Raw genomic sequence first — 57671 nt, 5'->3', positions numbered from 1 at the left:
GCCGGAGACGTCGGTGACCTGCTCGGCGGTGCTGAAGCCGGGAGCGAACAGCGCGGCCTCGAGATCGCGCCGCGTGGCGCTCGGCAGCCCCACGGCGGCGGCCTTGTCGCGCACGCGCTCCCAGTCGATGCCCGCGCCGTCGTCGCCGATCTCGATGAGGATCTCGTCCGCCGTCGCGCGCGAGCGGAGCGTGAGCGCGCCGTTCGGCGGCTTGCCGGCGCGCTCGCGCGCCTCCGGCCGCTCGATGCCGTGGTCCATCACGTTGCGCACGACGTGGCCCAGCGCCTGCCACATCGCGGCGAAGCGCGACGAGGGGAGCCGGACGCCGCCGGCGTCGATGAGCACGTCGGGCTTCGGCTTGCCGAGCCGCCGCGCCAGGGTCTCTGCCTGGTCCTTCATGCGGTTGAACCGCACCTCGGTCCGCTCGTTGCGGAGCGACTCGAGCGCCCGCTCCAGCTCGGCGTGCTCGCGGCGCTCGCGCGCCATCTCGAGCAGGGCGTCGATCTCCTCGTGGACGACGTCGACGCGCGTGGCCTGCGCCGCCCCGGCGAGCAGGCCGCTCACGCGCGCCACGAACGCGCACCACGCGCCCTTCAGCGCGTCGATCAGCTCGTCGGGCGGCAGCGAGCGCTCCTCGACGACGAAGCTCTCGATCTCGTGCGCCACCCTCGCCACGCTCGTCACGTCCCAGAGCCCGGCGTTCCCCTTGATCGTGTGCACGAGGCGCATCACGTGGTCCACCTCGGTGACGGTCCGCGAGCTCACGGCGTCGACGAGCTTGCTCGTGTCGCTCACGAACCCGAGCAGGCCGAGCCGGTCCTTCACGGCGCGCTCGAACACCTGGATGTACTCGCGCTGCTGCTCGTACTCCCGCAGGGAGTCCATCGTGGCGGTGACGTCCGTGATCACCATCAGCGCGCCGCTCCACTGGCCCTCGCCGGTCAGGATCGGCTTGAAGCCGAGCGTGAGGTGGCGGCCGTCGCGGAGCAGGGCCTTGGGGAGCTGGTCGAGGACGACCTCGAGCGGGAGGAAGTCCTCGCAGGCGGCCTCCCACCCCATCCGGAGGAACGCGCGGGCGCGGGGGTCGTGGCCGGCGATGCGATCGGCGAAGTGCTCCTCGACGGTCGGGGCGCCGAACAGGCGCTCGAAGGCGGCGGAGTGCACGGGCTCCATCGTGCCGTCGCGGTGGATGGTGACGAGCGCCTGATCGACGTTGTCGAGCACGAGGCGCATCTCGCGGTTGCGCTTCTCGAGCTGGCACGTCCGCTCGGCGACGGTCGCCTCGAGGTTCTGCCGGTGGCTCTCGAGGGCCTCGTCGCGCGCCTGGATGCCCGCCAGCATCTCGTTGAAGGCGTCGGTGAGCGCCCCGAACTCGTCGTCGGCGGTCTTGCGGGCGCGCGTCGTGTAGTCGCGCGTCCGCCGGACGTGCGCCGCGGCCTCGCCGAGGACCTCGAGCGACCGGGAGAGCCCCCGCACGAGCACGAACGCGAGCGCGCCCGACATGAGGAGCACGAACGCCGAGACGAGGATGCCGTCGCGCACCGTGCGCCGCGTGCCCTCGACCTTGTCCGCCGCGGCGCGCCGCATGCCGGTGAGCGCCTCGCGCTCGATCGCGGCGAGCCGGTCGACGCGCCATTGCTGCGCCTCGAACCACGCGTCGTGGTCGACGGTCAGCGCCTCCTCCGTCGACGCGATCGCGGCGGCGCGGAGCGCGTCGGCGCGCAGCACGTGCGCGTCCGAGCGGGAGGCGTCGTAGAGCGCCCGCGCCGACTCCGACGCGTTGGCGAGGAAGACGTCGTGATAGAGCTCCTCCTCCGTCATCAACGTCACCAGCGTCTTGAAGGCGCCGGGCTCGAACTGCGTTGACGAGAAGGTGTGCGCGAGCAGCGCGTGCTGGCGGCTGGCGCGCTCGGCGAACTCGTCCACGGCGACGAGCGACTGGATGCTGCGCAGGAGCTCGCCGTCGTCGCTCAGCTCGGAGAGCCCGGCGTTCGCCCGGATCAGGCTGACGTTGACGCTGCCGAAGGCCCTCAGCACGCTGTCGAGCGACGCCGCCTTCGCGTCGGCCTGGCTCCGGAAAGCGCCGAGCGCGCCCACGTGGGCGCGCGCGTCCGCGAGGTTGCGGGCCAGCCGGGCCGGCAGCCCGGAGAGGTCGCGCGCGGCCAGGAACGCGTCGAGGGCGGCGAGGCTCTCGTCGGTGGCCGCCCGCGCGGCCCGGAGCTGGTCGCTCGCGCGCCCGAGCGCCGCGGCGCGCTGGAACGGCGGCGCGGCGCCCCGCGCGCCCTCGGGGTCTATCGCGTCCTGGGGCCGGACCTCCAGCCCCTCCACCAGCGCGGTCCACGCCCGCTCCTTCTGCAGGGCGTGCAGCGGCTGCGCCATGATCGACGAGAGCTCCGCGAGGTCCTCGATCGAGCCGATCCCCGCCGCCTTCGCCGCCTGCTGCTGCGCGTCGCCGACGATCATCGCCGCGAGCAGCAGGGCCCCGGCGACAGGCACGCCGGCGAGCGACCAGAGCTTCAGTCGGATCGAAGCGCTACGCAATCTCTGCCTCTGCATCCACGCCCGTCCCCCCGGAGTGGCTCGCGCGGCAGGGAGGCCGCTCGCCTTCCGTGTGCTCTTCAACAGTGCACTCTGCGCGGACGCCTGGAGCCCCGCGCCGTGCTCTCACGTGGAGCACCGGACGAATCGAACATCGCAAGCGGCCAGAGGGGCAACTGAACACTGCGTCGTCGCCACGTCTCGCACACCATGTACGCCTTTCTGACTCGGGCACTTTCTTTTTGCGACGTTTCACTTGCTGTGGTGCGCCGTTCGGGGAGGGCCGTGATGCGCTCCACCTTCTTCCATCGTTCCTGTGTATGCTACCCGCGAAGGTCGCGAGTCCGCAAGAGCGCGTGCGGCAGCACGCCGGTCGCAACCGAGCTCTGCGGACAAGGGAGAAAGCAATGGTGATGGGTCGGAGTTCACAGCGGCGAGCGCGAGCTGGGCGCCTCGCACGCGCTTCGAGCGCTGCCATCGGAGGAGTGCTCGCCACGGCGTCGCTCGCGCACGCGCAGAGCCCTGCCCCGGCGGTCGCCCCGGGGGCAGCAGCCACGGAGGCGGCAGCCACGGGAGCGGCCGGCGCTGCGCCCGCCGCGGCGGGAGCGGCCCCGGCGCCAGGGACAGGAGCGGCCTCGGCCTCGGCGCCGGCGACGGGAGCGGCCGCTGCCGCGCCCGCCGCGGCCGGAGAGGCCGCGCTCGCGGCGCGGCTCGCCGAGGCGGAGAAGCGATCGGCGGCGCTGGAGAAGCGCCTCTCGGCGCTCGAGGAGGCGCAGGCATCACCGGCGCCAGACGACAACAGGGATCTCTTCCGGATATACGGATTCATCGACGTCGGCGTCCAGCGCATGTGGGTCCCGGAGAACTCGGGCCTCGCGGCCGCCCTCCCGCAGGCGAATGCCCTGAACTTCGTGCTGGGGAACTTGAACCTCTACCTCGACGCGCAGCCGAGCGACCACTTTCGCTTTCTCGGGGAGCTGCGGTTCACGACCGCGCCCGGCGGCGCCCCGACCCCGGTGACGACGCCGCTGCCGCCCGACGTGGTGTACCGGGTGGGCACGACCCCGTACGGGACCTTCGACTCGACCGCCGTCGCGCTCGGCTCGCCTACCCTGTATGGCGGGCTCGTGTCGATCGAGCGCGCCCACATCGACTGGACGCGCTTCAACCTCTTCAAGGTGCGCGTCGGGCAGTTCTTCACCCCGATCGGCATCTACAACGTCGACCATGGGAGCCCGGTGCTCATCACCGCCGCCATTCCCTATTTCATCTCATCGCGCATCTTTCCCACGCGGCAGACCGGGCTCATGCTCTACGGCAGCACGTTCGCGGGCCCGTGGGAGCTCGGGTACAATGCGTATGTGAGCAACGGGCGCAACGAGGACGCGCCGTTCGCCTTCGACGACAACCGCGGGTTCGGCGGCCGACTGCACGCCAGCTACGAGGACCCCGGAAAGCTGGCGTTGAAGCTCGGGACCTCGTTCATCGCGAGCAGGGCCAGCGACTGGGTAGTCGACTACAGGCTCACCTCGTTCGAGCCGGACATCCACTCGACGTGGTCGTTCCGGGAGTACATCGCGGCCGGGGACGTCTCGCTCGACATCGGGACGACGCGCATCCGGGCGGAAGCGGCGGTCGTCCGCCAGGTCTTCGACGAAGGGAAGCGCCAGGGGGGAGCGCCGGACGCCTGGAAGACCTCCACCTATGCCGTGGCGGCGCACCGGCTGAGCTTCTTGAACATGGAGCCGTTCGTCACGGGCGCCGCCCTGCACGCGCCGTTCTTCGGGCACGACACCATGTTTCAGTTCGGCGGCGGCCTGAACTTCTACATCACTCCGGACGTCACGCTCCGTACCCAGGTGCTGCACACGGTCACCACGGTCCTGCGCTCCGACAACCCGTATACGGGACCGGATTTCAACACGACGAGCGCGCTCGCCCGCCTGATCCTGGCCTTCTGAGAGAGGTTCAACGCAACCATGAAGCGTTTATCCCTTCTGCTCCTCCTGGCCCTGCTCGGCATGACCCCATCCGCTTCGTCCTTCGCGGTGGAGGAAGAGATCGTCGTCATCGTCAACCAGGCCAACCCTGCGCGGGTGGCGGGGCGCGACACGCTCCGTCCGATCTTCCAGACGACGCGAACGGAGTGGTTCGGCAGGTCGGCGATGCCCGTGAACCTCCCCGAGGACTCCTCGCTGCGGCAGCGCTTCGACCTGGCGGTGCTGGGCCTCGATCCCGACGCTGTCGCCCGCTACTGGATTGACCGCAAGATCCGCGGCGGCGAGCGCCCGCCGCGCAAGGTGACGACTCCCAACGCCGTCGTCCGCGCCGTGGGCGACGAGGTGGGCGGTATCGGGTATGTCGCCGCCGGCGACGTCACCCCTTCGGTCAAGGTGATCGCGCGCATCCGCGACGGCCAGGTCGTGCCGCCGTGAGCTCGTGGAGAGAGGAACGAACGATGGTCATTCACCGATCTCGCCTGATGCCGCCCGCCCTTCATGGGGCTCTGGTCGTCGCCGCTTCCGTCATCTCCGCAGCGTTGCTGACGGGCTGCTGGGATTCGGACCCCTGCGATCCGGGCCAGTTTGTCTTCATGAACGCGTGTGTCACGCCGCTCCCGCCGGGCCCCACGACGGGCAGCGGCACCACGACGGGCACCGGCACCGGCCCGGCGACCGGCACCGGCACCGGCACCGGCACCGGCACCGGTCCGGCGACCGGCACCGGTGGAGCCACGGGCACCGGCGGTGACGGCGGCGGCACCGGCGCCGCCACGGGCACAGGCGGCGCAGCCGGCGCAGGCGGCGCTGGCGGCGCTGGCGGCGCTGGCGGCGCTGGCGGCGCAGCCGACGCAGGCGGCGCCTAGCTCCGCTCTCTCCCGAGGCCGTCTCCTCCGCTCCGAATCCGAATCGGAGCGGCGGTCACCCGCACAGGAGACGGGCCCAGATCGGCGTTTTCGGCGCGCAGGCGTACTCCTGTACGCCGAGCACCGAAAACGTCGAGATGGGCCCGTATCCGAAGCGGGTGACCGCCGCTAAAAGAGGATTACTTTGCCGTCGAGGGGGAGCGGGGACGCGTTCGAGAAGACAAGGGAGCTGTCGTCGAAGTCGCCGCTCAGCGTGACGAGGACGTCGCCCTTCAGCGTCCGGAAAGAATAACAGAACTGCTGCTTACAGCTCCGGCTCCGGCGGTCCACGTCGCCCGGGCTGCGCAGCTGCGGCAGCTCGGTGTGGAGCACGATCTGGAACCGGGCGAGGCGGCTCTTGACCTTCCCCATGAGCTGGTTGGCGACCTCGCGCATCCAGTCGCCGAAGCCCTCGGGCATGGGCGGCAGTCCGGTCATGGCGCGAAACACGGCAGGGTTCGCGGAGAGCGCCAGCACCCCGGAGAAGCCGCGCGCGCTGAACTCGATCATGCTCGCTGGATCGCTGTGGCCGCGCGCCTCCTCGCGGCACTCGCCGGTATCCGCTGGCGCGATGGCGACACCGTAAAAATGAAATAGCTCGACGGTCGCCCCTTGAACGAGGATGTCGATCGTGCGCACCTTGCGCGAGGGAGGGGGCCGGGACGTAGGCGAGGGCTCGCTCGGCGGGCCGGGGCGCACCGACGAGGACGACGGCGGCGCGGGTCGCAGCGAGGAGATCGGCTCACGGCGTTCGGTGCTCGGGCGTTCATGGATGCCGGGCTCCAGCCGCTTGTCGGAGTGACTATCCTGTGGGGTGCCGCGCCGACGCGTCATGATAAAAGCACAGCATAGCGCACCTAGCCCGCCTCTAGCAATGGTGCCGAGGGAGAGAATCGCGGGCGCGTGGTTTTCCGCGTGTTTCGCGTGTGGTCCGTGTCCTGCGTGCTCGCATCCTACTTCAGCCGACACACGCCGACTCGGCGGCGCGCTCCGCTGCCCGCCCTGTGCGCGGGCCGACGATGACGCGGTGCTCTGCCATCCGGCATCCGGCATCGCGGTGCGGGCGGGCGTATGCGCAATGCGCATAGGATTGCGCTGCCATGCGACGCCGAGCGGCTCTGGCAGCCTCTGGCATCACGCGCGCCGCCGCTCGGGGGCGTTCGGGCCGGAGAGGACGGCCGCTCATGAGGACAGGACGCGGCGCGCGGGCCACGGCCGGCGCCCGCGGGCGATGCGCCGTGGGGTGCCGGCCGCCGCGAGCCGCCGCGAGCCGCCGCGAGCCGGCGCTAGACTCCGCGAACTGCCGCGAGCCGGCGCTAGACTCCGCGAGCCGCCGCGAGCCGCCGCGAGCCGCCGCGAGCCGCCGCGAGCCGCCGCGAGCCGGCGCTAGGCGCCCTGCGCCGGCATCGCGGCCTCCTTCACCCAGCCCGCGTCCTCCGGGCTGACCGCGGCGCCCACGTACAGGGCCTGCAGCTTGCTCGGCCCGTTGTTCTGGATGTAAACGGCGTTGCCCGCGGGCTGGAACGTGTCCGTGTGGCCGGGCGCGATCTGCCGCGACTGCGAGATCACGTCGACGATGGTGATCTCGTACCGCGTCACCGCGCCAGGGGGATTGTTTGTATCGTAGATATGCAGCGCGGGGCTCAAGCGACCGAGTCCGTAGATCTGACCGTTGGGGGGAATGTCGACGACCATGGTGAGCCTCCTTTTCAGCTGAAGATCGAGGTGATGGGGAGGACGATGACGCCGAGGATCTGCGGGTTGCCCGCCTTGCACGTGCTCGTGATCGTCACGTTGCCCGAGTCGTCGAAGGTCGCCTCGTTGCTCCAGCCGCCCTCGCCGTGCGCCTCGAAGAAGGGCCAGACGCCCGCGGTCACGGCCGCCTTGAACTCCTCCTGGCTGCCCTGGGCGATGCCGGCGCTCGACTTCATGGTCATGGTGATGCCGTCGACGATCACGAGGGCCGCGGCGTAGCGCTGGAGGTTGCCCTTCTCGCCGAAGGTGCTGTCCCACGTGATCGCGTCGCCCGACTTCCAGACCGTGTTGTCCTTGCTCGCGTACCCCTCGCCGAGCGCGCCCGAGTTGAACCACGGGGTGTAGTCCCGCAGCACGGCGTCGCTGCTCTTCTGCTTGAGCGGGCCGGCCTCCAGGGTGACCAGCTTGTCGAAGCTCACCTCGATGGAGAGCCCGGCCTCGATCACCTGCGAGGTCCACTGCTCGTAGCTCGCGTTGCCCTCGCCGGCGAAGATGTCGAAGAGCCCCGACGCCTCGGTCTTGGCCCAGGTGTGCGAGACATCGGTCGACTCGGTCTCGCTGTTCATCGAGATTGTCTTCGGCTGCGCCTTGTTGAGCGCCAGCTGGAGCTGCTCGTACGTGGTCGTGTACACGTACACGGAAGGGTTCTTGGGGGCGAAGCTCACCTGGATGAGCGTGTCCGCCGCGGTGGCGATCGGGTCCTCGAGCATGGTGGCGAAGTCGCTGATCGCCCGCTGCACCATGCTCTGCGGCAGGTTGGCGCTGGCCCAGGCCGAGAACGCCTTGTACCAGCCGGCGTTGTCCTGGGGCAGCGGGCTGATCGTCTTCTTGTAATCGGTCCACTGCGTGTAATAGTCGCCCATGTCGGCCGCGAACTGCAGCTGCCCCTGGGCGAGCAGCGCGCTGATGACGCCGACGTAGTTCTGGCTGAAGCTGCTGATCTGCCCCGGCTCGTAGAACGTCGACACCGACCGCGGCGGGACGGCGTCGAACATGCTCCAGAGCTGCTCGGACGTCGTCCCCACAGGCATGTTGCCCTGCACCAGCTGGAAGGCGCTCGGGTCGAGCTGCGCCTGCTGGGTGAGCACGTTGTACCACTGGCTGTTGAGCGCGTTCATGGCATCTTGAATGGCGGACATGGTTTCTCCTCCCGTGCGGTCGCACGGCGGGAGCGAGGCTGTCGCTCCCGCCGCGCCGCGCGTCGTACGAGGGAGGTTTAAGGCGCCTGGCGCGACAGGACCATTACAACGGTCTTACGCGCCTGCCCTCGGATCATCCATGGGCGCGACCGCGAGCCGCTCCGTGCCGACGCGGAGCTGGCGGCTGCCGCGGCGCCGCTCGATCACCGCGGCCGCGCTGGCGAGGCCGGCGGCGCTCATCTCCTGGCGCACGCGGTAGATCTCGACGTTGAGCTTGTTCTCATCCATCGACAGCATCCGGCAGAGCTCGTCGACGAAGACCCAGCCGCGCTGCGGCGGGGCGAGCGCCCCGGCGTCGCGATCGCGGAGGCGCGCCCGCGCCAGCGTGAGCAGCATGTAATGGTGGGATCGCGGCGCGAGCACGCGCGCCTCGCCTCCCCGCACCACGGTGAGCTCCACCGCCTCCTCGTCACGGCTGACGCGGAAGCGGAGCTCGGCCTCGTCGATCCCGCTCGCGCGCTCGTTGGCGTCGGCCGTCGCGGTGGGGGGCGTGGGCAGGTGGAGCATGAACGCCTCGCCCCCGAGCTGCAGGACCTCGCCGTCCTGGGCCGGGCGCGACTGTCCCTCGATCTCGACGACGAAGCGCCCGTCCTCCATCTCCACGACGCAGGCGCGCGGGTCGTCCGCCGAGGGCAACGCGAGCAGGGCGCCGGCGCCGGCGAGGAGCGCGTTGTCCGAGAGCCGGCGCGCCATCGGCACGGGCGGCGAGGCGTCGACGAGCGTCCACGTGGCCTCGGGATCGCCGAACGCGAGCTGATCGCCCGCGGCGAGCGCCCTCGCGCTCCCGGACGCGAGGCGCTCGCCGTTGACGAACGTGCCGTTCTTGCTGCCGAGATCGCGCACCGACCAGGCGCCGTCGCGGTACGACAGCCGCGCGTGCTCCGCGGAGGCGAGCCGCACCTCGAGCTGCACCGCGCAGACCGACGACCGACCCACGAGCGCGTGCGCCGCGAGCGCCGCCCGGATCGCGCCGCCCTGCTGCGCCAGGATCGCCATTGCGCGAGGCTAACATCGCCGGTGGGGCAGCTCCAGGCACGGCTGCATGGCGCGCGTCATGAACGCTGCCCGGCGCCCGCTCACGAGCGGGGTCGACGAGGAGGAGCGCGCGACAGTCGCGACGACACGGCGCCCCACCGGACCTGGACGCTCCCGACCAGTCACCCCGACATGAAAGTTATGCTGTCGGTGTCGAGCGCGCCCAGCCCATCCTGGGCCGCCGGCCGCGGCCGCTCATCGTGGACCTGGACGAGCGAGGCGGCATGCGATGTCAGCCGCGACGGGCGCCGCGCATAAACCCCTCGATCCCCTTCGAACAGACCGATGAAAGCATGAGAACAACAACACGCCGCTCTGACCGGAACCGAGCGGCAAGCGGCGCTGCTCCACGGCGGGTTACCGCGCTGTCCCGCTGGACGCGTCATGCGCCACCGTGATGACCACGCTTCCCTTCTTGCGCCCCGTGTCGACATACCGGTGAGCCTCGGCCATCTGTTCCAGCGGATAGCGTCTATCGATGACCGGCTTCAGCTTGCCCGCCTCGATCAGCTCTCGAAGGAGAGTCAGCGCCTCGGTCTTCTCGATCGACATCGTGGACATCGCCCTCTTGCCGCCCACCATCGACGTCCACAGCCACTGGAAGAGGAGCGGCAGCTTGAAGACAGTAGAGAGGTAAATACACATCCTTGCCCACGGCCTCGATCTCCCCCGCGAGCTCGAGCCCCATGATTTTTCTTGTCGGCATCCTCAGGCCGAGGATGACCCTGCCCCACAGCGGCTCGCCCCTCCGCATCGTGCCCTCCGCCGCTGTCGCCGTCGTCGCACACACCCTTATCAGCACTGCGTTGTCCCTGGGAGCAGGCTTTTTCACCTCCATGAGCTGGAGGACATCCGGCGGGCCATACTCTGTGTACACGATCGCTTTCATACGTTCCCTCCAGGGCCGCCAGCTCCAGTGAATTCAAGGGCCGTCCACCACAGTTTATATTATCAGAGCGACACGGGCCGGATCGGATCATCGCGACGCGCGTCGTCGAGCCGGCGATGAAGACTTACGGATACAGGGGAGAGCTCAGGACGTCCTGCGTCCTCTACGCCGCCGCGGTCCAGATCCTTCCCATCACAGCAAGGGGCGAGCTCGGGGGACGCGGGACTGGAGAACCGCTGGCCGTGGACACGCGGCGCTGAGCCGTCCAGCGCGGCGCGCTGGCTGCGGACGCAAGACGCCGGGCGAAGCGCCGCGCCTCGCCCTGGGGGCGGTCCATGAGAGGATGGCGCCGTGATGCCATCGACGACGCGCAGCGCGGCTCGCCGGTGACAGAAACGTACAATTCCCATGAACGCTCGCTCCGCGATCGGCTCGATTCTCCTCTGGCTCGGCGCCGCCTCCTGCGGTGCGCGCGCGGCGTCGCCCGGCCCTGCGGCCGTGCAGGGGCCTCCGCCGGTCTCGCCCCCCCGGGTTGCCGCGGCGCTGCCCCCCCGTCCCGTCGGAGCGTCCGGCTGCCGCGGCGCCCTCGACAGATGGCGGCGCTGCGCCGGAGCCGGGGGCGGCCGTTTCTCAGGCGCCGCCCGCCGAGGCGCCGCCGGCACCTCCGGCTGAGCAAGAGAGAGCGGCCGCGAACGCCCGAGAGCCTCGTTCCGGCTCTCGAGACCACCCTGAGTTCCCGGTCTCACCGTACGGCCACGCTGCACGCGCTGGTTGACATGAGAACCGTACGCGATCCGCATCCCTCCTGGAGAAGTGACGCCATAGCAAAGCGCTTTGACTTCCTGCCCGCCCGATGCGGTAGATCTGGGGTGACATGGTCGCCACCGGCACCTCGCCTCGGAGCGCCTCGATCCACCGCCTCGTCCGCGCCAACAACGCGGTCTGGGCCGCGATGTACTACGACGAGCTGGTCGACACGGACGACTACCAGCTCACGTACATGGCTGACGCCGACGCGGGCTACTACAACTGCGCCCAGGCCGTGTCGCGGTCCGGTCCCGACGTCCTCGCGACCATCGAGGCATTCTATGCGGCGCGCGGCGTGCCCCCCGCCGTCTATCTCGATCCCGAGAGCGCTCCCGATCTGCGCGCCGAGCTCGCCGCGGCGGGCTACGCCGAGATCCCGGGCGAAGCCGAGAACTGCCACCTGCTCGATCTGCGCGGCCCCGCGCCCGATAGCGCCCTGCCCGAGGGCGCGCCCCGCCTCCCGAGCGAGCGCGTGCGGGCCGTCCGGCTCACCGGACCGGACGACCCCCTCTTTCCCGCCTTCATCGACGTCGACGGCGCGTCCAACGAGCTGCCCGACGCAGTCAGGCGCAAGCTCGCGCAGAACCTCCGCGCCCGGCGCCGCCCGGGTGTCGAGGTGCACTGCTTCCTCGCGCTGGTCGACGGCGTGCCGGCCTCCTCGCGCGTCGTCGGCTTCTGCGGCGATTGCGCGCTGTACGCCGAGGGCGGCACGCTCCCGACCTATCGCCGGCTCGGGCTGTACTCATTTCTGATGCTCCACGGCCTCGCGTTCGCGCGCGGGCGGGGCGCCCGCTTCGCGTTCCAGACGGCCGCCACGAGCGCCCACTCGAACCCCGCGGTGCTGAAGCTGGGCTTTCAGCGGATCTGCACCCGCTCGTACTGGCGGCGCTCGCTGGTGTAGAATGCGCCGGCCACGCCGCTCCCCGCGCTGGATCGCGAGCGCTCTTCTTTCCGTTCGACTGCTTCGGCAGCCTGGCGTGCCCCGAGCGCGTGGTACGGTCGATCGCCGCGACAGGCGCGCGCGTGTTCCTCTCGGGATTCGCGTCGACCGCTACGAGCGATAGCCGCCACGAGCACGAGGGAACGATGACCTACCTGCTGCACGAGGCGCTCGCGGGCGCCTTCCGGGACCACGCGGCGCGCACGGCGATCCGCGAGGAGGGCGCCGACGTGACGTATGGCGAGCTCGAGGCGCTCGTCGCCAAGGTGGCGCGGCTGCTCTCCGCCGGCGCCCACGGCGGCGCCGCGCTGTGCCGGGAAGACGACCGCTTCGTGGGGCTCTCGGCCGACGTCACCCGCGACTCGGTCGCGGCGGCGATCGGGATCCTCTCGGCCGGGCGCGCCTATGTGCCGCTCGACGTGCAGTCCCCGCCCGCGCGGCTCGCGGAGATCATCGCTGATGCGCGGCTGCGCGTGCTGCTCATCGATCCGGTCGCCTATCCCGACTGGGAGCAGCTAGCCCGCTGCGACGGCGTCGAGGCGCTGGTGCTCCTCGGCGCAGAGCCGCCGGCGTCCGCCGAGGCCTCGGCGCGCGCGCGGCTCGTCGCGTGGTCCGAGGTCCTCTCGCTCCCGCCCGCGGCGCCGCCCCGGCGGCCGATCCTGTCGGACGATCTCGCCTATATCCTGTACACCTCGGGCTCGACCGGCGTGCCCAAGGGCGTGATGCTCACGCACCGCAACGCGCGGACGTTCGTCGACTGGATGGCCGCGGAGTTCGAGATCGACCGCCATGATCGCGTCGCCTCGCGCGCGCCCTTGAGCTTCGACCTCTCGGTCTTCGACGTATTCAACACGCTCGCGGCCGGCGCGACGCTCCTGATCAAGGACCGGCGCAAGGCCCGCGAGGCGGGCAAGAGCTCGACGCAGCGCCACCGCGAGTATGTCGCCATGCTGCGGGACGAGCGCGCCACGGTGCTTTACACGACGCCCTCGACGTTCGTAACCCTGCTCGAGAAGGGCGGGCTCGACGCCACGGTGCCGCTGCGGGTGATCATGTATGCAGGCGAGCCCTTTCCGCCGGCGCTCCTGCGCAAGGTGATGGCCGCGCTGCCCCGCACGCGCGTGGCCAACATCTACGGCCCGACCGAGACCAACATCGTGACGTGTCACTGGGTCCGCGAGCCGCCCCGGGGCGACGCCCCGATCCCCATCGGGCGCGAGGTCGACGATACGGAGATCGAGGTGGTCGGCGAGGGCGGCCGCCGGTGCGCGCCGGGCGAGCTCGGCGAGCTATGGGTGCGTGGAGCCACGGTCTGCGTGGGGTATTTCGGCAAGGACGAGCTGACCCGAGAGCGGCTGGTCGCGAGCCCGTTTCACCCTTACCCGGCCTACTTCTGGCGCACCGGGGATTACGGGCGCCGCCTGCCCGACGGCACGCTGATCTACCATGGCCGCCTGGACAACATGGTGAAGACGCGCGGCCACCGGGTCGAGCTCGGCGACGTGGAGACCGCGCTGTCCGAGCACGCCGAGCTGGCGCAGGCCGTCGTCGTGCCCATCCCTCACCCGAGCTACGGCAGCACGCTGCACGCCTTCGTGCTCCCGCGCGAGGGCGCGACCCAGGTGCGACCCGAGGACGTGATGCGCTTCCTGGAGGGGCGGCTGCCGCAATACATGCTTCCGTGGGAGATCATCGTGGTGAGCGAGCTCGCCTATACATCCACCGGCAAGGTCGACCGCCAGCTCCTCATCCGCACTCGGAGAGCACAGACGGAGCGCCAGCGATGAACAACGTACTTGACGAGATCATCCGCGAGAACCTCCAGAGCCAGCGCGCCAGCATCCAGGAGGTGATGCAGCGGAGCCGGATGTTCGACGCCGACGCGGCGCAGCTCGACGGCCGCATGATCCGCGTCGGCGAGCGCTGGATCGCGGATTTCGCGTCGTGCAATTACCTCGGCTTCGACCTGGACGAGGAGATCATCGCGTCGGTCGAGCCCGCGCTCCGGGAATGGGGCGTGCACCCGAGCTGGTGCCGCCTCGTGGCCAGCCCGCACCTGTACGCCCGCTGCGAGGAGGAGCTCGCGCGCCTCGTCGGCGCCGAGGACTTCTTGATCCTGCCCACCGTGACGCTGGTCCACGTGGGCGTGATCCCGGCGCTCATGGGCAAGGATGGGGTCATGTTCCTGGACAAGTTCGGGCACATGACGATGTACCAGGCCGCCAAGATGGCCCGCGACAGCGGCTGCAAGCTCTTGAGCTTTCCGCAGGACGACTTCGACAGGCTCGAGGAGCACCTGCGCGCGCACCGCGCCGCCACCAAGAAGCTCATCCTGGTCGACGGGGTGTACAGCATGACGGGCAAATACGTCGATCTGCCCCGGCTCGCGGCGCTCGCCAGGGAGTACGGCGCGGCCGTCTACGTCGACGACGCGCACGGCTTCGGGGTGGTCGGCGAGCGGCCCACCGCGGAGATGCCCTATGGCTTCCGCGGCAACGGTGTCGTCCGGCATCACGGCCTCGGCTACGAGTCGGACGGCATCATGTACGTCGGTGGCTTCTCGAAGGCGTTCTCGTCGCTGGCCGCCGGCGTCGCGTGCAGCAAGACGACGAAGGCCTTCCTCAAGGCCTACGCCACGCCGTACGACCTCTCGGGGCCGTGCCCGACCGCGTCGCTCGCCACCCTGCTCGCCGCCATTCACGTGAACGCGGCGCGCGGCGACGAGCTCCGCCGCCGCCTCTACCGGCTGACCAGGCTGGCGGTCGATGGGCTGCGCGCGCTCGGGTTCCACGTCGACAATGACAACTACTTTCCCATCGTGAGCGTGTGGTGCGGGGACAACGAGCGGCTGCTCGAAGCCTCGCGTATCCTCTTCGACGCCGGCGTGCTCCTGACGCTCGGGCCCTACCCGATGATTCCGAAGGGCAAGGAGGAGCTGAGGATCACCATCACCTCGGCCAACACCGAAGAGCAGGTGCACGAACACCTGCTCCAAGGCTTCGCCCGCGTGCGCGACTACCTCACGCGCATCGGCGCGTCGCTGCGCCCCGCAGAGGCCGGTTGATCGACCGCGCCTCCCCGCCCCGGGAGCGCATCGTCCTCCGCGCGACGCCTCTCGCGCAACCAGGGAGGAACTCAGGCGATGCGGCGGTAGACCAGGACTCCGAACAGATTGAAATCCCGAGAAAACGAACCACAGAGGCACAGAGGCACAGAGGCACAGAGTTTCTTTGTTGTTCCTCTGTGCCCTCTGTGTCCTCTGTGGTTCAAATCTCTTCATTCCCGGGCGTTTCAAGCTGATCGGTGCGCTAGAAGATCTCGAGCCCGCTCATGGTCGAGGCGGGCACCGCGCGCCGAGAGTCCCAGTGCTCGACGATGTCGCCGCCCTCGACGCGGAACAGATCATAGAAGCCGTAGGCCGCCCCGCCGCGCTCTCCTTCCGAGAGGGTGAATACGAAGTTGCCGTCGGCGATGACGTGGTGCACCTCGACGTAGCGGATGTCCTCGTCCTCCACGTACTCGAGGAGCGCAGCGGGGCCGGTCGCGCTCGTCTCGCGGTGCTCGACGTAGCCGGCGCCGAGGAACTCCGGGGCGCGCGCATGCTCCCCGTCGACGAGCACGGCGTCGATGAAGCCCAGCACGCGCGCGCGGTTCTGCGCGGTGAGCGCCTCGTCCTCGATCTCCGTCGGGCCTTCGGTCCCCGAGGCCTGGTTCGCGTCGGAGTCCCAGTGCTCCATGATCTTGCTGTCTTTCACGCGGAACATGTCGAAGATCACGCCGGTTTGCGAATAGCGGCCTTGCACGACCACGAGGTCGCACTCGGCGAACGTGCGCAGGCGCTCGTACCTGAACGACGGCGACGAGACGATCCCGCGCATCAGGTTCCTGAACGTGGCGACGCCGCTCGTCGCGATCGGGTTGTGCTGGAGGTACGGATCGGCCCAGTAGCGATCGGCCGCCGTGATGTCCTTCTCGACGAACAGCTCGTCGATGGCCTTCCCGACGAGCTCCCTGTTCGCGCTCGCCACGGCCGGGTCGCAGCCGCTCCCGCCGGCCGAGCCGCCGCCGCCCCCGGCCCCGTCGCCTCCGGCGCCGCTGCCCCCTGCCCCGGCGACGCCGCCCCCGCCCTGCGCGCCGCCCGCGCCTTGCGGCGCCTCGCCGCCGCCGGAGCCGACGGGAGAGCCGGTCGTGGACGTCGAGCCCGCGACCGACGCATCGCCCCCCGCGCCGCCGCTCCCCGCCGTCGCCGATGTCGTCGTGTCGGCCGTGGAGCTGCCCTGGTTGTCCTGATCGTCGTCCGACTGCCCGGAGCACGCCACGACGAGGCAGGCCGCCGCGAGGCCGAGCCAAGGAGCGATGTTCATGAACATCGCCTATCGCGCCGCGCCCCCGGACGCAACGCGCGGGCGCGCGCATTCAAGCGTTTCACATGGGCTGAAGTTCTGAAGAGCCGTTCGCGCGGCGCGCGCAGGCCCGGTCGCTGCACGCTCGCACGGGATCTCCGCGCCCGGACGCGTCGCGTGATGATGAGTTCGTCATCGCCGGATGCCCCAGCGACACCGACGGTTCCGGGGACAACGACGCGCCGACCGCCACGCGGGGAGGGGGAACCATCTCGCCTCCGTGCGCGGCATGGACAAGGGCGGTGTTCGACGCGGGAACGGCGGAGGCGGCAGGGAGGATACGATCGGTCCGTCGGACGGCGACGACTTCATCGTCGTCCGATGCACCACGCACGACTCCCGCTCTGATGGAGGCCGTGGCCCGTGCCGCCAGGCACCATGGCTCCCCGCGGGCCGCGCCGCGTGGCCGGTGGTTCGTTCTTGCGGTTTTCCGGGAGAAGGCACACCGTGGCGGGATGATGAAGCTCTCGTGCCTTGTGGGCCTCGCCGCCTTGCTCGCGGCGCCGCTGCTCGCCGCTCCGGCGCACGCGGACATCGCGCCGCCCGACACCTGCGACACGCCGGGATCGAGCTGTAGCAATGCAGGCCCCGCGGCCGACGAGCCCGGGACGTGCACGACGCAGAAGTGCCAGCGAGCGGTGCCGGACCCGGACGGCGGCGTCACGACGGTCGAATACGACTGCAATCGGTGCACGGCCGCGGGCGGGAGCTCGACGTCGACCGGCAGCGCGGGCACCGGCAGCGCGAGCACCGGCAGCGCGGGCACCGGCAGCGCGGGCACCGGCAGCGCGGGCACCGGCAGCTCGGGCACCGGCAGCTCGGGCACCGGCAGCTCGGGCACCGGCAGCGCGGGGACGGACACCGCGTCCTCGGACGACGCCGGCTGCGCCACGAGCAGCGCCGCCTCGGGCGGCACGATGGCCGGGCTGATGCTGCTCTGCGGCGCGGCGGCGCTCGCGGCCGCCCGCCGGCGCCGCTGAGCCGAGCGCCCGCCCGTGCGTGCGCTCGGTCGACAGCCTGCGCGTGAGGCCAGCCTGCTCGAGCGCGGCGCCGCGCCGCTCGACGGCGCGCGGCGGTATGTCTTCGGCCTGCTCCGGCGGAGCGAGCTCGCCCTCGCGGTCGTGGCGCGCCCCGACCGCAGGATCGCGGCCCTCGCCGCGGTGAACGCGGTCGGCGCCTTCACCATGGCGGTCTTCGCGCCGAGCGCGCTCCTCGTGCTCGGGCCCGTCCTGCTCGGCGTCCTCCACGTCGCGGCCGACGTGCGCTACCTCGTGCTGCGGCGCGGGCTGCCGTCGTGGTGGCGCAGCGTCGTCTGGGCGGCCTGCGCCGCGCTGATCGGGCTGCGGGCCGCCCAGGAGCTCTTCGGCTCGGCGGCGGCGCTGCTCCGCGCCGAGCACGCGCTGCTCGCCGCCTGGCTCGGCGCCGCGGTCCTCGCCGGCGCCCTCGCGTCGCGCGCGTGGCGGCGCGCCGCGCTCGCCGCCGCCGCCGCCGTGGCGCTGTCGGCGGCGGCGCTCGCCGCGCCCCGCGGCTTCCGGCTCGGGCTCGCGCACGCGCACAACCTCGTCGCGCTCGCGCTGTGGCTCGCGCTCTTCCGCCGCCAGGTGCGCGCGGTCGCCTTGCCCCTCGGCCTCGTCCTGACCGGGACCGCGCTGCTCGCGAGCGGCGCCATGACCTCGCTCACGCTGCGCGCCGGGTGGCTGGACGCCTTCGGGCTGCACCTCTTCCTGGCGAGCGACTGGCTCGCGCCCGGGCTGCCGACCCGCGCGGCGGTGGCGCTCACCGCGAGCTACGCGTTCCTGCAGTCGGTGCATTACGCGGTCTGGCTGCTGCTCATCCCGCAGGAAGACGGCCCGGGCCAGCGGACGACGACGTTCCGCATGTCGGCGCGCTCGCTCCGGCGCGACTTCGGCGACGCGGGGCTCGTGGCCGTCGCGCTCGCCGCCGGCCTCGTGCTGCTCGGCGCGACGCGCAGCGCGCTCGGCACGCGCAACCTGGTCCTGTCGCTCGCCTCGTTCCACGGGTATCTGGAGCTCGCGCTGCTCGCGTACTTCTATGTCCGCGGCGACGTCGGCCGGGGCGCCGCGCGGGCACGCCCGGAGCCCGTCGGGGCGGCGCGCGCGGCGGAGCGCGGGCGGCCCGAGGTCGCCGCGCCGCCGGCCGCGCCATGACCCGGGTCTTCACCGATCCGCTTGTCGTCGCCTGGTCGCGCGCGTTCGCGGTGACGCTGCTCGTCGAGCTCGCCGTCGCCACGCCGCTGCTCGGCCCGGCGGAGCCGTCGCGGTGGCGTCGCGCCGCGCTCGTGGCCGTCGCCAACGTCGCGAGCCACCCGGCAGTGTGGTTCATCTTCCCCGCCCTCGCGCTCGGCGCCACGACGCGGCTCGCGCTCTCGGAGCTCTGGGCGGTGCTGCTCGAGCTCGGCGTCTACCGGCTCGCGCTGCGCGACCTGCCCGCCCTGCGCGCCGTCGCCGCCTCGGCGCTCGCGAACGGCGCGTCGCTCGGGCTGGGGCTGCTGCTGCGGAGCGCGACCGGCTGGGTGTGAGCGGCGCGCGCCGGGCTCAGTAGCGCTGGCTGTCGTCCTTCGGCACCATGTCGGTCGCCGTCGAGGGCTCGCCGTTCACCGTGGCGCCGGCGTGCGAGAAGGTCGCGGCCCCCCGCAGGAAGTCCACGGGGAAGCTCAGCTTCGGCTGCGAGAGCGCGTCGAGCACCTCGACGTGCTTCGGAGAGAGCGAGAGATCGAGCGCGGCGAGGTTGTCGTCGAGCTGCGCCATGGTGCGCGCGCCGATGATGGTGGACGTCACGCCGGGTCGCGACTGCACCCACGCGAGCGCGACGCGCGCGGGCGTGGAGCCGAGCTCGCGGCTGATCTTGATGAGCTCATCGACGATCGTATAGGTCTGCTCGTTCAGGGCGCTCATCGCCCACGCGCCCCGGTCCGCCTTCTGCTTGCCGGCGTTCTCCCGCGTGTACTTGCCGCTCAGCGCGCCGCTCTTCAGCGGCGACCAGGGGGTCACGCCGAGCCCGAGCTCGCGGGCCATGGGGAGGAGCTCGCCCTCGACCGTCCGCTCGACGAGCGAGTACTCGATCTGCAGCGCGATGAACGGCGACCAGCCGCGGAACTGCGCCAGCACCTGCGCCTGCGCCACCTTCCACGCCGGGGTGTCGGAGACGCCGATATAGCGGACCTTGCCCGAGGACACGAGATCGTGGAGCGCGCTCATCGTCTCCTCGATGGGCGTGTACTTGTCCCAGCAGTGCATCCAGTAGAGGTCGATATAGTCGGTCTGCAGGCGCCGCAGCGACTGCTCGCAGGCCGAGATGAGCGACTTCCTGCTGGCGCCGCCGCCGTTCGGGTCCCCGCGGTGGAGGTTGCCGAAGAACTTCGTGGCGATCACCAGCCGGTCGCGCCGGCTCGCGTGGCGGCCGACGTGATCCCCGATGATCTTCTCCGAGTGGCCGCGCGTGTAGAGGTTCGCCGTATCGATGAAGTTGCCGCCGCGCTCGACGAACCTGTCGAGGATGGCCTCGGAGTCCTTGACGCTCGTACCCCAGCCGAGGTCCTCCCCGAAGGTCATCGCGCCGAGGCAGAACGGGCTCACGCGGAGCCCCGAGTGGCCAATCGTGACGTAGTGATCGAGAGGCATCGCTATCTCCTGTGGTGATTGCAGCGCCGGGTCCACGCAGGGATGCGCGCCCTCGCGGGGCGCGCGCCCCTCGTCCCGGGGACAGGAAGAGCAAGACGGCTCGATCCTGTCAAGGCAAACGCCGGCGCCCGCGCGGGCAGCCGATCGCGGGGATACGCCGCTGCGCAGCGCATCCCTGAGCCCGCCGCCGCTCGTCGTTCAGGGCGTCACCGCCGCGGCGAGCCAGCCCCGGAGCGCCGCGATCTCCTCGCGGGCCGCCGCGCCCTCGAGGTGCACGAGATGATAGCGATAGCCGTCGAGCTCCGGCCCGAACGGCTGCACCAGCGAGCCGCTCCTCAGCTCGTCGGCGACGAGGACCAGGCTCAGGAGCGCGACGCCTTGCCCGGCGATCGCCGCCTGGATCGCGTGGCCCTCGTCGGAGAACGTGACGCCGCCGTCCGCGCGCACGCCGGAGAGACAGGCGCGCTCGAGCCACAGGCGCCATGTCGGCGTGTCGCTGTCGACGCGGCGCCACTCGAAGTGGAGCAGCGGCTTGCCGCGCAGGTCCTCCGGGCGGCGCACGTCGAGCCCGGGGCTGCAGACGGGCGCGAAGCGATCCGCGATCAGCGCCTCGGCGGCGAGCCCCGGGTACGGACCGCGCCCGTAACGGATCGCGGCGTCGGCCTCGGCCGCGTGGAGATCGACGGGCTCGTCCGAGGCGAGGAGGCGCAGGTCGAACCCAGGGCACGCCTCGCGGAAGGCCGCGACCCTGGGCACCAGCCACCTGGCGGTGAACGCGGTCGTGGCAGACAGGGTGATCGAACGGTGCGAGCGGCGGGCGGCGAGCTCGTCCAGCGCCCTCGCGAACGCGTCGAACCCGTCGCGGAGCACCGGATAGAGGAGCTGCCCCTCGCGCGTGATCAGGACCTGCCGGGCGTGACGCTCGAACAGCCGGACGCCGACCGTCTCCTCGAGCAGCCGGACCTGGTGGCTGATCGCGGTCGGCGTCACGCCGAGCTCCCTGGCGGCCCGCTTGAAGCTGAGGTGGCGCGCGGCGGCCTCGAAGGCGCGGAGCGCGGTGAGCGGAGGGAGCCTTCGCATGCGGGGATCATAGATGATACAAATTCATCTATCAGCTGAGAATTACGCATTTGTCATCCGGCCGGGCGCGACGCATGTTCGCCGTGGAAATGCGCGATCCGTGGGCACGAGAGCCGAGCGACCCGGGGCTGGCGCGGCGCTGGACAGATGAGGTCACTTCATCGGATCTGGACGCCTTCCGGCCGCGGCCGGCGCCCCGCGCCGAGGGAGACGCCCGGGCGCGCGCCGAGGAGCGCGCACGAGGAGCGCTCGCCCCGAGCCCACGAGAGCGCCCCCACCACGCGAGGAGACAGACCATGGCCACGATCCTGCACATCGACTCGAGCGCTCGTCCGGACACCTCGGGCACGAGCCGGCACGGCTCTCACACCCGACGCCTCACCGCCCGCTTCGTGGCGCGCTGGCGCGCGGCGCGTCCAGAAGACGAGATCCGTTATCGGGACGTCGGGCAGAGCCCGCCCTCACCCGTGACGGGCCCGTGGATCCAGGCCGCCTTCACGAAGCCTCACCTGCGCGAGCCGTGGATGAGGCAGGTGCTCGCGGAGAGCGACGCGCTCGTCGACGAGCTCCTCGCCGCGGACATCCTCGTGGCCGGCGTGCCGATGTACAACTTCAACGTGCCGGCGCAGTTCAAGGCCTATATCGACAACATCGTCCGCGTGGGGCGCACGTTCGGCTTCGACCGCTCGCGGCCGGGCGAGCCTTACTGGCCGCTCCTGGCCGGGCACGGGAAGAAGCTCGTGATCCTGACGTCGCGCGGCGACCACGGCTACGGCAGCGGCGGCCGGATCGAGGCGATGAACCACGTCGAGCCGAGCATCCGGACGGCCTTCGGCTACATCGGCGTCACCGACGTGGCGTCCGTGGCGATCGAGTACGACGAGTTCGCCGACGAGCGGCTCAGGGCGTCTATCGCGAGGGCAGAGCTCGAGGTGGACGCGCTCGTCGACCGCCTGCTCGACGGCCGCGCGCGCGTTCCGGCGTGATGGCGCGCGGCGAGGTCCACGAGGAGGTTGACACCGGCGAAAGTTCCAGGATTCCCTGACCGTCGATGCTGAAGCGCAGAGATTTCCTTCGAGCCACCCTCGTCACGGCCGGCGCGCTCGTCGTCCCGGCCTGCAGCGACCCCGAGGTCGTCAACCCGGTCATCCCCGTCGACACCGAGCGCGAGCTCACCGACGGCTCCGAGTTTTTCCCGCAGTCGGTCGCCTCCGGCGATCCTCGCCCCGACAGCGTCGTCCTCTGGGCCCGCGTGCAGGACGGCGAGGAGGATCTCGAGGTCGAGGTCGAGGTCGCGACCGACGCCGAGTTCACGCAGCAGGTGGCGCTCGACGCCGGACAGGCGAGGGTGAAGGCGCTCGCGAGGCACGATCACTGCGTCAAGGTGAAGGTCCGCGGCCTCGCGGCGGGCACGGTCTACCACTACCGCTTCATCTACGCGAAGGGCGACAAGGCCTACGTGTCGCGCGTGGGCCGGACCAAGACCGCGCCGGCCGCGGAGGCCGACGTCAAGGTCCGCTTCGCCTACGTGTCCTGCCAGGACTATATCGGACGCTTCTACAATACCCACCTCGCGCTCGCCGAGGAGGAGCTCGACTTCTTCGTGCACCTCGGCGACTACGTCTACGAGACGACCGGCGACCCCAGCTTCCAGAACACCACCGGGCGCGGCGTCGACTTCACCGACGAGAAAGGCAGCATCGCCCTCGGAGACGGGGCCTATCGCGCGGCGAGGTCGCTGAGCAATTACCGAGAGCTCTACAGGACGTACCGCTCCGACGCGAACCTCCAGAAGGTCCACGAGAGCTTCCCGATGATCGCCATCTGGGACGACCACGAGTTCTCGGACGACTCCCACGGCGCCACGGCCACGTACTTCAATGGCCAGGAGGACGAGACCGACGTGGAGCGCCGCAAGGCCGCGAACCAGGCGTGGTTCGAGTACCAGCCGGTCGACTACGGCGACGACTTCGAGTACGACCCCGGCGCCTCGTTCCCGGGCGATCTCCGCATCTACCGCGACTTCGTGTTCGGCAAGCACGTGCACCTGGTGATGACGGATCTGCGCAGCTACCGGCCGGATCACCTCATCCCCGAGGGCGCCTTCCCGGGCAAGGTGGTGCTCGATCTGGGCAAGCTCCTCGAGGAGTTCGGAGAGGTCCCCGCGTCCGCCACGCCCTACGTGGACGACATCGAGGCCTACAGCGACGGGATCTACGCGTCGGTCCTCGCCGAGGCCGCGGAGGCCGCCGGCTACGACGCCGCCGAGGTGAAAGGGAAGGTCAGCGCCCTCTACATCAACACGATCGTGGCCAGCGTGAACGAGGGCCTGCCGGAGGAGACGCAGATCCCGCTCATCGCTGAAGAGGAGCAGGCGTTCCTGGAGCGGGGCATCGCGTACGTGGATCTCGGCAAGCTCGGCGCGCACACGTCGATCGGCTCCCGTTACCTCGCGGTCAAGGACACCGTCGATATCTACGCTGCCATCCGCTACAAGGAGACGCAGGGGGCGAGCGAGGACGTGATGGGGGCCAAGCAGGAGGCGTGGTTCCTCGACACGATGGAAGGGTCCAAGGCGACCTGGAAGGTCTGGGGCAACGAGTTCTGCCTCCTGCCGCTCGCCGTCGATCTCACGCCCTACAGCATCCCCGAGCAGTTCAAGCGCAGCTTCTACATGAACCTCGACGCCTGGGACGGCTTCCGCAACAAGCGGGACGAGCTCCTGGCGCGGCTCGTCGACGTGGGCAACGTCGTGGCGATCACCGGCGATATCCACGCCTTCTTCGCGGGGACGGCCGGCCTCAGCGCGGATCCCACGAAGAAGATCGTCGAGTTCGTGGGCGGCGCCGTCTCGTCGGCGCCCTTCCGCGAGCTCTTGACGGGCCAGGTGGCCGGCGATCCGGTGCTGAGCGCGGTGCCCGGGGCCGCGCTGCTCGCCGCCGGCATCGACGATCTGATCATGTCGACCGAGACGAAGATCAACCCGCACGTCGCCTACGCCAACAGCAATGCCAACGGCTACGTGGTGGTCGAGGCGAGCGGGGACGAGCTCCTCGTCGACATGCGGAGCATCGCCGCCGCGGACGTCCAGACCGACTACACGACGAAGCGCGGCGACCTGAAGGTCCGGAAGAAGCGGTTCCGCACCCTCGCCGGGGAGAGCGACATCTACCTGGACGACGAAGGCACCTGGAAGCGCTGGGATCCCTCCACGCAGATGTGGATCTGATCGCGCCGCGCGCGCGCCTGCGCGGAGCGGACCCGCGCCGCGAAGAGCACGGGCAGGGGCTCCGGGCTATGCTGCCGCGACGCCAGCAAGAGCGCTCATGACCAGCCCCACGACCGCCTCAGCACCGATGAGCCCCGGCGCGCCCGCCCTGCGCCCTTACCAGCGCGCCGCCGTCGAGGCCGTCCTCGCGGCCCGCAGGCGCGGCGTCCGGCGCATGGTCGTGTGCCTCCCGACCGGCGCTGGCAAGACGGTCATCTTCTCCCATCTCGCCCGCCTCGCCAGGCGGCAGGTCCTCGTCCTCGCCCACCGCGAAGAGCTCCTCTTCCAGGCCAAGGACAAGATCGAGCGCGCCCTCGGCGGACAGGCCACGGTCGCCGTCGAGCAGGGCGAGCTCCGCGCCTCGTCGGAAGCGCGCGTCATCGTCTGTTCCATCCGCTCCCTCCACGAGAAGCGGCTGGAGCAGGTCACCGGCGGCCGCGATATAGGCCTCGTCATCTACGACGAGTGCCACCACGCCCCCGCCGAGGACAACCGCCGCGTGCTCCGCCAGCTCGGCGCCTTCGACCCCGCGTGGACTGGCACCCTCCTCGGGTTCACGGCCACGACGGCCCGCGGCGACGGCAAAGGCCTCGACGACGTCTTCGAGGCGATCGTCTACAGCCGCACCCTCCCCGAGATGATCGCGGACGGCTACCTCGCCCCCCTCACCGGCTACCGCGTCGCCACCGCCACCGACCTCTCCCGCCTCGACGGCGGCGGCCTCGACTTCGCGACGGACGAGCTCGAGGAGGCCGTCGACATGGAGGAGCGCAACGCCCTCGTCGCCCGCTCGATTCAGGAGCTCGCCCGCGACCGCCGCACCATCGCCTTCTGCGTCACTGTCGCGCACGCCAGGAACCTCGCGAAGGCGCTCAACCACCTCGGCGTCCGGGCCGCCTACGTCCACGGCGACATGCCTTCCGACCTCCGCGGCCGGGTCCTCGCCGATTTCCGGGAAGAGCGCGTCCAGGTCCTCACCAACGTCGCTGTCCTCACCGAGGGCTTCGACGACCCTGGTGTCTCCTGCGTCGCGATGGCCCGCCCCACGCGCTCGGAGGGCCTCTATGCCCAGTGCGTCGGGCGCGGCACCCGCCTCCATCCCGGCAAGAAGGACTGCCTCATCCTGGATTTCGTCGACCTCTCCTCGCTCCAGCTGTGCACGCTCCCCTCGCTATTCGGCATGCCCCGCGACCTCGATCTCGAGGGCAAGGACGCCGCGGAGGCGGGCCGCTTCTACCGGCAGGTGGCCTTCGATTACCCCGGCTTCGAGGTCGAGGCGGGCCGCATCACCCTGCGCGAGATCCAGGAGCGCGCCGCGCACTTCGATCCCCTGAGCCTCCGCGTCGACCCGGAGGTGCTGGCCATCTCGCGCAATGCGTGGGCCTCGCTCGGCCGCTTCGGCCTCGCGCTCCATTTCGAGAGGAAGCCCGGAGCGATCAGCGAGGTCGTCGTCCTCGCCCGCGGCGGTCGCGGGAAGCGGTGGCACGTCCTCCTGGACGGCAAGCTCGTCGAGCGCTTCACCACCTTCGAGGAGGCGGTGGCCGCTGTCGATTACGAGGTCGGGCGCCGCGGCCCGGCGGCCGGGGCCTCGGCGCGGCACGACGCGCCATGGCGCAGGGGAGAGCCGCCCGTCCCGCTGCCGGCCGAGCCCCCGAGGGGCCATCCCCCGCCGCGCACCATGGAACAGGCGATGATCCTCGCGGTGTGGGCGAGGGTCACCGCGCCGCGCGAGGGGCGGTGAGCGCCGGCCGCGCGGGGTGGTAATCAGCTTGAAACGTCCGGGAACGAAGAGATTTGAACCACAGAGGCACAGAGGACACAGAGGACACAGCGGAACAACTCAAAAACTCTGTGCCCTCTGTGCCTCTGTGGTTCATTTACTCGGGGTTTCAACCTGCTTGGTGTCCTAGGCGACGCGCAGCCGCTCCGCTCGAGCCCTGCGCCGCTTCGACACGACGCTCGGCACGATCGAAGCGACGAGGATGAAGAAGATGACGAGCAGCGACACGGCATGCGGGACATGGAAGAGCTGTGAGCCCAGCATCTTCGTGCCGGCGAAGATGAGGATCGCGGCAAGGCCGAATCGCAGGTACGCAAGGCCCGTGAGCAGGTCCTGGAGCACGAGGTAGAGCGCCCGCATCCCCAGGATGGCGAAGACGTTCGAGCTGTAGACGATGAACGGCTCGCCGGTGATCGCGAACACCGCCGGGATCGAATCGACGGCGAAGAGCACGTCGGTGAGCTCGATGACGATGAGCGCGAGCAGGAGGGGCGTCGCGAGGCGGCGGCCGCTTTCCACGACGAAGAACCGGTGACCGTGCAGCCGGGGCGTGAGGGGCAGATGACGCTGGAGGAAGCGGAGCATCTTGCTCTCTCCAGCCGCCTCGGAGGGCTCGCGCGCCGTCTTCACGCCCGTGAAGATCAGGAAGGCGCCGAGGACATAGACCACGCCGTGCCACGCCTCCAGGAGGGCGGTGCCGCCGCCGATGAAAGCCGCCCGGGTCGCGAACGCCCCGAGGATTCCCCACAGGAGGACGCGGTGCTGCTCGGTCTGGGGGATCGAGAGCCGCGCGAAGATGACGAGGAAGAGGAAGAGGTTATCGACGCTGAGGCTCTTCTCGATGAGGTAGGCGGTCGCGTAGTTCACGGCCGCGGCGCGGCCGAACTCGAAGGCGATCCATCCACCGAACGCGACCGCCAGCGCGACCCAGGCGCAGCTCCAGAGGATCGCTTGCCTCCGGCCGAGGCCGTGCTCGCCGCGATGGCCCACCAGATCGACGAGGAGACTCAGGAGAACCACGCCCCCGAGGACGAGCCACGCCCAGAATGGAACATCGAGCGATGCACCTTGATTCAGCATGAACCGACTGTCTCCTGTCCGGGGTCAGGACAGCGTGACCCATGCGCTTCGCCCGCCGGTCACCTCGTCGAAGCGCTGCACCGACGAGGCGACGAGAGGAGCGAGCAGCGAGCCGGTGTTGACCGGCTTCGTGGTCGGTCCATCGAACCCAGCCGAGCGGCCCCAACCCTATATACGGTGGACGGCGCGGCCTGGCGTGAACGACCGAGGACCAGGGAAACGAGATAAGCAGAAAGAGGACCAAAGGCTCAGCGCCGCCGGAACGGCGCGTGCGCGTGGATCGGCGCGCCGAGCCCCCAGGCGCGCTCGATGAAGGCGCGACCCGGTGAACGTGCTTCCGGCGCCATGGTCGGACGCCGTCGTCGCCGTCGTGGCAGATTGTGACGTTGGTGCATTCTGTCAAATTCCGTGGCGATACGGCGGGTCCAGCGCGTTGCCGGGCGGAAGCTGCTGTTCGAGTCGCCGGCGAGCCCTTCGCTGCCCTGCGCAAGGGACAATGTGTCCCGATGGCGGTGAAGCGCGCGCGGATCGCCTGATCTGCGTGCAGGAGCATCGAGCTCGGCGCGCCTGGGCGATGCAGCCGAAAACGCTGGCCCGGAAGCGAGCGCCGCCGCTGCACGCGCGGCCTGGGCTGGTTCTTGCAATAGGAGTACAGACGAGGATCGATCGTCCGCGCTGGAGAAGCGCGGGAGGCCGGAAGTCGGCGCGCGATCGGTACCGGGTGAGCTCAGGAGCAGGCGCCTGGAGGCGCGGCCCGACGAGCGAGCGATGAGGACGGCCGCCGCGGCGCCCCGGGGAGCGCTCGCGGTCGCCACGAAACGAACAGACAGGAAAAGGCACCATGAAAAATCTCATCAAGATGACATGCATCACAGGCGTCCTTGTCGCCTCGGCCCTTGGTTGCGGCGCGACGTCGTCCGAGGAGCAGCGGCGCGCGGTGGTCCACCAGAACAACGCCGATGACGCGGCTCAGCGGGGGCAGTACGGGATGGCGAGCGACGAGCAGCGGAAGGCCGAAGACGCGCACGCCAAAGCCGTGCAGAAGGCCATGGATAGCGGCGAGCCGATCCCGCGCCAGACGAGGCCAGGGGACCCGGCGCCGGCTCCTCCTCCCACGTATTGAGGCGCGACCTGCGCGGGTGAGACGACCCGCCGGACATCATCACGCAGTCGACACGGGAGGTGAACGTGAAGAGATTGATCGCATGGGTAGTTCTCGCTGTTTCAGCCGCTGTCCTGGCGCCCGGATGCGCGAGGGACAGCGAGGCCGGGCGCACGGTGGATTGCGCCAAGATATGCTCGAAATACTCCGAATGTATCGAGGACCTCGACACGATGTCGTGCACGAGCGAGTGCGAGGACGAGGCGGACGCGGACTCGGGTTATCAGGAGAGCGCCGCCGCCTGCACGGAGTGCGTCAGCGACAGGACATGCAAGGAGGCGGAGCCTTGCTGGGCGAGCTGTCCGGATCTGCCCGGCGCGAGCATGTGACAAGACACCAAGGGCTCGCTCGCGGCGCGCAGGCTGCCCCGGGAGGACGCGCGCGCGGCGATCGCGGAGCTGGACGCCGTGCGCGATCGAGACGACGCGGACATGTTGTTCTACTGGAACCGCGCGCACGCCAGCAAGCCCGCCTGAGCGCACCTCCGGTGCTCCCCGCCTCGTGACATTCCCGTGACCTTCCCGTGCGACGCTGCGCCCGTGCTCTCCCCCCGGGCCAGCCGCCTGCGCGACTGGGCGCTCTTCGCCGCCGCCGCGAGCGTCCCCGCGATCTGCGTCGGCGTCCTCGGCCTCCGCGCCCTCGCCAACGAGGCCGACGGCGCGCGCCGCGAGGTGGCGCTCGGGCTGGCCACCGCCTCCGACCGCCTGTCGCGCGCGATCGATCAGGAGGTCGACATCGCCGCCGCCGCCCTCGCCGCCCTACCCGCCCTGCCCGCCGACGGCGGCGCCCCCGACGCCGCCGCGGCGGCGCTCGCCGGGATCGCGCCGCCGTTCGCGGCGCCGGTGCTGCTCGCGCCGGATCGCTCCGTGCTGCTGCCGCCCCAGGCCGCGCTGCCGCTCGCGCCCGCGCCCGAGGGGTGCGCCGCGCTCGCCCGCGCCGTCGCCGGGCCGGACGCCGAGGGCCGCGCCGGCGCGCGGCGCGACTTCCTCGCGCGCTGCGCCGAGGCCCGGTCGCCGGCCGGGCGATGGCTCTGGCCCGTCCTCGCGCTCGACGCCGCGGCGGACCGCGCCGTCGATCAGGCCGCCGTCGCCGCTTGGCTCGAGGGGCACGCGGCAGGGCTCTCCGAGGCGGAGCGCAAGGCCGCCGCGCTCGAGGCGGACGCCGCGCTCTCGGGCGAGCCGCGCGAGCGGGCGCGCGCGGCCCTCGCGGCCGCGCGCCCGGAGCGGGACGCGCTCGTGGCCGAGCTCCAGCGCGGAGGCCTCGACGCCGCGCTGCGCGCGCGCCCCGACGGCCGCGGCCTCGCCTCGTGGCGCACGGGCGCCTCCGCGGGCACGCTGCGGGCGCTCCCGGACGGGCGCTCCGCCGGCTTCGTGATCCACGCCGGCTCGCTCGCCGGCTGGCTCCGCGGCGACGCGCGCCCGGTGCCGCCGGACGTCCGCGCCGACGTCCTCGCCGGGCCCGCGGCCGCCGGGGCCGCCGGGCAGGCGCCGGGCGCGCCCGAGCTCGGCGGCGCGCCCGCGGCCCTCCTGCCGATCGCGCCGGAGCTCGCCGTGCGGCTCTCGCCCGCCGATCCGGCGGCCGTGGCGCGGCACGCGGCGCGCGGCAAGCGGCTGCTCGTCGGCGTCGGCGCCGCCGCCACGGCGCTCGCCCTCGGGCTGGCGGCGCTGCTGTTCGCGCGCATGCGCGCCGCCCGGCGCTCCAGCGAGCTGCGCACCGACTTCGTCGCCGCCGTCTCCCACGAGCTCCGGACGCCGATCGCGTCGGTCCGCATGCTCTCGGAGCTGCTCGAGGAGGGGCGGCTCGCGCCGGAGGAGCACCGCGAGGTGTTCGAGGCGCTCGGGCGCGAGTCGCGGCGGCTCGGCGAGACCGTGGAGCGGCTGCTCGGCTTCAGCCGGATGATGGCCGGGCGCGCCGCCGCCCAACGCGCCCCGGCCCGCGTCGCGGCGGCGGTCGCGGCCTCGATCGACACGTTCGAGGAGCGGAACCCGGAGATGCCCAGGGTCGAGCGCGACCTCGACCAGGCCGCGGAGGCGAGCATCGACGCGGGCCAGATCCAGCTCGCGGTCGACAACCTCCTCGCCAACGCCCTCAAGTACGCGCCGCGCGCCGCCCCCTACCGGGTCCGCGTCGCGCGCGAGCGCGGCGGCGTCGCCATCGCCGTCGAGGACCGCGGTCCGGGCGTCGCCCGGCGAGACCAGCGCCGCATCTTCGAGCCGTTCGAGCGCGCCGACGACCGGCTGAGCCGCGCCGTCTCGGGCAGCGGCATCGGGCTGTCGCTGGTCCGGCACGTCGCCCGCGCGCACGGCGGCAGCGCCCGCGTCGAGAGCGAGCCGGGCCGCGGCGCCGCGTTCACCCTCTGGGTCCCCGGACCGCCCGGGGCCCCCGGGCCGACGGAACCGAGCGAACCGAGCGAACCGACGGAGAGGACGCCATGACCCAGAAGACCCCCGAAGGCAGGCTGGAGACCGTCCTCGTCGTCGAGGACGACCCGACGCTGCGCCTCGGCCTCCAGAAGACGCTGCGCTCGGCGGGCTTCCGCGTCGAGGTGGCGAAGACCGGCACCGAGGGGCTCTCGATGGCGCTCGCCGCCCGGCCCGACCTCGTGCTGCTCGACGTGATGCTGCCCGGGATGAACGGCTTCGAGATCTGCGAGGAGCTCCGCCGCCACGACGCCGACCTGCCCATCCTGATGGTCACGGCCAAGGGCGAGGAGCAGGACAGGGTGCGGGGGCTCCGGCTCGGCGCGGACGACTACATCGTCAAGCCGTTCGGCGTCTCCGAGCTCCTCGCCCGCGTCGACGCGGCGCTCCGGCGGCGGCGGCTCGGCGACGCCGAGCGCGCGGTCGTGCAGTTCGCGGAGGTCGTCGTCGACTTCCGCGCCCACCGCGTGGAGCGGCGCGGGGCGCCCGTCGAGCTCACGGCGCTCGAGATGAAGCTCCTGCGCTTCTTCGTCGAGCGCGAGGGCGCGCTCCTGCCGCGCCAGCGCATCCTCGACGCGGTCTGGGGCGCGGACTACTTCGGCACCGATCGCACGGTCGACAACTTCATCAACCGGCTGCGCGCGAAGCTCGAGCCCGATCCGAGATCGCCTCGGCACCTCGTGACCGTGCGCGGCGCCGGCTACCGCTTCACCCGCGCTCCGGCGCCGGAGACGGAACGGTGACATGGCGAAGACGGAGCCAACAAGGCCAGTGCGCAGAATGCCTCTCACGCGCCGCTGCAAACGGGCCGCGCGCAGGAGGACATCGATCGTCATGAATACCATCCATCACCGCGCCGCCACCGCCGCCATCGCCGCCGGCCTGCTCTCGCTCGCCTCGTGCGCGGAGGGGCCGGAGACCGCCGCGCCGGGCGCCGAAGCGCGCGTCGACCTCGCCGCCGGCGCGAACAGGCGGCCCGATGTCTCGCTCGCGATCGAGCAGGCCGAGCGCAGGCTCGACGTGGGCCGGGAGATCGCCGCCGCGCGGCAGGCGCTCTCCGAGGTGCTCGCCGACCCGGCGGTGACGCCGGATCAGCGCGATCAGGCGAGGCTCGCGATGAGCCGGGTGCTCGAGGCGGAGGGCGACCCGGAGGCCGCGATCGCCGCCGTGGAGTCGCTCCTCGGCGATCACGCCGTCGGCGAGCCCTGGCCGCTCCAGAAGGCCGCCGAGCGGCGCCTGCGCCTGCTGGTCACCGGGAGCGAGGAGGACCCGCTGCCGGAGGAGCCTGGCGACGCGAGCCAGGCGTCGCCGTTCGCCCGCGCGCTCGCGCGGTATTTTCCCGTGCCAGAGTCGGGCCCCCGGGAGGTCACGATCCGCGTGCTCACGTTCGGCGGGAGCCGGGATGTGAGCGAACGCCTCAGGACCTTCGCGATCGCGCCCGCGATCCGCGCGCTCCGGCAGGAGGCCTGTCCGCGCTGCGACGACCAGGTCGCGATCAACCACAAGTCGTACGGGACCGATGGCTGGGTCCAGATCCCGGCGGCCCGGCCGCGGCTCGGGTCGAGCCTCGCGGTCTTCTACTTCGATCTCGGCAACCAGCGCATCCCCGCGCGGTACGACGCGGACCTGCCGCTGCCCACGGCGGACATCGTCGCGCGGCTCGAGAAGGGCGAGGGGGTCATCGCTGCGCGCGAGCGCGCCGGGGCGCCTCCCGCGATCCTGATCGCCGCGCCGCGCCGGGCGCAGCTCCCCGCCGTCGAGGCGGCGCTCGCGGCGATGACCGAGCTGCCCGCGGCGCCCGTCTCGGTGCCGCTGCCGGGCCAGCTCGAGCCCGCGGAGATCCAGGCGGTCGTGCGGGGCTCGTTCGGGCGGTACCGGGTCTGCTACGAGGAGCTCCTCGCGCGGAGCCCGGCCGCGGCGGGGTCGGTCCCGCTCAGGTTCGCGATCCTGGGCGACGGCGCGGTGGCTGACGCCGCGGTCGACACGGCGAGCTCGACGCTGCGCGACGCGACCCTGGAGCGGTGCATGGTGGCGGCGACGACCGCGCTGAGGTTCCCGGGCGTCGGGCAGAAGACCACGGTCGTCTATCCGATCGAGTTCTCCCCCGGGGGCTGAACGAAGCGCGAGCCGCCGGAGCCCGAGGCGGCGCGGGCGCGGCCGAGGTGCCGGTCGGAGTCACCCGCCGCGACGGCGCGCCGCACGGCGCGCTCGACGCGAGCGCTCCGGGCGCCCGCCGCGGCGCTCGACGCGGCCCTCGACGGGGCAGACCGTCGCCGCGGTCAGGCCTGCTCCCCGAAGGCGACGGGGCGGTGCAGGGCCGCGAGCATGCACTTCCTGGCATGGCCGGCCGGCTCTCCCGGCCGCTGCGGCTCTCCGTTCACCCATACCATCGTCACCTGCGCCGAGACGAACTGCCACCCGTCGCGCTCTGCCTGCTGCACCAGCGCGGTCAGCTCCTCGGCGCTGCCCGCTTCCACGAACCTGGTCTCGTACGACATACTCCTCCTCCACCGCGCCCGCACCGCGCCCGGCGGCGGTGGACCGTACGACGGCTCGCGGCAGGTGGGCAAGGAGCGCCGTGGCCGTGGCGGCCGAGCCCGGTCGCGCGGCGAGCGCGGCGGGCTCATGAAGCGCAGCGCCGGCCCCCCCGGCTCATACCGCGCGTGTCGGCCGCGCGGCGCCGGGCGAGGGCGGCCTGCGCGCGCCGCGCGCTACGGGGCGAACGCGCCGATCGTGAAGCTGGAGCCGTCGCTGCGCGCCTTGGCCTGCTGGTGCGGCGAGTACTGGTGCTCGACCGCCGGGAGGCCGTCGAGCGCCGCGCCGGCGCCGACGAGCGGGCCGCCGGTGACCGGGAGGAAGTCGTGACCTTCCACCGGGGCGAAGGGCGGGGCGAGGCCGACGATCTGGCTGTCCAGGCCGTCCACCTTCCCGAGCAGCTGCGGGCCCGGGACGGGATCGAACGCCGTCCACCCCTTCATGACCCAGTTCCCGGCGAGGAGGAGGGTCCCCGCGGCCACGTCGTCGCGGTCGCCCATGAAGGTGACCGCGCGGATGTCGGTCGGCTCCTGGCTGCTGGCGAACACGTTGTTCCGGGCGTCGATCCGCTCGTCGTTGGTCGAGGCCTCGAACACCGCGGAGCGCTCGTAATCCCGGTACGCCTCGTTCTTCACGAAGACGGTGTTGGCGAAGAAGTGGAGCGTGCCCTTCCTGTAATTCTCGGTCTGCCCGCTGTCCCCGCCATAGTGGACCATCGACGGGCCGTAGCCGGTGCGCAGGAGCACGTTGCCGTAGATGAACGTCTCGTGGAACGACGGCAGCGCGACCGAGTCGGTCGCCTCCTGCGCGTCCACGAGATCGATCAGGTGGGCGCCGTCCTCGATCCAGTTGTAACGGATGACCACGCCGGCGGAGCGCTCCTTGATGTTGTTGCCGTTGCCGCCGCGCGTGGGGCCGAAGCGATTGAACTGGTAGATGACGTTCGAGGCTTCGTTGTAGACGTTGTGCTCGTTGTAATCGCTCAGGCTGCCGTTGTCGTGGATGTAGTTGGACTCGATGAGCACGTCCTCGGTGAGGATCTCCGCGCCGCCCGTGCCGATGAAGAGGCCGTTGGCGTTCTCGTGCACCTCGCAGGCGCGGATCGTCACGTGGTCGCCGCGCTCGACGAAGATGCCGGCCGCGTTGTCCGCGTAGGACGCCGCGGAGCCGGCCTTGTCGGTGAAGCGGAACGGGGGCGATGCGTTCTTGATCTCGAGCCCCTCGACAGTGATGTGGCTGGGCGCGAGATCGTACGCGTCGTCGTGCTTGTGCCCGATGATCACGAGCCCCCTCACCTGGTGACCGTCGAAGGGGAAATCGAGCTCGGGCCGCGTCGTGGCGCCCTCGCCGTCGATCACCGGCAGCTCGCCGCCCGGCCCCGGGACGCCGCAGACCCGGATCGGCTGCTCCGCGGTCCCCTGACCGCCGAGCATGATCTTCTCGTGGTACCCCTCGGAGCGCCAGAAGATGCGCACCGTGTCGCCGGCGACGAGCGACTCGAGCGGGACATCGCCGATCGACTCGAACTGCTTGCCCGGGCCGACCTGGTAGTCCGTGCCGCTCCCCACGTGAGTGCACTGGACGTGGACAGGAGGGATGTTGACGGGCGGAGGGAGCGGCGCGTCCTCACCGGCCGTGATGCCGCCGATCTCGCCGTTGCAGCCGGCAATGAGGAGCAACCCGGTCATACAGGCTCGGAATCTCACAGAGGCGTCCTCCTCGATCTCTTGCAGAGCTTCACTGGATTTTTACAGTACAAGCTCTGCTGGATTGCTTCGCGCGGCGGCGTGAGCTCCCCGCGGCGAGGCAACATGACACAGTGAGGCTCTTTGTCATGCGACCAGACCCTGCTGTAGTGGCGAGTTCCGCAATCAGGTGGCAGGATGTAGCGCAGCGGCGTCCGATCACGCCCTGTCCGAGAGAACGCCGCAAGCGGGCTGATTTCCGGGAGATGGGGAGAGTGCCGCTGTAATAATTCAGCCTGACTCGATCGACGAGCCGGGTCGCGCAGCGGCATCGTTGTAATAATTCAACCTGGCCCGATCGACGGACCAAGCCGCGCGCAGCGGTTCGTCAGACGGCCTCTGGCGCGCGCGACGCCCCGGGCGGGGGCGCTGCGGAGCTCGCCGGCAGCGACGGGCGCTCCGTCCTGGACCCGGCGAACGCGGGGTTGTCTTGCTTCCGGGGGAGCTTGCTCATGGCCCGCTCGGCCATCGCGGTGATGGTGAGCGACGGGTTCACGCCCAGGTTCGAGGGCACCATCGAGCCGTCCACCACATACAGGCTCTCGTGGCCGAACACCTGGTTCTGCTCGTCGATGACCCCGTGCTCAGGGTCACGGGCGATGGCGCAGCCGCCGAGGATATGCGCGGTGGTCGGCACGTTGAGCACGGCCTCGTTGATGGCGTTGCGCGGGGTGCCGTCCATCAGCACGCCGAGCCGCTTGCCGACCTCGTTGGCGATGGGGATGTACGCCGGCGGCCTGGGCTGGTCGGGCGGACGGTGGGTGGTCATGCCGCCGCGCTTCCAGACGAGCTGCATGTAGTTGTCCAGCGTCTGCATCACGAGGAGGATGGTGGACCGACGCGCGAACTTGAAGGGCAGGAGCCCAAAGAGGAGGTCAATGGGGTGCAGGAGCCGCCGGCCGAGCCAGCGCAGCCAGCGCGGCAGTCCCGGCGTGTCGTCGGTGAGCACGGTGCCGAGGGCGCCCATCACGTCGGAGCCGGCGGGGTAGCGCACCGGCTCGATGTGCGTGCGCGCGTCCGGGTAGATGCCGCTCGTGATCGCGATGCCACGAGAGTAGTCGACCCGGTCGTCCTTCGCTGTCACCCCGAGGATGACCTCGCTGTTCGTGCGCACGTAATTGCCGAGCTGCCCGGAGAGGTTCGGTAATCGCCCCTCGGCCCTGGCCTGGAGCAGCAGCTTCACCGTGCCCAGCACGCCGGCGCTGAGCACGACCCCGCGCGCCCGGAGCTTGCGGCGACGCTTCTTGAGCAGCGCGGTGGAGCGCTCCAGGGTGAGCTCGTAGCCGCCGCCAGGGAGCGCGTCGATGGCGGTGACCATCGTCTCGGGCTGGATGGTGCAGCCCTTCTTCTCCGCCAGGTAAAGGTAGTTGAGATCGAGCGTGTTCTTGGCGCCGTAGCGACAGCCCACCATGCAGCCGCCGCAGTGGACGCAGGTGGCGCGCTCCGGCCCCTCGCCGCCGAAGAACGGGTCGGGCACGCGCTGCCCTTCCTGCTCCCCTTCCCTCGCGAAGAGCACGGCCACGTTGGTGACGTGAAACGTGTCCCCCCGGCCCATCTCGTCGGCGATCTGCCGGAGCTGCCGGTCCGCCGGCCAGAGCTTCGGGTTCGCCGTCACGCCGAGCATGCGCTTCGCCGTCTCGTAGAAGGGCATCAGCTCGTCGCGCCAGCTCGTGCCCGCAGGCCAGCCCGGGTTGGTGAAGGCCTCGGGCGGCGGCACCAGCAGCGTATTCGCGTACACGAGCGAGCCGCCGCCCACGCCCGCGCCCGAGAGGATGAGCGTGTCCCGGAGCAAGGTGAGCCGCTGGATCCCGTGACAGAGCAGCCTGGGCGCCCACAGGAACTTTCGTATGTTCCAGTTGGTCAGGGGGAAGTCGTCCTTGCTCCAGCGCTTTCCGCACTCGAGGACGGTCACCCGATAGCCCTTCTCGGTCAGGCGCAGCGCGGAGACGCTGCCCCCGAAGCCAGAGCCCACGATCGCGAAGTCGACGTCGAAGTCCATCAGCACCTGCTTCTCGGGGCGAAGTATCGTCCAGCTGGCCCCCGGCGCCTACGGTCGGATGCAGGCTCGCCGCCCGTTCGCCCGTTCGCCCGCTCGCCCGTTCGCCCGTTCGCCCGTTCGCGGGCGCGGTGCTCCCTGGCCAGCGCCGGTGCTGCCGAGCTGCTCCCTGCGCAACAGCGTCGCGCCGCGAGGCCCGGCGCGGCGCCTTCGTCCGCGGCATCCGCCGCGGGTACGCCCCGTGCACACGTGCGAACCGAGCAAGCCGAGCAAGCCGAGCAAGCCGAGCAAGCCGAGCAAGCCGAGCAAGCCGAGCGAACCGCCGCGGCGGCGCCGCCGGCCGGGAGACACGACGCATGGGCCATCCGACCATCTACCCCACCGGGGTCACCCTCTATGACCCTGACCGAAGCTGGAACGGCTACACCATCTTCCAGGCCCCAGGCCTCGGCGCGCTGCTCATCGACATGAACGGCCGCGAGGTGCAGCTCTGGAAAGGGCTGCACGGGTTCCCGAGCAAGCTCCTGCCCGGCGGACAGGTGTTCGGCAGCACCGGCGAGCGCAACCCGCAGCACGGGACGCAGGACCAGATCGACCTCGTGCAGGTCGACTGGGAAGGCAACGTGGTGTGGCGCTTCGACCGCCTCGAGTACATCGAGGATCCCGGCGAGACGCCGCGCTGGTTCGCGCGCCAGCACCACGACTTCCAGCGGCAGGGCAACCCGGTCGGGTACCATGCACCCGGCCAGGAGCCGCTCGTCGACCGGGGGAGCACCTTCCTGCTCGTGCACGAGAACGTGCAGAATTACGCGATCTCCGAGCACCCGCTGCTCGACGACAAGATCATCGAGGTGGACTGGAAAGGGAACATCGTGTGGCAATGGCGCGCCCACGAGCACGTCGAGGAGCTCGGGTTCGACGAGGAAGCGCGCGCCGCGCTGCGCCGCGACCCGAACCTGCGCGCGCCGGGCGCGGGCGCCCTCGGCGGCGCGAGCGCCGCGGCCGCGGGTATCGGCGACTGGCTGCACATCAACTCGCTGTCGCTGCTCGGGCCGAACCGGTGGTACGACGCCGGCGACGAGCGCTTTCACCCGGACAACCTGATCTGGGACGCGCGCGAGGCGAACATCATCGCCATCGTCGACAAGAAGACAGGGCGGATCGCGTGGAAGCTCGGCCCGCGGTACGACGGGAGCGAGGCCGAGCGCCGGCTCGGCTGGATCATCGGCCAGCACCACGCTCACTTCATCCCGCGCGGGCTGCCCGGCGAGGGCAACCTCCTCGTGTTCGACAACGGGGGCTGGGCCGGCTACGGCGCCCCCAACCCCGGCGCGCCCAGGGGGCTCAAGACGGCCCTGCGCGACCACTCGCGGGTGCTGGAGATCGACCCCATCACGCTGGAGATCCGCTGGCAGTACACGCCCCGGGAGGCGGGGTTCGTGATGCCGCTCGACGCGTCGCGCTTCTACAGCCCGTTCATCAGCAGCGCCCAGCGGCTGCCGAACGGCAACACGCTCATCACCGAGGGCTCCGACGGCCGGATCTTCGAGGTCACCCCGACCCACGAGATCGTCTGGGAGTACATCAGCCCTTACTGGCGCAAGCCGCCGCTCAGCCTCAACCTGGTTTACCGGGCCTACCGCGCGCCGTACGCCTGGGTGCCGCAGCTGCCGGCGCCCCGGGAGACGCCGGTGCCGCGGCTCGATGTCGCCACCTTCCGCGTCCCGGGCGCGGCGCCCCTCGGCCGGGACCGCGTGGTGGAGCTCCGGGACGCGCAGGGGTACGCCGCCGAGGCGGATTTCTGCGTGGCGACGGCCGAGGAGAGCGGGGCGACACGGAGGCCTGTATAGGTCGCCGCGTCACGCTCCTCGGCGACACCCCCACCGACGCCGGCGCGGCGCAGGCCTCCGGACACGAGGCGCTGCGTCACACCCGCACAGCAGCGCTCCGCCGGCCGTCCACCCACGCTCGCCGCGGCGAGCTCGGCCGCAGGAGGCGACACACGCCGCGCGACTTCGGCGAAGATGGGGCCGATGGATTACCGGCTGGGGGAGGTGCTGTACACCGGCGCGGAGACGCGCGTCGTGGCGGGCGTTCACCGGAGCAGCCAGGCGGCCGTCGTGCTGAAGATCCCCCGCCACGAGCTGCCGGACGACAGGGTCGTGGCGCGGCTCCGCGGCGAGCACGCGCTGCTCCGCGAGCTCCACATCCCCGGCATCGTCCGGGCGCTGGACCTCGTGCCCCACGGCGCCGGGGTGGCCCTGGTGCTCGAGCGCTGGGGGGATGGCTCGCTCGAGCGCGCCCTGGCGAGCGGTCCCCTGCCGCTCGAGGCCGCGCTGCGCCTCGGCGCCGCCCTCGCGCGGCTGCTCGGGCAGCTCCACCGCCGGGGCGTCATCCACCGCGACATCCAGCCGCAGAACATCCTCGTGAACGCCGCGCGCACCGAGGCGCAGATCATCGACTTCGGCCTGGCCACGCGGCGGGCCGCGGCGGGCGACGCGGGGGACGTGGGCGGCGCGGAAGGGGCGGCGATCGGGGCGCTCGCGTACATGGCGCCCGAGCAGACCGGCCGGATGAAGCGCAGCGTCGACGCGCGGGCGGACCTCTACGCGCTGGGCTGCACGCTCTACCAGATGCTGACCGGCAAGCTGCCGTTCGAGCTGACCGACGAGCTCTCGCTGATCCACGCGCACATCGCCCGGAGGCCGCCGCCGCCGCACGAGCGGGCGCCGGCGCTCCGGATCCCCGAGGTGGTCAGCGCCATCGCGATGCGGCTGCTGGAGAAGAGCCCGGAGCAGCGCTACCAGACCGGCGAGGGCGCGGCGCGCGACCTGGAGCGCGCGCTCGAGGCGCTGCGCGAGACCGGAGAGATCCGGCCGTTTCCGCTCGGCGCGCGCGACTGGGAGAACCGCATCCGGAGGCCGTCGTGGCTCTTCGGCAGGGAGCGGGAGCAGCAGGCGCTCCGGGAGGCCCTCGCGCGCGCGCGCGGCGGCGCGACGGAGCTCGCGCTGTTCTCCGGGCCGTCCGGCGTCGGCAAGTCGGCGCTCGTCGGGGCCCTGCGCGACGAGGCGCGCCTCGCCGGCGGCCTCTTCGCGGCCGGCAAGTTCGATCGGCTCCAGCGCGGCACCCCGTACGCGGCGCTCGCGCAGGCCTTCCGCGCCATCGCGCGCCGGAGGCTCTCGGACAGCGCGGAGGCGCTCGAGCGCTGGGCGACGGCCGCCCGCGCCGCCCTCGGCGCCAACGCGCGCATCCTCGTCGACATGGCGCCGGAGCTCGCGCGCATCCTCGGCGAGCCGCCGGCGCTCCTGGAGGTGAGCCCGGCCGAGGCGAAGCACCGCTTCCAGCTCACCGTGCAGCGCTTCGTCCGCGCGACGGCGACCGCCGAGCACCCGCTCGTGCTGTTCATCGACGACCTCCAGTGGGCCGACGCGCCCTCGCTGGCCCTGCTCGAGGCGATCGCGACAGACCCGGAGATCGGGCACCTCCTCCTGCTCGGGGCTTACCGCGACGGCGAGGTGGACGGGGCGCCCCCGGCGCGCGCGCTGCCGCCGCTGCGCGCGCTGGTCGAGGCGACCCGGGCGAGCGGGCGGCGCGCGGAGGTGCGCGCGCTCGGGCCGCTCGACGAGCAGGCGCTCGTCGAGATGGTGGACGACATGCTGCGCGGCGCCGGCAACGAGGTGCGGGCCCTGTGCTCGCTCGTGAGGGCGAAGACCGACGGCAGCCCGTTCTTCGTCGAGCAGTTCCTGCGGGCGCTGCACGAGCAGCGGCTGCTCCTGCGCGACACCTACACGGGCAGGTGGTACTGGGAAGCGGAGCGCATCGAGCGGGCCGCCGTCACCGACAACGTCGTGGCGCTCCTGACGGAGAAGATGGGCCGCCTCCCCGAGGAGCCCCGGCGGATGCTCGTCGCGGGGGCGTGCGTGGGCGCGGACTTCGAGGCCTCGCTGGTGAGCGCCGCCGCGGGGCTGCCGCCCGAGGCGCTGCGGCGAGCAGCCGAGGCGCTGCTGCAGGAGGGGCTCCTCGTGGCCTCGAGCGACGGCGAGGGCGAGGCGTACGCGTTCGTGCACGACCGGGTGCAGCAGGCCGCGTACGAGCTGCCCGGGGGCGACGAGCGCCCCGGCCTGCACCTGGCCCTCGCGCGCGCGCTCGACCGGCGCTGGTCGGCGCGCGGGGGAGACGCCGAGCTGTTCGCGCTCGTCCATCACTACCTCCGTGCCGCGGGGCACCTCCGCGAGGCGGCGGAGCGGCGCCGCGCGGCCGAGCGCTGCCTCGCCGCCGGGCTGCGGGCGAAGGCGGCCTCGGCCTACGCCGAGGCGGTGCGGTTCCTGCGGGCAGGGCGCGAGCTCCTTGGCGGCGACGGGGGCGCGGCCGACGACAGCGGCGCGGCGGTCCCCGACGCCGGCGCCGCTGCGGTCCCCGACGCCGGCGCGGCGACGGTCGCCGATCATGGCGCCGCCGCGGTCCCCGACGCCGGCGCGGCCACGCTCCCCGACGGCGGCGCCGCCGCGGCGCTCGACTTCGAGATCCTGCTCGCGCTCGCGGAGACCGAGTGGCTCGCAGGGCAGCCCGAGGCGGGCGAGCGGCTCTTCGCGGCGTGCCGGGAGCGGGCCCGGGACGCTGTCGCGCGCGGGCGCGTGGCGCTCGCGCAGGTGCCGCTGCTGACCGTCGCCGGGCGCTACCCCGAGGGCGTCGGCGTGGGGCTCGCCGCGCTCTCGGAGCTCGGCTGGTCGTTCCCGCGCGAGCCCGAGGCGCTGGCGGCCTTCTTCGCCGCCCAGACGGCGCGCATCGCGCCCCTCATCGCGGCGATGAGCCCGGACTCCTTCCGCGCCCTGCCGCGCTGCGCCGATCCGGTCGCGCGCGTCGCCGGCGAGCTGATCGGCGCCTCCATCACGGCGGCCGCGCTCAGCCAGCCAGACCTCGCGGCGAGCCTGATCTTCGCGATGCCCGAGATCGCCCTGGTGCACGGGCTGTATCCGCGCGCCGTCTACGGCCTGAGCATGAGCGCTGTCGTGCTCACCGGCGTGCTCCAGGACCTGCCCCTGGGCGCCCGGTGCGTCGAGCTCGTGTACGCCGCGCGCGCCACGGAGGGCCTGCTCCTCGCCGGCGCCCTCCACACAGGAAACCTCGCCGGCCAGCTCGTGCACCCGGACCTCGCGTTCGTGCACGCGCAGTGGCGCGACGTGCCCGAGATCGGCTTCCGCGAGGGCGCGATCACCCACAGCGAGGTCAGCCAGGTCGTCCTCCCCGCCGCGCAGATGGCCGCCGGGGCGCGGCTGTCGAGCTGCCCGATCCCCGCCGCGCCCTGGCGGGACAGCATCGCCGGCCAGAGCGCCCCGGCGTTCCGCGCCGTCCACCACCTGCTCACCCGCGCCGACGAGGCCGACGTGCGGGGCGCGATCCGCCGCGTCGCCGCGCTCCCGGCCTCCTCGCCGATGATGAGGGTCATCGTGCTGGGCTCCGCCGCGTTCGCCGCGGCCCACCTCGGCGAGGACGGCGAGGCGCTGCGGCTCGCGCTGGAGGTGAGCTCCCTGTGGACGGCGGGCTGGTGCAACCCGCCCGCCCTCTGGAGCCTCGAGATCCTGGCGATCCTCGGCGCCGCGCCGCCGCCGCCCGGCGACCCGGCGGAGGACCGCGACCGCCGCGCCGCCCTCGCCGACCAGCGCGCGCGGCTCGAGCGGCTCGCGGCGTTCAACCCGGCGACCTTCCGCCACGCGCTCCTGCTCGCCGAGGCAGGCGAGGCGCGGGCGGCGGGGCGGCACGAGGAGGCGGAGCGCCTCTTCGACGAGGCCATCGAGCACGCCCACCGGCAGGGCTTCGTCCACGCCGAGGCCCTCGGCCTGCGCCTCGCGGGCGAGCACCTGCTCGCGCGCGGCCGGGCGCGGATGGCGCGCGCAACCCTGCGCGACGCGCACGGCGCCTACCTGCGCTGGGAGGCCACCGGCGCCGCCGTGGCCCTGCGCCGCAGGCACCCCGAGGTCTTCGCGGCGGTCGAGCCGGCCTTGGCCGAGCCGGCCGACGCCGCGGCGCCGCCGGCCCCGGCGCGCAGGGCGGCGCGCGCGACCGTCCGCGCGGCCAGCCAGATCGACGTCGTCTCGCTGCTCGAGGCCGCCCAGGCGCTGGCCAGCGACAGGGATCCGGGCTCGCTCATCGCGCGCATGATGCGGCTCCTCGCCGAGAACGCCGGCGCCGAGCGCGCGGTCCTGGTGCTCGCGCGGGGCGATCACCTCGTCGTCCGCGCGGAGCTCACCGTGGAGCCCGAGCGGATGACGCTCCACCGCGACGAGCCGGCCCTGAGCTCGGCGCTCCTGCCCGCCACGGCGGTGCGCTACGTGGCGCGCAGCCGCGAGCCGCTGGTGCTCGGGCGCGACGGCGGCGACGGGCGCTTCGACGACGACCCCTACCTCCAGCCCCGCGGCCCGGCCTCGCTGCTGCTCGTGCCGCTGCTCCACCAGGGGCGGCTCCTCGGCGTGATGGTGCTGGAGCACGCGGGCGTCTCGGGGGCGTTCCCCGAGGCGCGGGTGCAGGTGGTCTCGCTGCTCGCCGCCCAGGCCGCGACCGCCGTCGAGAACGCCGCGCTGTACAGCGAGCTCTCGAGCTCGCACCAGCGCCTGGAGCAGCTGGTCGAGGAGCGCACCGCCGAGCTCAAGGCCGCGAAGGAGGCGGCCGACGCGGCGAGCCGCGCCAAGAGCGACTTCCTCGCGAGCATGAGCCACGAGCTGCGCACGCCGCTCAACGGGATCCTCGGCTACGCGCAGATCCTCGAGCGGCTGGAGGGGCTGTCGCCGCGGCACCTGCGCGCCGTGCAGATCATCCAGTCGTCCGGCGAGCACCTGCTGACGCTGATCAACGACGTGCTCGACCTCGCCAAGATCGAGGCCGGCAAGCTGACCCTCTCGCCCGACGAGGTGCACTTCCCGTCGTTCGTGCAGGCGGTGCTCGGCATCTGCCAGGTGCGCGCCGAGGCGAAGGGCCTGGCCTTCCTGTTCGAGCAGGAGGGCGCCGCGCTCGGGGCGGTGATCGCCGATCAGAAGCGGCTCACGCAGGTGCTGCTCAACCTGCTGGGCAACGCGATCAAGTTCACCGAGCGCGGCCGCGTGGTGCTGCGCGTCGCGGCGAGCGAGGCGCCCGGGGGGCCGCTGGCAGGCGCGCCGCGGCCGGTGCGCTTCCGCGTGGAGGACACGGGCCCCGGCATCGCGCCCGAGCACCTCGAGCGGATCTTCGAGCCGTTCGAGCAGGTGCCCACCGGGGGCGCGCCGGTCGAGGGGACGGGCCTCGGGCTCGCGATCACGCGGCGGATCGTGGATCGCATGGGCGGCACGCTGCGGGTCGAGAGCCAGCCTGGGGAGGGCAGCGTGTTCGAGGTCGAGGTGCCGCTCGCGGACGCGCGCGCCGCCCCGGCCGCCAGCGCGCCGGCGACCCAGGCCGCGGGGCGCTGGGCGCGGGTGACCGGCTATGCGGGGCCTCGCCGCGCCGTCCTGGTCGTGGACGATCAGGCCGAGAACCGGGCCGTGCTGCGGGACATGCTCGCCCCGCTGGGCTTCGTCGTCGTCGAGGCGTCCGGCGGCGGCGAGGCGCTGGCGCTGGCGAGCGCCCGCCGGCCCGATCTCGTCGTGATGGACCTGGCGATGCCGGAGCTCGACGGCATCGAGACGACGCGGCGGCTGCGGAGGCTGCCAGGGCTCGCCTCGGTCCCGGTGATCGCGTCGTCGGCGAGCGCGTCCGAGGGCGACCGCGCGCGGGGCGCCGGCGTGGGGTGCACCGATTTCCTGCCCAAGCCCGTCCAGCTCGGGGCGCTCCTCGAGCAGCTCGAAGACCACCTGGACCTCGCGTGGACGCGCGCCGGGCCCCCGCCGCGCGCGGCGGCGCCCGCCCCCGCGGCGCCGGGCGCGCTGCCCGCCCCCGCCGCGCCGGGCGCGCTGCCGTCGGCGGAGGTGATCGCCGGGCTGCTCGACCTCGTGAACCGAGGCCGGATCAGCGGGCTGTTGCTGGAGCTCGAGCGGCTCGAGCGCGAGGACGCGCGCCTCGGCCCCTTCGTCGACGAGCTGCGCGGGCTGGCGAAGGGCTTCCACGTGGGCAAGCTGCGCGACGCCCTCCGCGCCGCCGCTGGCCCCGCGCCCCCGGTGGACGTCGCTCCGGGCCAGGTCGGCTGACGAGCTCAGCCGCCGAGTGAGGCGCCATCAGCGCATCTTGCCATCAGCGCATCTTGTAGAGCACCGCTCCCACGGCCACGAACCATGCGGTGAGCAGCGCATGACAGAGGAGCGTGGGGACGGGCCCGATGAGATATGGATATGCGCCAACGAGATCGGCCGCGCTCGTCGCCATGCCGAGATACGGGATCCATCTCCCGTAGATTCCGCGCCTCATCGCCAGGCTGAGCACGAGCGTCGCGACACCCAGCAGGATGCCGGTTGCGTGCAGGCCACCGTAGAAGACGGCGATGACGAGCGCCGCCACGTCTGGCGTGCTGATGCGTATGCCGTACACAGGATAGACGAGGCGACCGTGAACGATACACAGGACGGCGAGGACCGGAACCACCACCGCCATGATCCCGCAAGCTGCGTCCGTCGTGGCCTTGTGGGTGCCAGCGAGGCTCGAGTACAGGGCGATCACGGCCGGCACCATGAGCATCGCCGCGAAGAACAGCACCTCGTTGGCGATCGCGAGGAGGGTCGCCTGCGAGGCGGTCCATGCGAGGATCTCCGCTCCGCTCGAGGGAGGCGGACCCGCGATGAGGTCGAGCAAGCCCCTCAGGAGAAACAGAAGGCCGCTGGCGACGAACGCCGCTCCCCCGAGCCTGTAGCTTCCCTTCGGTTGACGCGGTGTGGTTGATGTCATCTGGCGGCGCGCCCCTCAGGGGAACGAGGTGAAACCACTGGGCCTCCGCCGCGCGCGGCCGGCTTACCCGCGCGCCGCGTGGGCTGGCGCGCGGTGCGGCGACGCGCCGGTCTTGCTCATGGCGTAGGCGATGCCGCCCTGGAGCGTGCTCTGCGTCACGACCCCCTCCATCTCGGCGCCGAGCGCCACCAGCTCGCGCGCGACGTCGGGGCGGATGCCCGTGATCACGACGCGCGCGCCGAGCAGGCGCACCGCTCGGGCGGCCCGCGCCAGCGTCTCGGCCACGCGCGCGTCGACCTGCGGCACGCCGGTGATGTCGAGGATCATGACCGCCGCCCGGCGCGCGCTCACCCCCAGGGTCGCGGCGTCGACCAGGCCCTGCGCGCGCTCCTCATCGATCGCGCCGATGAGGGGCATGATCAGGATCTGGTCGTCGATGGGGATGATGGGCGTCGACAGCTCGGCCAGCCTCGCGGCCTGCGCCGCGATGACCTGCGCCTGCAGCGCCGCGCGGGCCTCCTCGAGCGCCTGTCGACCGGCGAGCTCGAGCGCGAATCGCTCGTTCGCGCGCTGCAGCTCCCGGGTGCGCCGCTCCACCGTCCCCTCGAGCTCCGCGACCACCCGGCCGAGCGCGTCCGTCCGCTCCGCCACCCGCCGTTCGAGCTCGTCCTTCAGCCTGGCGAGCGCCCCTTGCGCCGCCGCGCGCTCCTCGATCTCGCGCTCGAGCTCCGCGTTCTTCCTCGCCAGCGACGTGAGGGCGCCGCGCAGGGCGAGCTGCGTCTTCACGCGCGCCAGGAGCTCTTCGCGCTCGAACGGCTTGGTCACATAATCGACCGCGCCGAGGCGGAACCCGCGCAGCTTGTCGGACACCTCGGCATGTGCGGTGGTGAAGATGACCGGAATGCTGGCGGTCGCCGGCCTGGATTTCAGCCGCTCGCAGACGTCGAACCCCGTCATGCCCGGCATGGTCACGTCCAGGAGGATGAGATCGGGAGTCTCGTATTCGAGTCGTTCAAGCACCATGGGACCGTCGGTCGCAACGCAGACCTCGATCCCCGCCGACTCCAGCGTGCTCGACAGCACCTCGAGGTTCACGAGAACGTCGTCTGCGACGAGCACGAGCCCGGGCGACGGCTGATCAGTCCCCATCCCTCACCTCTCCCGATCGCTGCGCGCGAGCGCTGCGGTTCCCCCGGGCGCGGGCGCGATATCGCGTCTCCGTGACCGCGGTTGCATGGTCACGTACCCGGTTTCTGCTGTCAAGCGCCTCACACCGCGCCGACATCGGCCGGGATCGACGCCCGCGCGGGGCGCAGTGGGCGTGAAGCTCAGGCCGCGCGGGGCGGGCACGGCGAGGGCGCGAGTCGGCGCGACTGGCGAGCTCCGCAGCTCATGCCTTGAAGGGCGGGCTGCGCGCCGGCTCGGGGCTCGGGACCTCGGCGTCGGGGCTCGCGCTGAGCAGGGCGATGCCCGGCGCGGGGGCGAGCGCGTCCCCGTCGCGGGCCGGCGGCGCGGGCCGCGGGGCGGGGCCGGCGTGCGGGCGGGGCGCGGTGGCCACGATGGTCACGCCGGCGAGGAGCACGAGGCCCGCGACGGCCGTGCGCGCGCCGAGGGCCTCGCCGAGCTGGGCCCAGGCGAGCAGCGCGACAAGGGGCGGCCGCAGGAAGACGTAGATGGCCACCAGCGTCGGCGAGGCGCGCCGGAGCACCCAGGCATTCACGGCGTAAGCGAGGACCGTGGGCACGAGGACGCAGAAGGCGACGAGGAGGGCCGCCGGCGGGGACCACGAGGGCGCCTCGCGGACGAGGGCGACGCCGCCGACCGGCGCGAACAGGAGCGCACCCCAGCCGAACACCCAGGCCATGACCGTCACGGTCCCGAGGCGCTCGAGCGCAGACTTCGCATGAAGGACGTAGATGGCGGTCGAGAGCGCATAGACGAGCGCGAACGAGTCGCCCAGCCTGGGGATGGCGAAGCCGGTGAGCATGGCGGCCCCGAAGAGCGCGACCGCGGTGCCGGCGCCGGCGCGCTGCGAGAAGCGCTCGCGGCCGGTGAGGGCGGCGAGGGCGGCCGTGAGGACGGGGATCATCGCGATGAGCAGGGTCGCGGAGACCGCCGAGGTGATGCGCAGGCCGACGAGGAGGAGCGTCTGGTTGCAGACGACGCCGAAGAACGCGAGCACGGCGAGGTGGAGCGCGTCCGCGAGCTGCGTGACGCGCGGCGTCCGGAGCGCGAGGTGCGCGCCGGCGAAGACCACCGCCCCGCCGAGGAAGCGGGCCATGGCGAGCGCGGTGGGCGAGACGTCGTGAGGCGGGCTCATCGCGAGCTTGCCCTCGACGGAGAGCGACGCGAAGGCGAATGTCGCGAAGAAGAGCGCTGCGTGGATGCCGACGGAGGCGCGGCGCGCTCCAGGAGGCTCGGGCGAATCGTCGGTCGTCACGGGAAAGGCTCGCTCCTCGGCAGGGAGCTCCCGGCCCGCGAGCGCGGCCTTCGCCGCCGCCGCCGACCGCGCGCGGGACGCGCCTGCCGCGGCGCGGGTCGTCTCCCCCGGCCGGCGACGGTACCATGAGCGCACCGAGCGAGGACAGGGCGCTCCGGGGCAGCGGCGGAGTCGATGCGGAGCTCATCTCACGTGTGTGTACGGACGCTCCTTTCCACGGACGGTGGCTCGCTCAGGCGATCGCCGCGCCCCTGGGGACGCTCTGGCTGATGAGGCAGCCGGCGAGGACGAGGATAGAGGCGGCGTACTGGCCCGGGGTGAGCTTCTCGCCGAGGAACACCCGGCCGATGAGGAGGGAGAAGACAGGGATGAGGTTGATGAGGGGGGCGGCGTGGACCGCGGGCACCTTGCTCAGCGCATAGTTGTAGAGGGCGTAGGCGCCGAGCGACACGAACACGCCGAGATAGAGCACGGCCAGAAGGGGCCTCTGGGCCAGGGCGAGCTCCGCGATGGGCGGGCCGGGCGTGATCAGCATGAGCGGAAGGAAGAAGACCGCGCCGACGAGGGCCTGCACCGCGGTCAAGAAGAGCGGCGGATAGCGCGGGGCGAGCCGCCTGCTCGAGATCGTGTATCCGGTGGCGAAGACCACGGCCACGAGCTCGAGGAGGTTGCCCAGGATGGGCTCGGGCGCGAGCCCGGTGGCCTCTCCCGCGACCGAGAGCCAGGCCGCTCCGGTGACGGCCACCGCGAACCCCGGGAGCATGCGCGGGGGCAGCGTCTCCTTCAGGGTGAACCGCGCGGCCAGGGCGATCAGGAGCGGCATCATGGCCACGATCATCCCGGCCTGCGAGGCGCTCGTCTTCGTGAGCGCCCAGGCCTCGAAGATGAAATAGAGGCACGGCTCGAACAGCGCGAGGAGCAGCAGCTTCCACCAGTCGCCCGGAAAGTAATGCTGGCGGATGCCTCTGAGCCTGCCGCTCAGGAAGATGAAGCAGGCGCTGGCCACGGCCAGGCGGCCGAAGTTCAACGCCATGGGCGAGAAGGCGAGCAACGCGTACTTCTGGGCCGCGAACGAGGAGCCCCAGAGGACCATCGACAGGATCAGGGCGGAGAGGGGTAACCAGGCAGAGGGCATCGGAGGTCGCGGTCTTTCGTGCTCCCGGAGCGCACGAGGCGGCAGGTACGATGAGGAGCCCGGGGCGAGGGAAGCTACCTCGGCGGAGCGCGGAGGGCACGCCCGCAAGGCCTGCCGCTCGCCCGGCACGCCTCCGTGGCCGGGAGCGCGGTCGCGCCGAACAGACTCAGATGGACGGCGGGCCAGACGTCTGGCCACGCACAGCCAGACGTCTGGCCACGCACAGCCAGGCGTCTGGCCACGCACAGCCAGACGTCTGGCCACGCACAGCCAGACGTCTGGCCACGCACAGCCAGACGTCTGTGGTGCATCCAATGACGTCGGTCGTCGCAGCCAACCCCGTGCTCAACCCAGGGAGAAGCGCCGACGCGTATCGCGCGTCGCGAGGTGCTCGGCGCCCTCGCAAGCGAGGACCGGCGGCAGATCGTTGCTTACTTGCGTCACGAGAAGGCCGTTGCGAAAAATGACGCGAGTTCTTTTTCCTCCCGGCCGACACGGATGTCCGTAATTGACGTCCTGGATACCGCGGTGGCGTCCCGATGCACGAATGCATGCGCAGCCCCGGATCCCGGCGATACAATCTGGCTACGACCATCGACGTCTGCTATCGCGCGGCGTCATGGGTCAGCCGGACCAGTTCGCCAAGATGACGTTCGCCCAGGAGACCGAGCGCATCACCGGCGGCGCGGCCAGATGGGAGGACCCACCCGAGATCAGGCTCGAGAAGGTCCAGTGTGATGGCTTTCTCGTGATCAGCCGCCCGGATCGTCTCGCACATCTCCCCGCGCCGTGGTCGGAGACACGGACCTGCGACGAGGTGGTCGTCGAGCTGAAGCTCGCGGGGGAGTATATCGACCGGCTCGCGGCGGAGCGAGCGCTGCTGCGCCGTCAAGCCAGGCAAGTGCAGCGCGCGGAGGAGCTCGGTCCGTCCTGGATGGGCGAGGAGCCGATCTGGGTAGTCGCTGCGCATCTGCCCATGTGGCTGAAGCAGGCCCGCAAGCCCGTTCGGTTCGCCCCCGGTTGTTACCGCGTCGAGCCGCTCGGGCACCTGTTCCTGTGGATTGCGGCCAACGAGCTCCCGCTGCGCGACGATCTCGTGCCGTTCCTGGTCGCCCGCTCGGGTCGAGCGCTCGACGAGTTCGCCCGATGGGTGGCGCCGCGAAGGTCGCCCCGGTGGGTGCTCGGCAGCTAAGATACCTCGCGATGTCGACGAGCGTGCGCAAGGAGCTTCTGTGGGAGTTCGAGCCGACTGAGGATCCCGAGATCATGGCTCGGGATCAGGAAATTTTCGAAGTCCTGCTCGAGGCCAGACCTCAGCTCGTGAAGCGGCTGCTCGAGGAGGGCCGTCGGGAGGCCCGCCTGGAGGGGCGCCTGATCGAAGCGCGCAAGGCCCTGCGCCGTGTGCTCGCGCGACGGCAGCTCGAGCTCAGCCCCGAGGACGACGCGCGCATCGAGGCGTGCGGCGACCTGGCGACGATCGAGCGGTGGCACGATCACGCCGTCATCGCGACGAGCGCCTCCGAAGCGCTGCAGTAACCCGGCAACGCCGCCGCTCAGCCGTCTGTAGGCCAGAGACGCCAGACCTGGAGGCCCGCGCCGCCATGGAGCGTCCAGAAGAGCGCGCCACACCCCGCAGATGCGGTCGCCAGAGGCTGGTCTCTCCATTGCAATGACGCAGCCTCGAGATGACGTCGCGCCAACCCCTCGCGCTCTCCACCCTCAGCGCACCTGCACCTCCGCGGCCCGGCAGCGCAAGCCGCCAGCCCCCCTCGCTGCTCCGGTTGCCGGCGCTCCTCGGCGCGGAGGTCTCGCTGTGGTACCGCTTCGTCCGCCGCCACCTGCCCGCCGTGGTGATCCCGGGGCTCGTGATGGCCGCGGCGGCCCTCCGCTCCACGGGAGCGACAGCGATACGACCTTCGGGCTCACCCTGCCGCTCCAGCGTCGAGCCGTCGTCGCGAGGCGTGGAGAGCCGCTCGACCGTCTCCCTCGCGCGGCCCCGGCAGCTCAATCCACGCGAAGGGCGAGCTTGCCGAGGTAGTGGGCGCCGAGCGCGATGTGGGCTTCGGCGGCCTCGGCCAGGGGAAACGTCCGGGCGATATGTACCTCGAACGGGCCGCGGGCGATCAGGCGGTTGAGCCGCGCGATGACGTCCGCGTCGGGCTCGCCGTTGTAGCTGCGGCGCTGGACGGCCGGGCGGGCCAGGGGCTCGGGCTGCACGCCGCCGGGATACGCGACGCGCCCGCCGTCGCGCACCGCGAGCAGCGCCTTCTCGGCCGCCTCGCCGCCGGCAGTGAGCAGGGCGGCGTCGAGCCCCTCGGGCGCGAACGCACGCGCGGCCGCGAGCACGTCGCCCTTGCGCCCGTCGACCGCAATGTCCGCGCCCAGCCGCTCCGCCAGCGCCGTACCGTCATCGCCCGAGGCCACCGCGAGCACCCGGGCGCCCATGCGCCTGGCGAGCTGAACCGCCATGTGCCCGACGCCGCCGCTGGCGCCGAAGATCATCACCGACTCGCCCTGCTCCAGCCCGAGCGTGTCGTCCAGGCCGCGCAGCGCGGTGATCCCCACGCCTCCCATCACCCCCGCCTGCTCGACCGTGAGGTCGCCGGGGAGCGACGAGACGAGATCGGAATGGACGGCGGCGTACTCGGCGTAGAAGCCACCTTTCGGGTTGAGGAAGCCGAGCGCGTATACCCGGTCGCCCTCGCGAAAGCGGCGGACCTGCTCGCCAACGGCCGCGACCGTCCCGGCACCTTCCGAGCCGAGCACGTACGGAAACCGGGGCTCAAGCCCGAGCAGCTGGGCGTAGCCCCCCTCGCGCTCGAAGGGATCCCACTCGCCCACGCCCGCGACCTCGACGCGAATCAGGACCTCGTCCGGCCCGATGGCCGGCACGGGGAGCGCTCGTAACCCGAGCGCCTCGGGACCGCCAAACCGATCGATCGCAATCGCTCGCATCGTGTCCCGCCTCGGTTGATCCATGGCTGACCTCCTGTTCGGGTTGGTAACGTTCTCGCTCGACGCAGCGACGGTCTACCGCGAAGCGAGGCGCCGTCCACAGCCGCGGCAGGCTACCCGATGCGCTCGCCCAGCACCACGGCGACATCATCCTGCAGATTGCCGGACGGCAGCGTGACCGCCTGGATCAACGCCTCGACCGCCGCGCGCAGGTCGCCCGTGCGCGCAAGGGCGCTCATGCGCGCCGGCGACGTGTACTTCAGGAGGCCATCGGTGGCGACAAGGAGGCGCCCCGAGAGCGGCTGGCGATGGATGCCAGCGGGCCTGCACGCGCCGCTGCCGACCAGCGGCTTCCGGTGCTGTCTCACCGTCAGATCGACCAGCCTGTCGGGCTCGACGAGGAGCGCGCCCGAGTCGCCCACGCTGGCGCCCCAGAGCTCGCCCCGGCTCACCTGGACGACGACGAGGGTCGTCTCGCCGCACCTCGGCTCCGCCTCCAGCTCACGGTCCAGTCGCTGGATGCGCTGGCACCAGGCTCCGGAATCGAGCTCCGCCTCGGCGCCGAGCGCGGCCATCGCGCTCGCCGCCGAGCGGGCCGCGGCTGCGCCACCCGCTGTCCCGCCGGCGCCGTCAGCGACCACCACGGTCCACCGATCGCCGCGGCAGGTGAGCTCGAGGCGGTCCTCGTTCGCGCTCCCCGCCACGCGGCGCGACCAGAAGCGCATCCACCCCGAGGGAGGCTCGATGAGCTCGTGGTCACCGCCGTCCTCCGACGGCGTGATCTCCACCTTCTGAACGACGTTATCCCGGAACCACAGAGTCGCGCCTTCATCGAGGCCGCACCGCGCGCAGCCGACCTCGACGAGCCCGGGGACGGTGACGAGGCCGCCGACATTGTCTCCGTGGTCGGAGAGCGGCGCCAGGCGCCCGGGCGGATCCGACCAGCAGATGGCGTCACCGAGCCTGTACTCGTGCTGCCAGCAGTGGCCGTAGGTGTACTGGATGCGCCATTCCTGGGAATGGCCGCAGCCGGGGCAGCTGGCCTGAGCGACGACGACATCGAACATTCCCATCTCGCCTCGCGACCGCCGCCGCCGCGGCGAGAGGGCCTATCCGCCGTCCGCCGGCGCGCCGCCACCTTCGCGCGTCCGCCGCCGGTAGCGCAGCCGGCTCACCGGCAGCCCGTCGGCGATCGCGTGGTGCTCGCGGGGGCTCCGGGCGCCGTAGGGGTTCTCGGCGAGGAGCGGCGAGCCGGGGGCGTCGCCGGCGGGCTCGAACGCCGGGTGCGCGCCGATCTGCTCGGCGTACAGCGCGGCGCGCTCCTCGACGTCGGTCTGCACGTAGAGCTCGCCGCCGTCGACGAGCAGGCGCGCGAGGCTGTCGAGCAGCGCCGGGCCCATCACGAGGCGCTTCTCGTGCCGCTTCTTCCACCACGGATCCGGGAAGTGCAGGAAGAACCGCGCGATCGACGCGTCGGGCCGGAGCCGCGCGAGCGCCTGGCGCGCGTCGGCGTTGAGCGCCCGCACGCGGCCGCCGAGGCCGCACTTCCGCAGGCGCTCGTCGACGATCGCCGACCACTTCAGCCGGATCTCCAGCCCGAGCAGCCGCGACTCGGGGCTCGCCGCCGCCCGCTCGAAGAGGAAGCCGCCGCGGCCGGGGCCGATCTCGATCTCGACGGGGCCGGCGCCGGGGAGCAGGTCGTCGATGGACACGTCGTCGCCATCGGGGAAGCGGGGCGCGTCGGCGTAGGGGTGGTTCGGGCGCGGCTGGAAGACCATGGAGCCACGGCGCTCTACCAAATGCCGGCCGCCCGCGCGCGGGAAATCGCGGCCCCCGGGCGGCGTGGTGGTATTCGTCGGGCCCCATGGTGGAAGGCGATCACGGCGCAGTGCATCCAGCGTCGCAGCCCGGCGCCGCGGGCGCGGCTCCTCCAGCGTCGCGGCCCGGCGCCGCGAGCGCGGGTCTCCCAGCGTCGCGGCCCGGCGCCGCGGGACCGCCGGCTGGCCCGCCCGCGCCGCTCGCCTCGGCTCCGCCCGCGCCGCTCGCCTCGGCTCCGCCCGCCTCGGCTCCGCCCGCGCCGCTCGCCTCGGCTCCGCCCGCGCCGCTCGCCTCGACCCGCGCCGCGCCCTCCCCCGCCCCCTCGCCCCTGCGCGCCCTCGCCGCGCGCGCCGCTCCCTACGCGCCCGCGCTCGTCGCGAGCGGTTTCCTCGGCGCGCTCTGCATCCGGGCGGTCCTCGAGCAGGCGGGGCGCCCGGCCCTGCCGCTCGACGACGCGTTCATCCACATGCAGTACGCCCGGCGGCTCGCGGAGGGCAGCTTCTTCAGCTTCGTCGCCGGCGACGGCTACTCGACCGGCGCCACCAGCCTGCTCTGGCCCGTGCTGCTCGCCCCCTTCTACGCGCTCGGCCTGCGCGATCTCTCGCTCGTCTACGCGATCTGGGCGCTCGGGCTCGTGTTCCACGCGGCGCTCGCCGTCGAGACAGCGCGCCTCGCCCGCCCCCTCGTCGGCCCCGCGGCGGCCGCCGGCGCGGGCGCGATGTGCGCCGGGTTCGCCGCGTTCGCCTGGTTCGCGTGGAGCGGCATGGAGACGGTCGCCTTCGCCTGGATCCTCACCCGCACGGCCCGCCTCGCGGCCTCTCTCTGCGAACCGGCGCCGCCGGAGCCCGCCGGGGACAGCGCAGAGCCCGTGCCCGACGGCATCGCGCCCGCCGCCGCGCCGCCGCCCGCCGCCTCCATCGCCATCGCGCGCGCGCTCGCCCTCGCCGGCTTCGTGGCGCCCCTGCTCCGCCCCGAGGGCGCGCTCGCCTCCCTGCTCGCCGCGCTCGCCCTCGCCGCCTCGGCGCCGCGCCCCGCGCCCCTCCAGGCGCCCTCTCCGGCGCGCCCCTGGCCGCGCCTCCGCGCCGCAGCCTCTCGCCTCCTTGCCGGGCGAAAGCTCGCCGTCGCGCCGCTCCTCGGCCCGCTCGTCGTCCCCGCGCTGAACCAGCTGCTCGCGGGCCACGCGACCTCGTCGACGACCGCCGTCAAATGGCTGATCGGCAACCCGACCTACGACGGCCCGACGCTCCGCGCCGCCATCCTCGAGAACATCCGCCTGCTCGTGACCGACGTGGTCAACGGCGGCCAGTGGACCGCCGTCTTCCTCCCCGAGGGCTCGGCCGCCGTCATCGCCCTCGGCGCCGTCGCGCTCGTCGTGGCGGCGCACCGCCGGGGCCGCCCCGTGCACGCCGCCGTCGTGGCCGCGCTCGCGCTCGGCACGCTGCTGCCCTGCACGTACCTGAGCTTCCTCTGGAACCGCGTGCGGTACGTCTGGCCCTTCGCCCCGGCGTGGATCGTCATGGCCGCGTGCCTCGCCCGCGAGCTCGGCGACGCCGCCCGGCGGCTCCGGCGCCCGATCCACCACGTGACGCCGCTCGTCGCCGGCGCGTTCGCGGGCGCCCTCAGCGCCCGGATCCCGTGGGCCGTCCACGACCTCGCCAACTCCGCGCGCGCCATCGATCGACAGCAGGTCTGGCTCGGCCGCTGGGCCGCGCTGCACCTGCCCGAGGACGCCAGGATCGGCGTGAACGACACCGGCGCGCTCGCGTACTTCAGCGGCCGCAGGACCTTCGACATCGTGGGCCTGACGACCGAGGGCGAGGCGCGCTACTGGGTCGCGGGCGCGGGCTCCAGGTTCGAGCACTACGAGAAGCTGCCCCCGGAGCGCCGGCCGACGCACTTCATCGTCTACCCGCACTGGATGGCGTGCCCGCCGGTCCTGGGCCGCGAGCTCATCGACGCCACCGTCGAGGACCAGGCGATCCTCGGCGGCGCGACCATGGTGGCCTACGAGGCGCGCTGGTCGCTCCTCGGCTCCGGCGCGCTGCCGGTGCGGACCGTGCCCGGCGAGCGGATCCTCGACGAGCTCGACGTCTCGGACCTCGAGTCCGAGGCCGCCCACGCCTACGCGCTCGAGCCGCTCGCGGACCAGCGCAACGTGGCGCTCGCGCTCATCGCGCCCGAGAGCAGCGCGCCCGGCGAGCTCGACCCCTCGCGCCTGGAGATCGCCGACGGCGGGCGGTACCACCGGAAAGCCGACCGCTTCGTCGCCCACCTCGTCGCCGTCCCCGCCGAGGCCCGCCTCGTGCTCCGCGTGGCCTCGGACGACGGCGCCGAGCTCGCGGTCTCCGTGGCAGGCGAGGAGGTCGGGACCGTCGAGGTGCCGGGCGGCCCCTGGGTCGAGCGGGCAGTGCCCCTCCCTGCTGCGCGCCTGTCAGGCCCGACCCCGATCGCGATCACCCTGCGGCGCGGCTCCGGATTCAACGCCTTCCATTACTGGATCGCCGGGCGGTGACGCCGGGCGCCGCGCGGGCGGCCGCGGGAACACCCCACCTCCTCACAGAAGCGCGTCGCGCCGCCAGGAACTAGGGCACCGAACAGGTTGAAACCCCGAGAAAATGAACCACAGAGGGCACAGAGTTTTTGTTGTTCCTCTGTGTCCTCTGTGCCTCTGTGGTTGAAATTTCTTCATTCCCGGGCGTTTCAAGCCGATCGGTGCTCTAGCTCTCCAGAACGCGCGCTCTCGCCCTCAGACTCTCTCGCTCCGAGCGCTCGTATGCCCGCGCGCCCGCGCTCCAGGGACAGCCGTTGACGGAGACTCGGGTTCGTGTAGCATCCGGACACTCGTGAAATTTTGCGGTCGCTCTTACATTTTCCCGGGGATGGTCCGGGGGAAGAGCGCGGGCAGCGCCGGCGCATCGTGGCGCCTGCGCACCGTGGAGTGGCCAGCGGGTCCGGGCGACTCCGGGGCTGAGCAAGCCGGCATGCCGGGTCGGCCCGTGGAGAGCATTCGCTGAGCTCGCCGCCCGGCGCTCGAACGAGAGGGGGAATCCATGCGGAGGTCGGCGCTGCTCTTTTATCTGCTCGTTTCTCCGACATCGATGGTCAGCCCATCATGGGCGCAGGAGCCTGCGCCCGTCACGCCCGCCGCTGCGCCCATCGCCGCGCCCCCGTCCGGCGACAGCAAGGCCGCGGCCGGCGCCGCTCCAGAGCCCTTCCCCTCGACCCCCGGCGCGCCCCAGGGCTCGGTCCTCCCCTACACCGGAGCGCCGCTGCGCCACGTCGAGGAGAGCAGCCAGGGACAGTT

The 57671-nt window shown here is 72.2% G+C and carries 43 protein-coding genes (2 of these 43 only partly in view); 23 read left to right on the top strand and 20 right to left on the bottom strand.

Translation table 11 applies throughout. The annotated features are described in order from the left end of the window. Nucleotides 1-2541, bottom strand: the 5' portion of a protein-coding gene (locus WME89_RS07025; RefSeq protein WP_438008467.1) for a nitrate- and nitrite sensing domain-containing protein. The gene continues 291 nt to the left of window position 1, outside the view; 2541 of the gene's 2832 nt are visible here — the first part of the coding sequence; it begins with the start codon at nt 2539-2541; its stop codon lies off the left edge, out of view. A gap of 482 nt (nt 2542-3023) precedes the next feature. On the opposite strand from WME89_RS07025, the gene WME89_RS07020 reads away from it, so the two are divergent. Genes WME89_RS07020 through WME89_RS07010 form a run of 3 tightly spaced genes read left to right on the top strand, consistent with a single transcriptional unit; the run spans nt 3024 to nt 5404 of the window. Further along, the gene (locus tag WME89_RS07020; RefSeq protein WP_438008466.1) at nt 3024-4499 is read left to right on the top strand and encodes a hypothetical protein; all 1476 of its coding nucleotides are present in this window, start codon (nt 3024-3026) and stop codon (nt 4497-4499) included. 18 nt (nt 4500-4517) lie between these two features. Continuing rightward, a complete protein-coding gene (locus tag WME89_RS07015; protein WP_438008465.1) occupies nt 4518-4973 on the top strand; it encodes a hypothetical protein in 456 nt (151 codons plus the stop codon). Between the two features lie 23 nt (nt 4974-4996). Then, nucleotides 4997-5404 (top strand): hypothetical protein, encoded by a 408-nt coding sequence (locus tag WME89_RS07010; protein ID WP_438008464.1) that lies wholly within the window; start codon nt 4997-4999, stop codon nt 5402-5404. A 168-nt stretch (nt 5405-5572) separates the two neighbouring features. On the opposite strand, the gene WME89_RS07005 is transcribed toward WME89_RS07010, so the two are convergent. The 5 genes from WME89_RS07005 to WME89_RS06985 all read right to left on the bottom strand — a co-directional run bounded on the left by WME89_RS07005 (nt 5573) and on the right by WME89_RS06985 (nt 10077). Continuing rightward, nucleotides 5573-6082: a chemotaxis protein CheX gene (locus tag WME89_RS07005; RefSeq protein ID WP_438008463.1), complete on the bottom strand. Its 510-nt coding sequence runs from the start codon at nt 6080-6082 to the stop codon at nt 5573-5575. A gap of 747 nt (nt 6083-6829) precedes the next feature. After that, nucleotides 6830-7138, bottom strand: coding sequence for a hypothetical protein (locus WME89_RS07000; protein ID WP_438008462.1), 309 nt, complete (start codon nt 7136-7138; stop codon nt 6830-6832). Nucleotides 7139-7152: 14 nt separating this feature from the next. Next, on the bottom strand, nt 7153-8337 hold the full coding sequence (locus WME89_RS06995) for a hypothetical protein (protein WP_438008461.1): 1185 nt from the start codon (nt 8335-8337) through the stop codon (nt 7153-7155). A 114-nt stretch (nt 8338-8451) separates the two neighbouring features. Next, complete coding sequence (locus WME89_RS06990) at nt 8452-9393, bottom strand: FHA domain-containing protein (RefSeq protein ID WP_438008460.1); 942 nt, start codon at nt 9391-9393, stop codon at nt 8452-8454. 396 nt (nt 9394-9789) lie between these two features. Then, nucleotides 9790-10077 carry a zinc-binding dehydrogenase gene (locus tag WME89_RS06985; RefSeq protein WP_438008459.1) on the bottom strand — a complete coding sequence of 96 codons (288 nt, stop codon included), beginning with the start codon at nt 10075-10077 and terminating at the stop codon, nt 9790-9792. 1118 nt (nt 10078-11195) lie between these two features. On the opposite strand from WME89_RS06985, the gene WME89_RS06980 reads away from it, so the two are divergent. The 3 genes from WME89_RS06980 (at nt 11196) to WME89_RS06970 (ending at nt 15132) form a co-directional block, all read left to right on the top strand. Continuing rightward, nucleotides 11196-12029, top strand: a complete 834-nt coding sequence (locus tag WME89_RS06980; RefSeq protein ID WP_438008458.1) for a GNAT family N-acetyltransferase — start codon at nt 11196-11198, stop codon at nt 12027-12029. Between the two features lie 185 nt (nt 12030-12214). Then, complete coding sequence (locus WME89_RS06975) at nt 12215-13855, top strand: amino acid adenylation domain-containing protein (protein WP_438008457.1); 1641 nt, start codon at nt 12215-12217, stop codon at nt 13853-13855. Further along, nucleotides 13852-15132, top strand: coding sequence for an aminotransferase class I/II-fold pyridoxal phosphate-dependent enzyme (locus tag WME89_RS06970; protein ID WP_438008456.1), 1281 nt, complete (start codon nt 13852-13854; stop codon nt 15130-15132). The genes WME89_RS06975 and WME89_RS06970 overlap by 4 nt, the downstream gene beginning before the upstream one ends. A 244-nt stretch (nt 15133-15376) precedes the next feature. Here the strand turns inward: WME89_RS06970 and WME89_RS06965 are convergent, their stop codons facing one another. Further along, nucleotides 15377-16432 (bottom strand): nuclear transport factor 2 family protein, encoded by a 1056-nt coding sequence (locus WME89_RS06965; protein WP_438008455.1) that lies wholly within the window; start codon nt 16430-16432, stop codon nt 15377-15379. A 494-nt stretch (nt 16433-16926) separates the two neighbouring features. On the opposite strand from WME89_RS06965, the gene WME89_RS06960 reads away from it, so the two are divergent. Genes WME89_RS06960 through WME89_RS06950 form a run of 3 tightly spaced genes read left to right on the top strand, consistent with a single transcriptional unit; the run spans nt 16927 to nt 19010 of the window. Beyond that, nucleotides 16927-17451 (top strand): hypothetical protein, encoded by a 525-nt coding sequence (locus tag WME89_RS06960; protein WP_438008454.1) that lies wholly within the window; start codon nt 16927-16929, stop codon nt 17449-17451. Between the two features lie 15 nt (nt 17452-17466). Beyond that, a complete protein-coding gene (locus WME89_RS06955; protein ID WP_438008453.1) occupies nt 17467-18639 on the top strand; it encodes a hypothetical protein in 1173 nt (390 codons plus the stop codon). Beyond that, the gene (locus WME89_RS06950) at nt 18636-19010 is read left to right on the top strand and encodes a hypothetical protein (protein ID WP_438008452.1); all 375 of its coding nucleotides are present in this window, start codon (nt 18636-18638) and stop codon (nt 19008-19010) included. Before WME89_RS06955 ends, WME89_RS06950 begins: the two co-directional genes overlap by 4 nt. Nucleotides 19011-19026: 16 nt before the next feature. Here WME89_RS06950 and WME89_RS06945 read toward each other — a convergent pair whose 3' ends face one another. Both WME89_RS06945 and gcvA read right to left on the bottom strand, forming a co-directional pair. Further along, nucleotides 19027-20112, bottom strand: a complete 1086-nt coding sequence (locus WME89_RS06945) for an aldo/keto reductase (protein WP_438008451.1) — start codon at nt 20110-20112, stop codon at nt 19027-19029. Between the two features lie 198 nt (nt 20113-20310). Beyond that, entirely contained in the window at nt 20311-21192 is an 882-nt protein-coding gene (gene gcvA, locus WME89_RS06940; RefSeq protein WP_438008450.1) for a transcriptional regulator GcvA, read from the bottom strand. 296 nt (nt 21193-21488) lie between these two features. Here gcvA and WME89_RS06935 point away from each other — a divergent pair, with 296 nt between their 5' ends. The 3 genes from WME89_RS06935 (at nt 21489) to WME89_RS06925 (ending at nt 26201) form a co-directional block, all read left to right on the top strand. Next, nucleotides 21489-22178, top strand: a complete 690-nt coding sequence (locus WME89_RS06935; protein ID WP_438008449.1) for an FMN-dependent NADH-azoreductase — start codon at nt 21489-21491, stop codon at nt 22176-22178. Nucleotides 22179-22243: 65 nt separating this feature from the next. Further along, nucleotides 22244-24421, top strand: coding sequence for an alkaline phosphatase D family protein (locus WME89_RS06930; RefSeq protein WP_438008448.1), 2178 nt, complete (start codon nt 22244-22246; stop codon nt 24419-24421). A 97-nt stretch (nt 24422-24518) separates the two neighbouring features. Then, complete coding sequence (locus WME89_RS06925; RefSeq protein WP_438008447.1) at nt 24519-26201, top strand: DEAD/DEAH box helicase; 1683 nt, start codon at nt 24519-24521, stop codon at nt 26199-26201. A 165-nt stretch (nt 26202-26366) separates the two neighbouring features. Here WME89_RS06925 and WME89_RS06920 read toward each other — a convergent pair whose 3' ends face one another. Continuing rightward, on the bottom strand, nt 26367-27320 hold the full coding sequence (locus WME89_RS06920) for a TerC/Alx family metal homeostasis membrane protein (protein WP_438008446.1): 954 nt from the start codon (nt 27318-27320) through the stop codon (nt 26367-26369). An 841-nt stretch (nt 27321-28161) separates the two neighbouring features. Between WME89_RS06920 and WME89_RS06915 the strand changes: the two genes are divergently transcribed. From WME89_RS06915 to WME89_RS06895, 5 genes are all read left to right on the top strand, one after another. Next, a complete protein-coding gene (locus WME89_RS06915) occupies nt 28162-28443 on the top strand; it encodes a hypothetical protein (RefSeq protein WP_438008445.1) in 282 nt (93 codons plus the stop codon). A gap of 212 nt (nt 28444-28655) precedes the next feature. Continuing rightward, nucleotides 28656-28811 carry a hypothetical protein gene (locus tag WME89_RS06910; RefSeq protein WP_438008444.1) on the top strand — a complete coding sequence of 52 codons (156 nt, stop codon included), beginning with the start codon at nt 28656-28658 and terminating at the stop codon, nt 28809-28811. A 210-nt stretch (nt 28812-29021) separates the two neighbouring features. After that, on the top strand, nt 29022-30917 hold the full coding sequence (locus WME89_RS06905) for a sensor histidine kinase (protein WP_438008443.1): 1896 nt from the start codon (nt 29022-29024) through the stop codon (nt 30915-30917). After that, nucleotides 30914-31645 carry a response regulator transcription factor gene (locus WME89_RS06900; protein ID WP_438008442.1) on the top strand — a complete coding sequence of 244 codons (732 nt, stop codon included), beginning with the start codon at nt 30914-30916 and terminating at the stop codon, nt 31643-31645. The genes WME89_RS06905 and WME89_RS06900 overlap by 4 nt, the downstream gene beginning before the upstream one ends. Before the next feature lie 91 nt (nt 31646-31736). Further along, a complete protein-coding gene (locus WME89_RS06895; protein ID WP_438008441.1) occupies nt 31737-33017 on the top strand; it encodes an AgmX/PglI C-terminal domain-containing protein in 1281 nt (426 codons plus the stop codon). 164 nt (nt 33018-33181) lie between these two features. On the opposite strand, the gene WME89_RS06890 is transcribed toward WME89_RS06895, so the two are convergent. The 3 genes from WME89_RS06890 to WME89_RS06880 all read right to left on the bottom strand — a co-directional run bounded on the left by WME89_RS06890 (nt 33182) and on the right by WME89_RS06880 (nt 37181). Continuing rightward, nucleotides 33182-33400, bottom strand: coding sequence for a hypothetical protein (locus WME89_RS06890; protein ID WP_438008440.1), 219 nt, complete (start codon nt 33398-33400; stop codon nt 33182-33184). 213 nt (nt 33401-33613) lie between these two features. After that, on the bottom strand, nt 33614-35125 hold the full coding sequence (locus WME89_RS06885; RefSeq protein ID WP_438008439.1) for a right-handed parallel beta-helix repeat-containing protein: 1512 nt from the start codon (nt 35123-35125) through the stop codon (nt 33614-33616). Between the two features lie 385 nt (nt 35126-35510). Further along, on the bottom strand, nt 35511-37181 hold the full coding sequence (locus WME89_RS06880) for a GMC oxidoreductase (protein ID WP_438008438.1): 1671 nt from the start codon (nt 37179-37181) through the stop codon (nt 35511-35513). 353 nt (nt 37182-37534) lie between these two features. Between WME89_RS06880 and WME89_RS06875 the strand changes: the two genes are divergently transcribed. Then, nucleotides 37535-39028: an aryl-sulfate sulfotransferase gene (locus WME89_RS06875; protein WP_438008437.1), complete on the top strand. Its 1494-nt coding sequence runs from the start codon at nt 37535-37537 to the stop codon at nt 39026-39028. A 183-nt stretch (nt 39029-39211) separates the two neighbouring features. Beyond that, nucleotides 39212-45328 (top strand): AAA family ATPase, encoded by a 6117-nt coding sequence (locus tag WME89_RS06870; RefSeq protein ID WP_438008436.1) that lies wholly within the window; start codon nt 39212-39214, stop codon nt 45326-45328. 43 nt (nt 45329-45371) lie between these two features. Here WME89_RS06870 and WME89_RS06865 read toward each other — a convergent pair whose 3' ends face one another. From WME89_RS06865 to WME89_RS06850, 4 genes are all read right to left on the bottom strand, one after another. Continuing rightward, a complete protein-coding gene (locus tag WME89_RS06865; protein ID WP_438008435.1) occupies nt 45372-46019 on the bottom strand; it encodes a hypothetical protein in 648 nt (215 codons plus the stop codon). A gap of 63 nt (nt 46020-46082) precedes the next feature. Next, entirely contained in the window at nt 46083-47168 is a 1086-nt protein-coding gene (locus WME89_RS06860; protein ID WP_438008434.1) for a response regulator, read from the bottom strand. 241 nt (nt 47169-47409) lie between these two features. Further along, nucleotides 47410-48459 (bottom strand): DMT family transporter, encoded by a 1050-nt coding sequence (locus WME89_RS06855; protein ID WP_438008433.1) that lies wholly within the window; start codon nt 48457-48459, stop codon nt 47410-47412. A gap of 232 nt (nt 48460-48691) precedes the next feature. Beyond that, nucleotides 48692-49594: a DMT family transporter gene (locus WME89_RS06850; RefSeq protein WP_438008432.1), complete on the bottom strand. Its 903-nt coding sequence runs from the start codon at nt 49592-49594 to the stop codon at nt 48692-48694. 619 nt (nt 49595-50213) lie between these two features. Between WME89_RS06850 and WME89_RS06845 the strand changes: the two genes are divergently transcribed. Both WME89_RS06845 and WME89_RS06840 read left to right on the top strand, forming a co-directional pair. Then, nucleotides 50214-50786, top strand: a complete 573-nt coding sequence (locus WME89_RS06845) for a hypothetical protein (protein WP_438008431.1) — start codon at nt 50214-50216, stop codon at nt 50784-50786. Beyond that, nucleotides 50741-51130, top strand: a complete 390-nt coding sequence (locus WME89_RS06840) for a hypothetical protein (RefSeq protein WP_438008430.1) — start codon at nt 50741-50743, stop codon at nt 51128-51130. Before WME89_RS06845 ends, WME89_RS06840 begins: the two co-directional genes overlap by 46 nt. A gap of 468 nt (nt 51131-51598) precedes the next feature. Here the strand turns inward: WME89_RS06840 and WME89_RS06835 are convergent, their stop codons facing one another. From WME89_RS06835 to trmB, 3 genes are all read right to left on the bottom strand, one after another. After that, nucleotides 51599-52549: a quinone oxidoreductase family protein gene (locus tag WME89_RS06835; RefSeq protein WP_438008429.1), complete on the bottom strand. Its 951-nt coding sequence runs from the start codon at nt 52547-52549 to the stop codon at nt 51599-51601. A 113-nt stretch (nt 52550-52662) separates the two neighbouring features. Further along, nucleotides 52663-53622, bottom strand: a complete 960-nt coding sequence (locus tag WME89_RS06830) for a protein phosphatase 2C domain-containing protein (protein WP_438008428.1) — start codon at nt 53620-53622, stop codon at nt 52663-52665. A gap of 36 nt (nt 53623-53658) precedes the next feature. Next, a complete protein-coding gene (gene trmB, locus WME89_RS06825; protein WP_438008427.1) occupies nt 53659-54327 on the bottom strand; it encodes a tRNA (guanine(46)-N(7))-methyltransferase TrmB in 669 nt (222 codons plus the stop codon). Nucleotides 54328-54437: 110 nt separating this feature from the next. On the opposite strand from trmB, the gene WME89_RS06820 reads away from it, so the two are divergent. After that, entirely contained in the window at nt 54438-56879 is a 2442-nt protein-coding gene (locus WME89_RS06820) for a hypothetical protein (RefSeq protein ID WP_438008426.1), read from the top strand. 538 nt (nt 56880-57417) lie between these two features. Continuing rightward, nucleotides 57418-57671, top strand: partial view of a TonB-dependent receptor gene (locus WME89_RS06815; protein WP_438008425.1) — the start only. 2224 nt of this gene lie beyond the right edge of the window; only the first 254 of its 2478 coding nucleotides appear in the window; it begins with the start codon at nt 57418-57420; its stop codon lies off the right edge, out of view.

Origin of the sequence: Sorangium sp. So ce321 (assembly GCF_051530195.1) — a bacterium.
GTDB lineage: Bacteria > Myxococcota_A > Polyangia > Polyangiales > Polyangiaceae > Sorangium.
This window is presented reverse-complemented; position numbering and strand designations above follow the sequence as displayed.

Excerpts from the sequence above, each read along its gene's own strand:
- WME89_RS06840 (WP_438008430.1), top strand. The coding sequence starts at position 50,741 with ATGGGTGGCGCCGCGAAGGTCGCCCCGGTGGGTGCTCGGCAGCTAAGA.
- WME89_RS06945 (WP_438008451.1), bottom strand. The coding sequence starts at position 20,112 with ATGCCTCTCGATCACTACGTCACGATTGGCCACTCGGGGCTCCGCGTG.
- WME89_RS06960 (WP_438008454.1), top strand. The coding sequence starts at position 16,927 with ATGATGAAGCTCTCGTGCCTTGTGGGCCTCGCCGCCTTGCTCGCGGCG.
- WME89_RS06870 (WP_438008436.1), top strand. The coding sequence starts at position 39,212 with ATGGATTACCGGCTGGGGGAGGTGCTGTACACCGGCGCGGAGACGCGC.
- WME89_RS07000 (WP_438008462.1), bottom strand. The coding sequence starts at position 7,138 with ATGGTCGTCGACATTCCCCCCAACGGTCAGATCTACGGACTCGGTCGC.
- WME89_RS06965 (WP_438008455.1), bottom strand. The coding sequence starts at position 16,432 with ATGAACATCGCTCCTTGGCTCGGCCTCGCGGCGGCCTGCCTCGTCGTG.
- WME89_RS06925 (WP_438008447.1), top strand. The coding sequence starts at position 24,519 with ATGACCAGCCCCACGACCGCCTCAGCACCGATGAGCCCCGGCGCGCCC.
- WME89_RS06835 (WP_438008429.1), bottom strand. The coding sequence starts at position 52,549 with ATGCGAGCGATTGCGATCGATCGGTTTGGCGGTCCCGAGGCGCTCGGG.
- WME89_RS06950 (WP_438008452.1), top strand. The coding sequence starts at position 18,636 with ATGACCCGGGTCTTCACCGATCCGCTTGTCGTCGCCTGGTCGCGCGCG.
- WME89_RS06895 (WP_438008441.1), top strand. The coding sequence starts at position 31,737 with ATGAATACCATCCATCACCGCGCCGCCACCGCCGCCATCGCCGCCGGC.
- WME89_RS06845 (WP_438008431.1), top strand. The coding sequence starts at position 50,214 with ATGGGTCAGCCGGACCAGTTCGCCAAGATGACGTTCGCCCAGGAGACC.
- trmB (WP_438008427.1), bottom strand. The coding sequence starts at position 54,327 with ATGGTCTTCCAGCCGCGCCCGAACCACCCCTACGCCGACGCGCCCCGC.
- WME89_RS06985 (WP_438008459.1), bottom strand. The coding sequence starts at position 10,077 with ATGTGTATTTACCTCTCTACTGTCTTCAAGCTGCCGCTCCTCTTCCAG.
- WME89_RS06880 (WP_438008438.1), bottom strand. The coding sequence starts at position 37,181 with ATGGACTTCGACGTCGACTTCGCGATCGTGGGCTCTGGCTTCGGGGGC.
- WME89_RS06980 (WP_438008458.1), top strand. The coding sequence starts at position 11,196 with ATGGTCGCCACCGGCACCTCGCCTCGGAGCGCCTCGATCCACCGCCTC.
- WME89_RS06990 (WP_438008460.1), bottom strand. The coding sequence starts at position 9,393 with ATGGCGATCCTGGCGCAGCAGGGCGGCGCGATCCGGGCGGCGCTCGCG.
- WME89_RS06900 (WP_438008442.1), top strand. The coding sequence starts at position 30,914 with ATGACCCAGAAGACCCCCGAAGGCAGGCTGGAGACCGTCCTCGTCGTC.
- WME89_RS06865 (WP_438008435.1), bottom strand. The coding sequence starts at position 46,019 with ATGACATCAACCACACCGCGTCAACCGAAGGGAAGCTACAGGCTCGGG.
- WME89_RS06935 (WP_438008449.1), top strand. The coding sequence starts at position 21,489 with ATGGCCACGATCCTGCACATCGACTCGAGCGCTCGTCCGGACACCTCG.
- WME89_RS06885 (WP_438008439.1), bottom strand. The coding sequence starts at position 35,125 with ATGACCGGGTTGCTCCTCATTGCCGGCTGCAACGGCGAGATCGGCGGC.
- WME89_RS07010 (WP_438008464.1), top strand. The coding sequence starts at position 4,997 with ATGGTCATTCACCGATCTCGCCTGATGCCGCCCGCCCTTCATGGGGCT.
- WME89_RS06860 (WP_438008434.1), bottom strand. The coding sequence starts at position 47,168 with ATGGGGACTGATCAGCCGTCGCCCGGGCTCGTGCTCGTCGCAGACGAC.
- WME89_RS06830 (WP_438008428.1), bottom strand. The coding sequence starts at position 53,622 with ATGGGAATGTTCGATGTCGTCGTCGCTCAGGCCAGCTGCCCCGGCTGC.
- WME89_RS06915 (WP_438008445.1), top strand. The coding sequence starts at position 28,162 with ATGAAAAATCTCATCAAGATGACATGCATCACAGGCGTCCTTGTCGCC.
- WME89_RS06850 (WP_438008432.1), bottom strand. The coding sequence starts at position 49,594 with ATGCCCTCTGCCTGGTTACCCCTCTCCGCCCTGATCCTGTCGATGGTC.
- WME89_RS06875 (WP_438008437.1), top strand. The coding sequence starts at position 37,535 with ATGGGCCATCCGACCATCTACCCCACCGGGGTCACCCTCTATGACCCT.
- gcvA (WP_438008450.1), bottom strand. The coding sequence starts at position 21,192 with ATGCGAAGGCTCCCTCCGCTCACCGCGCTCCGCGCCTTCGAGGCCGCC.
- WME89_RS06930 (WP_438008448.1), top strand. The coding sequence starts at position 22,244 with ATGCTGAAGCGCAGAGATTTCCTTCGAGCCACCCTCGTCACGGCCGGC.
- WME89_RS06890 (WP_438008440.1), bottom strand. The coding sequence starts at position 33,400 with ATGTCGTACGAGACCAGGTTCGTGGAAGCGGGCAGCGCCGAGGAGCTG.
- WME89_RS06995 (WP_438008461.1), bottom strand. The coding sequence starts at position 8,337 with ATGTCCGCCATTCAAGATGCCATGAACGCGCTCAACAGCCAGTGGTAC.
- WME89_RS06975 (WP_438008457.1), top strand. The coding sequence starts at position 12,215 with ATGACCTACCTGCTGCACGAGGCGCTCGCGGGCGCCTTCCGGGACCAC.
- WME89_RS07015 (WP_438008465.1), top strand. The coding sequence starts at position 4,518 with ATGAAGCGTTTATCCCTTCTGCTCCTCCTGGCCCTGCTCGGCATGACC.
- WME89_RS06920 (WP_438008446.1), bottom strand. The coding sequence starts at position 27,320 with ATGCTGAATCAAGGTGCATCGCTCGATGTTCCATTCTGGGCGTGGCTC.
- WME89_RS06970 (WP_438008456.1), top strand. The coding sequence starts at position 13,852 with ATGAACAACGTACTTGACGAGATCATCCGCGAGAACCTCCAGAGCCAG.
- WME89_RS06910 (WP_438008444.1), top strand. The coding sequence starts at position 28,656 with ATGTCGTGCACGAGCGAGTGCGAGGACGAGGCGGACGCGGACTCGGGT.